Origin of the sequence: Maribacter arcticus (genome assembly GCF_900167935.1) — a bacterium.
Classification (GTDB): domain Bacteria; phylum Bacteroidota; class Bacteroidia; order Flavobacteriales; family Flavobacteriaceae; genus Maribacter; species Maribacter arcticus.
This window is the reverse complement of record NZ_FUYL01000007.1, coordinates 1-57,671: the sequence shown is the minus strand read 5'-3', so window position 1 is coordinate 57,671 and position 57,671 is coordinate 1. Positions and strand designations below refer to the sequence as shown.

Here is a 57,671-nt window from a genome sequence, read left to right as displayed (position 1 = left end):
TCCTTTTTAGAAACATCTGCCTGAAAATAGGATACATTCTTGTTATCTAACAGAGCACGTGATTTTTCAATAGCTTCCTTATTGTTATCCACAAGAACAACCTTAGCACCTTGCTCTAAAAATAGATTTGCTGTAGCTAAACCTATACCACCTGTGCCACCGGTAATTACCGCTACCTTATTTTTTAATCGTCCCATCTTTTTATTTTTTCTCTATTAAACTCTTAATTGTCCATCCGTTATCGGGAGTGTGCAGTGCAACAAGTCCGGTACTTATAAGCTTGGCATTGATAGTAGGTGTTGTATATCTTCTTATAGTCATTAAAATATGATCTCTATTTTCAAAATAATCAGTTATTTCCCCAGATGTGCTAACCTTCACATCAAAGAATTTATATTCATAAATATCTAATTTAAATTCGTTTTCACCCTTAACAGTCTTATCTAATAACACACCTGTGGTATATCCATCCTTAAAAGGATATATATTTAAAAACTGCGGCTTAATTACAACTGCACCAGTTTTATCAATAAAACCATATACTGGTACACCATCTTCTACGGTTTGCTTAATAAGGCATAAGCCTTCATTGAACATGGGGAATTGTACACCTAATACATCTTTTTTAGTTACGTCAACTTTTGGGTTCGTGTAAATGTCATCTCTAAATTCAATTACCAGTTTGCCTTCTTCGTTAATGAAACCCCATTGTTGACCTTTGCGTACTGCTGCCAAGCCTTCACTAAAAGGAGCTATTTCATCAATATTTTGTAAAACCTGTGCCGATATGGGTAGTGCCACCAATATGGTAAATACCCATAGAAATATTCTTTTTTTCATGATTTCTATATTTAAATTGTTCAACTAAAGTAGGCTGTTGATTATCAAATTACTATGACCAATATCAGTCTTCAATTTTGAATAAGGAATGATTGAATTGGTTTATCTAAATAAGATTTCAATTTTGGAAAGAAGTATCAACTCTGCCTTATTTTTACCTGCAAAGGCATTTGCCATTGCAGTGGCTGTATCTAAAGTCAACCTTTTTATATCAGGTGTAAACATCTTCACATGTTCCTTATAAAACTCCTTAAACTGATCAAAACAATCGTCAGCTTCTTTTTCATACTCTAAACACCAGTCAAAAGTAGTTTCAATCCTAAAGGCTGCATCTGAACCATATTCATCTTCAATAGCATCAATATCTAACCAATAACTACGAATGTATGATCGTAAATGATCAACCTCCTTTATATGCACCGTACCATCTATACTTGCCATAGCATAGAACAACTTCCCTAAATTCTCATAAAGCTCAATACCAAATTTTTGTGAGTTTACCATATCTTAAAAATTGAAATTAATATTTTGAAAAATTACTTTTAAAATATCAACTTTATTATGATAATTATCAGTTAAGGATTATATTTAAACATGAACGTTTTTGAAAAAAATAGTGATATTTTCAATTTATTGTCTGAAGGAATTTCTGAGGGTATTATTTTAGTGAATATCAAACAACAAATTGTTTCTACAAATTCTTCTGCCGAGGAAATGTTCGGTTATGATAAAGATGAACTCATCGGTAAATCATTAGACTGTATAATTCCAAAACGATATCATGATAAACACGAAGGGCACTTTTCTAGTTTTATAGAAAAGAGTGAAAAAAGAAAAATGGGTAATGGCCGTGATTTAAGTGGTCTACGTAAAAATGGGGAGGAATTTCCTGTAGAAGCGGGCTTAAATCCTTTTAAACTTTATGGTAGCTCTTATATAATGGCCCTTATCACCGATATTACCGAACGTAGAAATTATACTCAAAAACTTGAAAAAACTGTTCAGGAACGTACCAAACAATTAACAAATGCCTTAGTAAAAGAAAAGGAGCTCAATGAGCTCAAAACAAGATTTTTATCTTTGGTTTCACATGAGTTTAAAACACCTTTGAGTAGTATACTCACCTCATCAACCTTACTCTCAAAATACACAGAAACCGAGCAACAAGAAAAACGTGATAAACACGTAAATACAATTAAAACCAAAGTAAGGCAGTTAAATACAATTCTCAATGACTTTCTTTCTGTTGAACGCCTAGAATTGGGTAAGGTCAATTATTCTATTGAAGAATTTCCGTTAAGCAGATTAGTTAATGAAGTTGTATATGATGCCAATATGCTATTAAAAACTGGGCAAAATATTCGTTACCCAGACAATATAGATGAGGTGCTTATTACCTTTGATGAAAAAACTTTAGCCTTGGCACTCTCCAATTTACTGCATAATGCTGTTAAATATTCGTCTGAAGACTCCATTATTAAAATTCTTTTTAAAGTGGAAAAAGAATTCTTGATTTTGGAAGTTATAGATGAGGGTATAGGCATACCCGAAGAACAACAAAAACATATATTCGACCGCTATTTTAGGGCTGAAAATGCCTTATTAATTCAAGGCACTGGTATTGGTCTTAATATAGTGAAGCAGCATCTTGAAAATTTAGGAGCTATTTTGACTTTTATAAGTGAAGAAAATATAGGTTCCACATTTACTATACAAATTCCTAAGGCATCAAAAATATAAAATAATGAAAACCATTTTACTAATAGAAGACGACCGTGCGCTACGCGAGAATACTGCAGAATTACTGGAACTCTCTAATTATAAAGTACTCACTGCACCTAATGGTAAAATAGGAATAGCGATTGCTAAAGAAAATTTGCCTGATGTTATCATATCTGACATTATGATGCCAGAAGTAGACGGTTACGGTGTATTAAAAGAATTGTCTAACGACGAGCAAACCAAAAACATCCCTTTTATATTCCTTTCTGCAATAACGGAACATAAATCTGTTAGGAAAGGAATGGACTTAGGGGCAGACGATTATCTTACTAAACCTTTTGAAGAAGAAGATTTAATGAGTGCGATTGAAAGTAGATTGGCAAAAGCAGAATTATTACGGTTAGGAAATGATAATGAAAATTCACTAACTGATAACCCTGATGAGATTGGCAATCTTAACCAACTTAAAAACTATTTCGATGATAACGGGGAAATTATAAAAGTTAAAGAAGGAGACACCATTTATGAAGAGGGAGCTCGATCAATTAATGTTTACCTTATTTTAAAAGGTATTGTTAAATGCCATACCATGGATCAAGATGGTAAGGAACTTATTACAACCTTATATAATGCAGATGATTTTCTAGGGTTCGCTTCTTTAATGAACAATGCTCTTTATCAAGAATCGGCTACCGCCTTAGAACCAGTAGAGCTGGCAGCAATAACGAAGGAACAGCTAAATACAATTGTTTCAGAAAACCATATCATTCCCTTAGAATTGATGGCTCTTTTATCTGATAATATTTCAGATATTAAACATCAACTTTTACAAATGGCATATAGTTCGGTTCGCAAAAAAACTGCTCAAACCTTATTACAATTTGCTGAAATCATGAATAAAGATACTTCTGAGCCTATAAAAATATCTCGGGCTGATCTTGCTAGTGTTGCAGGTATCGCTACTGAAAGTCTAATTAGAACATTATCAGGCTTTAAGAAAGAAGGCCTCATTGAAATTGAAGGGAGAAACATACGCATAAAAGAACTTAAGGTTCTTAAATATGTCACCTAATCTGCACTAATATTTCTTGTCTCATATTGACCGCATGATATATATCATAGGTTTTCTTTTTGTCCTCAGATACTTTTAGGGTACAAAAATAAACTATGAAACACATTCTTATTCCTACTGATTTTTCAAGTAATGCGAATCATGCTATATCGTACGCTCTAAATCTTTTTAAATGTGAGCGCACCAATTTTTATTTTATTCATGCTTATGCAGATGAAGTTTATGGTCCTTTTCATAATGTAAATAATGATACTTTTGAAAAAGAAAAACAAGCCATAGGTAAAAATTGTGAGAATGAATTAAGCAAACTTGTGAATGAAGTTAAAGAGCGAACCCAAAATCCGCTACATCATTACGAAGCAATCACTTCATTTGAATGGTTGGTAGATGCTGTCAATAATTTTGTAAACATCAAAAATATTGACCTGATGATTATGGGTACAAAAGGTAAAACCGCCAGCTCTAGCATAACCTTCGGTAGTAATACAGTTCAAGTATTTAAATATGTAAAATGTCCGGTTTTAGCAATTCCAGATGAGTATGAATACACCCAACCAAAAAAGATTCTTTTCCCTAGCAACTACATGTTACCCTACAAAAGAAGAGAACTTAAACTTTTAGATACACTATCAGCACAATTTAAAGCACAAGTACACAGCTTATATATTTCTGATTTTGAAGATTTAAGTCTAAGACAATTAGATAATAAGAAGTTATTAGAAGAATGCTTACCAAGTGCCATGCTATCTTTTGTTATGACCGCTGTAGAAAATAGAGCTAAAGCTATTATGACCTATATTAATGAAAATGATATGGATCTTTTGGTTATGGTTAATTCTAGACATTCATTTCTAGAAGATATGCTGTACCGTTCTACGATTGATGAAATAGGACTAACACCTACTGTCCCATTTTTAGTAATGCAAAATTTACCTCGGTAATCTTAAAAAAAAAATCAAATGAAGAAGATAGTATTAACAACAGATTTTTCAGAAAATGCCTGGAATGCGATTTTTACAGCTTTAAAAATATATGCCGATGTAGACTGTCATTTTTTCCTTTTGCATGCATATGAGCCCTCTACATTAAACTTATTGGGAACTAAAAGCCAACAACGATTAGGCGTAATTTATGATTCACTTTCAAAGCATTCTGAACAAGAATTAGAGGAAATGTTCAAATATTTTGAGATTAACCATAAAAACCCAAAACATAAATTTACCACGATATCAAAATCTGAGACTTTAGAGGAAGCCGTTAAGGAAATAGTTAGCCAGAATGATGTTGATATATTAATGATGGGTACACAAGGCGCAACTGGCGCTAAGGAGGTTTTCTTAGGAAGCAATACGGTGAAAGTATTAAAGACAATAAAAAACATTCCAATTTTCGCTATACCAAGTGGTTTCAATTTTCAAAAACTGCGTACTATAATTTTTGCTACTGACTTCACTAAACCATTCAATAAGAATGAGTTAAACCAAATTATAGAACTCGCCATTCTATGGAAAACTCAAATAGAAATTGTTCATGTGGCCATAGAATTTAATTTGAACGATACCCAAAATACCAACAAGGCTATATTAAAGGAAAGGTTTGCAGGGTTAGATTATCAATTTAAAAATGTACCGTTTGAAATTAGTATATCTCATAGTATAGATGCCTATGTTGGCAATAAAGATTCGTGTATTCTAAGTATTATTCGTCATCAACATACCTTCTGGGAAAAAATAATAGGAGAAGCAGTTATAAAAAAAATAGCGTTTCATTCTAATATTCCCGTGATCTTTTTACCGCAATAAACTTTAAACTCTTTTTCTATTACTAATAAATATTACAATGAAAAATATATTAATCCCTACTGATTTTTCAGAAAACGCATGGAACGCTTTACTTTATGGAATTTCGTTTTTCAAAAAAACACATTGTACCTTTCATATTGTACATATAAATTCTGTAAACACCAATGTAAGCGGAGAGACTGCTATGTTTATTTCGCCAGAGGTTTTAGAAGAAAGTTTATTAGTAGAAAGCAAAGAGAAGCTTCATAAATTAATGAGCAAAATAGAGCATTTACCCTTAAATGTAAAACATGAGTTTAAACCTCTAGCGCTTTATGGTTTTTTAACCGACCACATAAAATCGCAAGTCAAAGAAAAACAAATAGATCTGATTATTATGGGCACGAAAGGTGCAACTGGATTAAAATCAGTATCTATTGGTAGTAACACCGGCGATGTAATTACAAAAGTACCTTGTACAGTTTTGGCTGTACCTGAACACGCGGTTTATTCTAGCATTAAAGAAATAGGCTTCCCGTCAGATTTTCAAATAACGTATGACCATAAAATTTTAGAAACTCTAAAAGATGTTCTATTACTTAAAAAATCTGCTTTACGATTACTTTATATATCTCTTAGAAATGAAAAATTGAGCCCTATTCAAGAAAACAACAAAAGAATTTTAATGGAACATTATAAAGATATTGAATGTTCATTTCACGTAGTTACGGGCAAGAAAATTGATGATTCTATTCAGTGTTTTACAGAAAGTAGAAATCTTGATATGTTGGTTATGGTTGCTAAAAATCTTAATTTCTTAGAACGCATTTTATTTAGACCTACAGTAGAAAGAATAAGTTATCACACTAAAGTACCCTTTCTTGTTATTCACGAGTCTTAAAATGATTTTTGCCTAATTTTAGTTGCTTTAATACTTAATTTAGGCAAATTCTATTATAGCTTTTTTGATATCGTTTTTTTGAATCATGCCCGATTGTCGCCATAGTGGTTCGCCATTTTTAAATATCAATAGCGTAGGTAAACTTTTAATTTTATATCTGCGAGAGAGTTTTTTTTTGGCTTCAACATCTATTTCTACTACGTTTAAACTTTCACCCATCTCCTCTTCAATTTGTTCAAGAATTGGCGTCATTAATTTGCATGGGGTACACCAATTTGCATAAAAGTGTACTAATGAAGGTATTTCTGAATTTATATTTTTTTTGAAACTCTTTTTCATAGGGTGCTTTTTGGTTATTAATAATAGATAATTTCTTAAGTACCGAACCTGACGAATATCATTCCGTAATTCATCAACTGTACTTAATTTCATTTCATTAAATAAATAAGATTATGACACGTATTTTATTACCTACAGATTTTTCTAAAAACTCGTTAACTGCCATACGTTACGCACTAAATCTATATAAAGATATAAAATGTACTTTTTATCTATTGAATAGCTATATGCCACCTGTTTATCATACAGAGTACCTCATGGGTAGCCCTGCACAAATAGGTCTTGGAGATATCGTTCAAGAAAATTCAATGAATAATCTTGATAACTTAAAGAAAAAATTAGAAAAAGATTTTGAAAACCCTTTGCACACTTTTATAACCCACTCTGCTTTAAATGTACTTTCTAGTGAAGTAACAAGAACTGTTGAGGCAGAAGATATCGATATCGTAATTATGGGCACACAAGGTGCGACTGGGGCGAAAGAAATATTATTTGGTACTAATACAGTGCACGTCATTAAAAATTCTAAATGTCCTGTTTTGGTAATTCCCTCTGGCTTTGAATATGAAGCTCCAGGACAGATACTTTTTCCGAACGACTTTGAAGTTGAGTTAAACAAAAATAGTTTATCGCAATTATTAAAAATCGTTAATACGCATGTATCTCAAGTAAATGTTATGCATGTTTATACAGGTGATGACCTCAACCCAGTTCAATTAAAACATAAAGAAAAGCTTGAAAAAGTGTTATCGAAAAATGCCTTATTCCATGAAGTATCGAGCAATGAAATTATTGCTGCGATAAATACTTTTCAAGTGAAGCAAAAAATTAATTTATTGGTAATGGTTCAAAATAAACACACTTTTTTTGAACGTCTATTTATTGAGCCCGTAATTAAAAAAATAGGTTTTCATGTTACCGTTCCTTTTATGGTAATACCACAATTATAATTATGGAAATTAAAAACATTCTTGTGGCAACCGATTTTTCAAATGAGGCATATAATGCGCTCTTTTACGCTACACAAATTTTTGCGTCGAAGAAATGTACTTTTCATATTATGCATATATATGATGACCTTAATGCAGCGTCAAGCCCTAGAAATGTATTATTTGTAGGTAAAAAAGAACTATTAAAATTGCGAACTACATCTCAAGAAAATCTTACTGAAACAGTTCATAAAATTGTTCTCGACACAGGCAACAAACTACACAAGTTCAATACAATATCTAGCAAAGGAACTATATCTAGTATTATTTCTCAAACTATAGATAATCTTCAAATAGACCTAATTGTAATGGGTAACAAAGGAAAAACTGGCGCGAAAGAATTGTTCATGGGTAGTAACACCATTAGAATAGCTAATACTATTACACAATGCCCTATACTAGCCGTACCAAAGGAGATTGCTTATCGGCCAATTGATGAAATTGCCTTTATTACCGACTATAAAAAAGGTTGTACCAAAAACACCTTAGCAATGCTTTTATCGATTGCTTCAATTTCTAAAGCCGCCATAAGGGTATTACATATCAACGAAGAGGAAATAATGAACCCTATTCAGGTTTCCAATAAAAAATTATTGAAAACCTGTTTAGCAAAAACCCAACATAGTTTTGATGATATCTGGAATTATTCAGATAAGGCCAATATAATTCATGATTTTTTAACTCAGCAAGACATTAAAATGTTTGCAATGGCCTATCACAGAAGAAATTTCTTTGAACGACTATTACACGAACCTGTTGTAATGGATTTAAGTATTTATGCTACAATACCGTTTTTAATACTGCCTATTCAAGACTGATATTTATCATAGTTATTTATCAGATTGAACAATATATTTAATGAATAATGTAACTATGCTAACTATGAATAAACGTATTCTTATACCAACAGATTTTTCCAAGAATGCATTGAATGCTATTCGTTATACCATTGATTTATATGCCAAATTAAATTGTGATTTCTATTTTTTGAATGTATATGATTTTGAAAAATATACTACCAACAGTTTAAACATTCCTGCAGAAGGAAGCGCTGAATTTGAACTCGCAAAAGCAGCTTCTGAAAAGAATTTTGTAAAATTATTAGATAGCATTGCATTGCATAACGAAAACCCTAAACACAATTATTATACTAAATCTACTTACGGTTTCTTATCTGATGCTATCAAAAAATTGATAGCGGAAAAAGATATTGAATTGGTTGCCATGGGTACTAAAGGAGCTACAGGATCAAAAGGCGTACTTTTTGGCAGCAACACGGTAATGGCTATGGAAAAAATAAGGGAATGTCCTGTATTGGCCATCCCAGAAAATATATCATTTCAAGCTCCAAAAGAAATTGTTTTTCCGACGGACTATAAAGATTCCTTTAAAAGAGCAGAGTTAAATTATCTTATTGAAATAGGAAAGATGCACAATGCTGAAATTGCCATCTTACATTTAAATAAGAAAAAAGAGCTTTCTGAAACTCAATTAGAAAATCAGCAATTACTAAAAAGCATTTTAGACGAGGTTAACTATAACTTTTATACATTATCAGAAAGTCATTTAGGCAAAGGAATACAAACTTTTGTCGAGAGTAGAAATAGTGACATGGTCGCTTTTATTAACCGTAAACATCTATTTTTTGGTAGTGTATTTTCAAGACCACTTGTAAAAGAAATTGGCTATGATAGTAAAGTGCCCATATTGGCACTTCACTAATATTAATCTTAAAACTTAAAATATGAAAAAAGTAGGTATTTGGATGGATAGTAAACATGCACATATTATTCGTCTGGCACAAGAAGAAGAAACATTGGAAACCATAAATTCTGACATTGAATTCTTCAATAGAACAGGTACTGGTGGTACTCGTGTAAAATCTGGCGTTACACAAGATGTAACCCATGAAAGAAAATATTTAGAAAAAGAAAAAGCCCAGTTTAAAAACTATTTTAATTCTATAGCGGAAGCCGTTGTCGATTGTGATGAATTAATGATTTTTGGGCCTGCTGATATTAATGAAAAATTTAAAAAGGAATTATCAGAACATCGCAAATCGTTATTTGGCAAGCTAAAAGCAGTTGAGAAAGCAGATAGCATGACCGAAAATCAAACGAAGGCCTATGTTAGAAATTATTTTAGACATAAATAGTTGGTTGGTTAATGTCTAAAATCGAAACCGTCAAAGAAGTTATTTCATTGGCGGTTTTTTAAAATTAAATTATGGATTCACTTTTACAGTTCTTTGAAAATCCGATGGTCATTAAAGTGGCTAAATTAATCATGTGGATCTTATTCATCATCATAATCATTGGGCTAGTTAGAAAAACACTAAAAAAAAGAATTGATAATATATCTATTAGATATAAAGCTCAAAAGGGTGTAGAAATTATTGGATATGTACTTATCATATTTTTAATTTTAATGGCCATTACTATAGATAGCTTAAAAGATTATACCATTATAATAGGCCTGTTTACTGCGGGTATCACTTTTACACTTCAAGAATTAATACTAAGTATAGCCGGATCATTTTATATTTTCTTCGTTCGAGTCTATAAGCCTGGTGACCGAATTGAGATTAATAATATTAAAGGGGATGTAATAGATATCGACAGTATTTATACCACGATTATGGAAATGGGTGAATGGGTAAGTAGCGATAATTATTCGGGTAGAATTGTTAAAATCAGCAATGCCTTTGTTTTTAAGGGCCCTATCAAAAATTATTCTATGGACTTCCCTTTCGTTTGGGATGAACTGAATATACTTATCACCTACGGTTCTGATACTGAACTTGCAAAAACTATACTAATGAATAGTGCTACTGAACTTTTATCAGATTACACTGAAAAATCTAAGGCAAAATGGGAAGAGATGGTAGAACATTACTATATAGAAAACGCAACCATAGAACCTACAATAGCAATGAGTCTAACCGATAACTGGATTCAATTAAATGTAAGATACATTACAGATTATAAACGTAGAAGAAATACAAAACATACCCTTTTTCAACATATAGAAAAAGCTATATTAAAAACGAATGGCAAAGTAAACTTGGCTTCTACTACGTTACAATTACTTCAAATACCGCCAATAGATATTAATTTAAAAAAGTAATATGGATACCTACAATACTATCGATATCATAAAATCTTCAGGACAAAAAGTAAAATTTTCGTTAGATAAGCTACGTAATTCTTTAAAACATAGCGGTGCAAATCATGAGTTAGTAGAAGAAATTGTCGGGAAAGTCTATGATGAACTTTATGAAGGTATAACTACCAATGAAATTTACAATAGAGCTTACTCCCTACTTAAAAAAAACAAATCCGTTTATGCCTCAAAATATAAACTTAAGAAGGCAATTTATGAATTGGGACCTACTGGTTTTCCGTTCGAACGTTTTGTTGGTGCAATTTTACAATACTCGGGGTATAACGTTGAAGTAAATATCGTTTTAAATGGTGCGTGTGTTACCCATGAAATTGATGTAGTGGCTGAGAAAAATAATACGGTTACAATAATAGAATGCAAATTTCATAATGAAGAAGGTCGAAACTGTAATGTAAAAGTACCGCTGTACATTCATTCTAGATATAATGATGTAAAAGCTCATTGGGAAACTAATAGTAATAATACCAAACCTCTTAATAAAGGATGGGTAGTTACCAATACTCGATTCACCGAAGATGCAATTAAGTATGGAAAATGTGCCGACCTCTACCTTTTAAGCTGGGACCACCCCATTAATGATGGACTTAAAGATAGAATTGACCGATTAAGCCTTTACCCTATTACAGTCTCTAGTTTACTATCTAATAGAGAAAAGCAATTTTTACTAAGTAGAAATGTAGTCTTATGTCGACAACTCATAAAAGATAAATTCTTTCTGGACCATTTAGGCATATCCAATACTAGAAAAACAAAAATTTTAGATGAGATAGAACAACTCTGTAAATCTTAATACTATGAAAAAAGTTAGCATAAAATTTTTAGGTGCATCAGGTACGGTTACTGGATCTAAATTCTATATAGAAACACCTGAAATAAATATACTTATAGATTGTGGAATGTTTCAAGGACTTAAAGAGTTACGTGAAATAAATTGGGAACCACTACCTATCGATGTCAGCAAAATAGATGTTGTTCTATTAACGCATGGCCATTTAGACCATACGGGCTATTTACCGCGTTTAGTGAAAGAAGGATTTAAGGGCAGCATTTTGGCTACAGAACCTACCTTGGCAATTGCACGTATAATTTTACTCGACAGTGCTAAAATTCAAGAAGAGCAAGCTAAAAAGGCAAATGAAGAAGGGTATTCTAAACACCCTGTTGCTCTACCTTTTTACGATCTTAGAGAAGCTGAAAACACCATTAAGTTATTCTCAGGGTGCAAAAAGGATGATTGGATCGAGCTTTCAGAAAATAAACGATTTCAGTTTAAATATAATGGCCATATTATTGGTTCAACTTTTATACATCTTGAAATGTTCGAGAAGGTCTTCGTTTTTTCAGGTGATGTTGGTAGATTAAATGATGAGCTTTTATCCCCGCCAGAAAGACCAAAATGGGCAGATTATCTTTTCTTAGAAAGCACCTATGGCAATAAATTACATCCTGAGGAAAATATTACCGAGGTTTTAAGCAATCTTATTCAAAAAACTATAAATGACAGAGGAACCTTGATTATACCTTCCTTTGCAGTTGAACGTCTACAATTGCTTATGTATTTATTATGGCAAATGTATAAGAAGAACAAAATACCCAATATTCCAATTTTCATTGATAGTCCTATGGGTAATAATGTACTCAATGTATTTCAGCAATATCCAGATTGGCACAATTTATCGATGAACGAATTTGAAGCTATGTGCAACCATGTTACCATAATTACATCATACGCAGATACTTGGAAAACTATAGACGACCCCAGGCCTAAAATCGTCATTGCTGGTAGTGGTATGGTAACTGGCGGCAGGGTTCTCACCTACCTTAAACAGTTAGTTGATGAGCCTAAAACAAATGTACTATTAGTTGGTTACCAAGCTGAAGGCACAAGAGGTAGACAATTATTGGAAGGTACACATGAACTTAAGATATTCGGAAAATATTATCCGGTAAAAGCTAGTATTCATTTAATAGAAAGTCTGTCTGCTCATGCAGACCAAGCAGAACTTTTACATTGGATAGATGATATCAAAAATGTACCTGAACAAGTTTATTTAATTCATGGTGAACCAGGTGCCCTAGATGCTTTCAAAGTAAAAATTAGAGATACTAAGGGTTGGGAATGCCACATACCAAAATTAAACGAAACCATAGATTTATGGTTATAACTTCTTCATGATAAGTAATTCCTTATTCATTAATTAACAACTGACCATTATCATATGCTTGATATTTTCTAAATCTTAACTTTGAATTATATTCTTAATAAATACCTGTAGCATGAAAAAGATATTCATTGTATTCTCATTTTTATTAATGGGTTGTTCTTCTATAAGTTTAGTGGAAAATTGGAAGAACCCAGATATAGTCTTGTTCAATGCCAACAAAGTTTTATTGGTAGGTATGACACAAAGTGAAGAAGCTAGAGAACATTTTGAAAGTCAACTTAAAAAAGAATTCACGAGTAGAAATGTCGAGGCATTGCGAAGTATTGATGTTTTTGATTTATCACTAACCAATTCAAGAAAAACCGAGAAAGAATTAGATGAAGTTGAACAAAGTCTTTTGGACAAAGATTTTGATGCCATTCTATTTACTAAAATTACAGGCTCTGAAAATCGTGAGAACTTTATGAAATCTATTTCTCGTTGGGATGATCATCAATCTCGTTTTAATGATGATTATTTAGAACATCAAGGTATTTACTATGATGATAATTATTATGAAAAATTTACCGTATACCATGCTGAAACTACTTTATACTGTATCTGCGAGGGTAAAGAAAGAGCTATGATTTGGAGAGGCGTTATCGATATCACCGACCCAAATAACGTTGAAAAAGCCATTAAAGACTATATAAAATTAGTCATTACAGCTTTGGAAGAGCAAGATTTAATTTTTACTTCACAAGTTGATTAATTAGCTTATTCAAAACAGTGGACTTAAAACTTTACCAAAACCTTCTTTTAGCTTTTTGCCCCAAGATCTTTGAATAAATTCATCATAACGTAGTTCATTACTCCCCATACAATCTTGTAGAAAGTCTTCTTTTAAAAGCTTGGCAAACCCCTTATGATACATAATGGCGTTTACCTCATAATTCTGTTCAAAACTACGGTCATCTAAATTTGCCGTACCGATTGAAGAAATGGCATCATCACTCACCATAATTTTACTATGTAAAAATCCGTCAGGGAAAAGATAGATTTTAATGCCCGATTTTAAAAACAGCTCAAAATAGGAATGAACAGCCCAGCTAACCACTTTATTATCTGCATTTTCAGACACTAGCAAACGTACATCAACACCGCTTAGGGCAGCGGTCTGCAATGCACGTATAAGAGATTGACCCGGTATTATATATGGGTTGGTTATATAAATGTACTTTTTAGCCATGTTAATTATAGAAAAATAGGTCTGTTCCAGTACTGGAAAATCATCATCAGGACCTCCTGCCACTATCTGCACCAATTCATTCGAAACAGATTCTAAATTGCGTGGCGAGAGTTCTATTGGCTGTAATAGTTCTGTACTCACTAAATACCAATCTGTCATAAAAACTTGATCGAGTTGTTTGGCCGAAGGACCCTCTAACCTTAAGTGCATGTCGTGCCATTTACCAAGTCCAACTTGGCCTTTAAGGTATTTATCAGAAATATTAATTCCGCCAGTGAAAGCAACAGTGCCATCGACCACTATTATTTTTCTGTGGTTTCGATAATTAAGTGAAGAGAAATATCGTCCAAATTTAAAAGGAAGAAATGAATATACTTCAACACCAATTTCTACTAATTCATTTAAATATTTTTTACTTAATGAAAAACTACCAATACCATCATAAATTAATCTAATCACAACACCTACCTCTATTTTTTTCTTGAATAACTCAAACAGCTTAGTGGCCAACTCACCATCCTCAAAAATATAATATTGTATATGAATTTGAACCTTTGCATTTTCTAACGCATAAAATATAGCTTCAAAAGTAGTTCTTCCATCTTTCAATAAATGTAGTTTATTATTCGATGTAGGAGGAAAATGTGAGCTCTTATAGCAAAGCGTCATCAATTTGCTATACCTACCATTGAAAACATTTTTTTGTTCTGTATTAGGCCATGGTAGCTTAGAGAACATGTTTTTCTTAAGGCGTATAAGTTTACGTTTTCTTCTATTTCGACCCAATAAAAGATAAAACATGATACCACCAACGGGTAATGCGAAAATCGCTAAAAGCCAAGCTAAACTCTTTGTTGGTTTGGCGCCATAAAGAATAATAGATAAAACTATAATCAGCGTTAAAACAATATAAACACCAACAATAATTGTGGTCCACATAGGCATATTTATTCGAAAAGAGCTTTTATAAAACTTCAAGATAACACTAAATTGTTCAACATAAAATAACTGTAATAAACCAAAAACTAAACTTTGGTAAATTCATTAAATGAACAACAATCCCATTTTCTTATCTTTAGCCAGCTCTTTTACCAAGGCTAAATATCAATTATTCTAAAACCCTGATTATGAAGGGTAAACTATTAACCACCAATAAAACCAATGACTAATTTCTCGAACAAATCAATTATACAAATTTGTTCTGTGTTACTCTGTATTACTCTTTTTACAAACTGCACAAAAAAAAAAGAAACCATATTAGTTTTCAGCAAAACTCAAGGGTTTAGACACGGCTCTATAGAAGCTGGGGTTGAAGCTATTAAGAAATTAGGTGAGGAAAACGGATATAAGGTTATCGCAACCGAAGATGCCAATTACATGGTAGAAGATTCTTTAAAAAACTATGCTGCAGTCATATTCAATAACACAACCAGAGATATTTTAAACGATGTTCAACAAGCAGATTTTGAACGTTACATTCAAGCTGGTGGAGGCTTTGTAGGCATTCATGCAGCAACAGATACAGAATACGATTGGCCGTGGTATAGCAAATTAGTTGGAGCTTTATTCAATGACCATCCGCGTATTCAAGAAGCCAAATTGATTATTAACGATAAATCACATTCATCTACCCAGCACATAGATGGATCATGGACCAAAAGCGACGAGTGGTATAATTTCAAGAATATAAATCCTAATATAAATGTGCTTATCTCCATTGATGAAAATAGTTATGAAGGCGGCACGAACCCCGAAGGTCACCCTATTGCTTGGTATCATGAGTATAATGGTGGTAGAGCCTTCTACACCGAAATGGGACATACCGATGAAACATTCGTAAACCCAACATTCTTGTCTCATTTATTAGGTGGTATCACCTATGCCGTCGGTAATGGCACCTTAAACTATTCCTTGACAAAAACAGATAGAGTTCCACCTGAAGACCGTTTCGTTAAAAAAATACTGGACTTTAATCTGAACGAGCCAATGGAGTTAGATGAGCTACCTGGCAGAGGTATTTTGTTCATAGAGCGTCATGGAGCTTTAAAACTTTTTGAATTCGACACTGAAAAAACGAAAACAATTGCGCAGCTAGACTTGTTTTATGGTAATGAGGATGGACTTTTAGGTTTGGCCGTAGATCCAAACTACACACAGAATAATTGGGTCTATCTTTTATACTCCGTTAAAGGTGACATGTCTAAACAACATGTTTCTCGCTTCACATTAAAAGGTGATGAACTAAATTTAGATTCCGAGAAAATTTTAATAGAAATACCTACCGACCGTCAATGCTGTCATAGTGGAGGCGCATTAGAATTCGGCCCTAATGGAAACCTATTTATTGCCCTGGGCGATAATACTAATCCTTTTGAATCTTCTGGGTTTGCCCCGATGGATGAACGCCCTAACAGAGCCGGATGGGATTCTCAACGTTCTGCTGCAAATACGAACGACCTAAGAGGTAAAATATTACGAATAAGACCTGAGAAAGACGGTAATTACTCTATCCCAGATGGAAATCTATTTCCTAGTGGCACTGCCAAAACAAGACCCGAAATATATGCAATGGGTTTACGAAACCCATTTAGACATTCCATAGATAGCAAAACAGGTATTCTATATTGGGGCGATATTGGTCCAGATGCCGGTAAGGCAGATCCTAACCGTGGCCCTAGTGGTATGGGAGAATACAATCAGGCTAAAAATGCTGGTTTCTGGGGTTGGCCATTTACCAGAGGATATAATGAGGCGTATAATGATTTTGATTTTGCAACCAATATTGCAGGTGATAAAGTTGACCCAGAACACCTTATCAATAATTCTCCAAACAATACCGGAATTCAAGAGATGCCACCAGCACAAAAATCGATGATACCAATGACCTACTTTAGGTCTGAAGAATTTCCTTGGATGGGCGAAGGCGGAATAAACCCTATGGCTGGACCAGTTTTTCACGAATCGGACATGGCAAATGCTGAAAATCTTTGGCCTAGCTATTTCGAAGACAAATTGTTTGTTTACGAATGGATGAGAGATTGGATTTACGTCATCACCCTAGATGAGAATCAGAATTATGTAAAGGCTGATGCATTTATGCCCAATGAGGAATTTTCACATCCTATGGATATGATCTTTGCATCTAACGGTAATATGTATGTGTTAGAATATGGTCAAAAATGGAATTCGCAAAATTTAGACGCCCGTTTAAGTAGCATTTCCTATATCAAAGGAAATAGAAAACCGGTTGCCAAATTAGAACATGATAAAATTGTTGGGGCCACACCTTTATCCGTGAAATTTTCCGCAGAAAACTCTATCGATTTTGACCACGATGCACTTACCTACGATTGGTATTTCACTGAAGACATATCGCAATCTCAAGAGCAAAACCCAGAATTTATTTTTACTAAAGATGGTAGTTACAATGTTGTTTTAAAGGTTACCGATACTGATGGAAACACATCGACAACAAGTTCAAAAATATTGGTTGGCAATGACACTCCTACCCTTGCAATTAATATCACGAACAACGATTCAATTTATTGGGATGGCAAGAAATTGAATTATAAAATCATTGTAGCCGACAAACAAGATGGTTCTACCCAGAATAACTCAATTTCTGTAGATGATGTAAAAGTGACTTTCGATTATATACCCGAAGGTAGAGATTTTGTAAAAGCGACCTTAGGTCATCAGCGTAATCTTGAGCCACTTGGCAAAAAAGCAATCGAAGCATCTGACTGTAAGGCATGCCATGCTGTATTAGATAAAGTGAACGGACCTAGCTATACCGATATTGCAAAACGATATAGTAAAGACGATACAGGTTATTTAGTTTCAAAAATCATAAAAGGTGGCGGTGGCGCTTGGGGTGATAATGCTATGTCTGCACACCCACAACTTACTGTTGAAGAGGTTTCTCAAATGGTAGACTATATATTAGACTTAAAACCTCAAAATGAGAAAGTTAAAAAATCACTTCCTCTTACAGGTACACTAACGTTTAATGAACATATAGGTAAGCAAGGCGAAGGCAACTATGTTTTAATGGTTTCTTATCGCGATAAAGGCAATCTGAATCAACCTAATTCTGAACTTACCGTGAGTGAGCAAATAATTTTCAGAAGTCAGAAAATTGAAGCTGAAAATGCAAATGAGATTAAGGAAGGTACCGGAACTTGGAGCACCAGTAAATCAAGAGTAGTTGGGGTTTTGCAAGATGGTTCATACTTAAAATTTAATGCCGTTAATTTAAAAGGCCTAAAGCATTTAAAATTTGCGGCTTTCTATAATTTAGATCAAGAATTTAAAGGCGCAGTTGAAATTCATGAAGACCGCATAGATGGTCCAATAATAGGTGAACAAATATTGGCCCATAATGGGAAGGAAGAAACAGTTTACTACAACATACCCGTTTCTCCAACTAAAATTAGTGCTAACTTATATTTAGTCTTCACAAACAAAGAAAATACAACTCAAAACATTTGCCATGCAGATTGGATTTCTTTTGACTATAAAAGATGAAAGTAAATATCCAATTAATATTATTACGATGTTAATAGGTTTTTAATTTCAAACCATTATAAGGCTTAATGCATATAAAAATCTAACTCTGCGATGGCAGTTGAATTACCATCACCTGCAATTTCATCAGCCTGTAACTTAACAAAGCGCGTAGAAAAACTTTGCTTAAACTTATGCATGCGTTGCGTTGGGTCATTGATCAGGTTTCCAAAGGTAAAGGTGTCTTGTTTGGTCCAATTTTCACCATCATCACTCGAGAAAATAGTTCCTTTCTGGATCATTCCGTCAGCAGTCGAAGTTGGCGGTGTATACGCGAATGATTTGATGTCTATTTTCTTACCCAAATCAAGAATAACAAATTGGTTTTCATCTTTCATTTGCGACTGCCAATAGGTTTTTAGATTTTCATCAAAAAGTAAATTAGCATCATGCTTTTCTTGTATACTACTGGTTGAAACCAATTTCCATGACATTTTAGAAATTCCGAAATTAATTCTAGCTACACTTCCTTTTTCTTCATTTTTTATTGCGATAGCTTTTAACTCTCCTTCACCAAATAAAAATGGTTCTGTAAACAAGCTAGATTCTGCAGAAGGTTCTTGACCATCTGTAGTGTAGAAGATTTGCATTCCCTTGTTTAAATTAGCGCCTGCATTTTCACCATTAGGATTCCATCCAAAATCAGACACCTTAGGTTCGATAGAAACTTCTCCCTTACTATTTCTAGTAAATTGTAATTGTGGTGGCCTGCTTTCAAAATAATGCGCTGAAACATTTTGTAGCACAGGAATATATCTCGATTCAAGAATTCGAAGCCGAAGCTTAGTTGTCGTTACTTCAGGAAACCGTAATATTCTTTTATACCCAATATTAGTTGCAGTTGCAACTTCTTTCCACTCATCATCTACCCAGGCATCTAATGAATGTTTAGCAATACGTTCTCCAGATATATTCACATTCTCCTGAACAAGAAATCTATTGATCTTCGTTGCTTTAGGAAGCATTATCTCAACTATTGGTTGTTCCCCTTGCAGAACCAAATTGGTTTCTTGATCATTATCTAAAAGTTCTTTTGGACCCTCTGCACCTTCCAATAAGTTAACCCCGTAGGTTTCCCTAATTCTTTGACCGGTTTCTTTTAAGACCTGAACATCTTGGCCTGAAAATTTACCCTCACGATTAGGAGGGATATTTAATAGAAAAACAGAATTTCCACCAACAGACCTTTCATAGATATCAAAAACATCATCGGTAGTTCTCACCTTTTGATCAGTGTCATCTCTATAAAACCATCCTTCGCGTATTGAGGTGTTCGTCTCAGCAGGTTGATAATGTAAAAATTTACCAGCTGCCAATTTCTCCAAACTTCCTACATCTTCATCGGTAATATCTGCGAACAAGTTCATTGTTCTTGGATCCTCTTCATAAGGTACTACGTTCCACTCGGTATCTCTTGTGGCCCCGGCCTCATTTCCGCACCAACGCGTACCTTCCTTTCCAAACACTACTGCATTAGGAGCCAATTCGGTAATTATTTTTTTCCAATCTCTATATTTATATTGCTGATTTCCTTTACGCTTAGGATGGGCACCATCGAACCAAACCTCATGCATAGGGCCATATTCCGTTAGCAATTCAAACAATTGATTTAAAAAATATTCATTGTAATCGTCCACTTCGAACTCAAAAGTGGTTTTGTTCTCAAAGGGTCTGCCTTCTATCTCTCTAGGTATGGTACGTTTTGTGTATTCACTCAAGTTGCCATAAAGTCCATCTGCATTTTCAATTTGAAATAAATCAGCTGGGGAAAGGTAAACCCCCAATTTAATATCATATTTCTTACAAGATTCTGATAATTCTTTCAAAACATCGCCCTCTCCATTTTTGTATGGTGAAGACATCACCCCATGTTTGGTATACCTACTTTGCCACAAAACAAAACCATCGTGGTGTTTGGCCGTAATGATGACTTTTTTCATACCAGCATCTTTCATGACCTTACACCACTGATCAGTATCGAGATTTTGAAGATTGAAAATAGCAGGATCTTCCATACCACTTCCCCATTCCATTCTACTGAACGTATTTGGTCCAAAATGGACGAAGGCTATAAATTCATCTTTAAGGGCATTATATTGGTTTTTAGAAGGAATAACATGAGTTGCTTTAAGCTTTGTGGAATCTTGAGTATCATCTACATCGAGCGCCATTGTATTTTCTGTTTGCATCACTAAACTCTGTTTACCCACATTGGCACATGAAACAAGTAGCAAACACAAAACAGAAATACTTAGAAAATAGCTGTAGCTTTTTAAAGCGTTTTTAGGCATACCAATGAATTTTGAAAATGAAAGAAAAATATAGTGCTGATAATTTCAAAACTAAATTTTTATTAGGATAAAAACCTACCAAGAGCCGTCTAAAATTAAAACTATTTTTATCCATCAATGAAACGACACAAATTAATTACAAATTCTCTACTAGGTTTAGATAGCCTTTGAATATTTAACTCATAATTCGGCCATCTTCCATTTGTATAATATAATCGGTTCGCTTGGCAAAATCTTCATCATGAGTAACAACTAGAAGTGATAGCCCCTCCTCCTCTTTTAACTGCTTAAAAATATTAAAAACATTATCAGAATTATAGCTATCCAAATTACCAGTTGGTTCATCACCCATAAGTATAGAAGGATTATTAATCAAAGCCCTTGCGATGGCAACTCGTTGTTTTTCGCCACCAGAAATACGGGAAGCTTTCTGTTTTGCGAGATTTTCGATACCCAACATTTTTAATTTCAAAATGGCGTCATGTTCAATTTCTTGAACAGATTTTCGTGCTAATTTTTTAGCAGGGAGCATCACATTCTCTAGCACACTAAATTCAGATAACAAATAATGGAATTGAAAAACAAAGCCAATGTGTTCATTTCTAATTCTTGACAGTTCTGTAGATAACCGACCAGTTACCAATTCATTATTTAAAAATAATTCGCCAGTATAATCTGTATCCATTGTAGAAAGGATATAGAGTAAAGTAGATTTTCCTGAACCAGATTTACCCATGATAGAAGCAAACTCTCCTTGTTTTATCGCGAACGAAATATCTTTTAAAACATGAAAATCTTTAGGTTTTAAAAAGTGCTTATTGATGTTTTTGGCCTCTAGTACGTTATCCATTCTCTATTCTCTTAAGTACCTCTAATGATTTTTACCGGGTCAATTTTTCTTGCTTTATTAGAAGGTAGCCACCCTGCTATAAATGTTGAAACCAATGCAAAAACAATTCCTATTATGTAGTATACTACATTAAAATTAACAGGATAGGTAGTAATGGTGGGTAACGCCTCTGTCTCAAAAGGAACCCTATCAATAAGCACAGATAGTACAAACCCTAAAATCAAACCTAAAATTCCACCAATAATACCAATTATCATGGCTTGACTCATAAAAATGAACTGCACATCTCGGCCTGAAAATCCGGTTGCTTTTAAAATAGCGATATCTTTCATTTTTTCATAAATGAGCATATTTAGAATATTATAAATTCCAAATCCTGCTACAATTAACAATGTTATAGAAACCGCGTATGTGATTAGATTTCGAATATTTGTACCTGTTTCGAATTGGGCATTCGCTTCATTAATATCCGTAGCGGTTACATCAAATTGTTTTTCTAAAATTTGTGCCATGGCAGGGGCATCTTCTATAGCATTAAGTTTAATATTGATATCGGTGACGTAATTCTGTGCCTCTCCTAATATCTGTTGTACTGTTTTTAAATTACAGAAGCTTTGTATATTATCGATATCCGCTATTCCGCTTTGGTAGATACCAACAATTTTTAAAGGAAAAATACCGCCTTTTACAGTGCTTATTTGGACCCTATCGCCTACAGATAATGACATTTTACTTGCCAACCCAGACCCTAACAGAATACCATTATCAGTACTTTTCAATGCTTCAGGGGTACCATCGACAATATAGTCACGCATATTCGATAATCTGGCTTCTTCCATAATATCTACCCCAACCAATGTACCACCTAATTCAATGGCCCCAGATAGATAAAATATTTGTGCGCGTACTTGTGGTGTCGCCCCTTTTACCTTGTCCTTTTTCTTTAAATAGTTAAGAATAGGTAGGGCATTATGAATTTTATTTTGCCCTTGCTTTGGTTTTATAGAGCTTATCATATATACCGAATTTTCAAAACCTTCAAACAACGAAACTGGTTGATTTACCGTTGGCTCTATTTCATTATATAAATGAATATGGGGAGTTTGGTTCAAAATAAGACTATCTAACATATTATTTAAACCTGTCATAAAACTAACCATAGTTATGTAGGCACCTATTCCGAAAGTAACACCTAAAGATGCGGTAGCAGTAGATTTCATCTTGGTAAGAAGATGTGTTTTTGCAATATTCAGTATGACCTTCCAGTTTATCATCCTTTTGGCTTTAAAAGAAATGTCTTCTCCGTTATACCTGAAATAATCTCTACCCTTTCTAAATTTTTAAGGCCTACCTCAACGCGCACTAAACCTTCTTCTGTTTCTACTTTATTACCATCCATTAAATATTCTATTGGAATGGTAAGTGCATCTTCTTTTTCCGAAATTACAATATTACCCTCACCCGCTAAGCCGGGGTATAATATTGAAGGGGGTTCTGTAAAGAGTGCTTCAATTGTAAAAGTCTGTGAACGTTCGTCTTTTTGAGGATATATTTTGCTCACCTTTGCGGTAAATACTTCTTTTGGGTAAGCGTCTAAAGTTATAAGTGTTAGCTGGTCTATTTTTATCTTAATGATATCTACCTCATCTATCAGCATAACTATTTTAAAATTCGAGGCACTACCTATTGCACCTAAAGGTTCTAAAGTATTTACAAGCTCACCCGGTTCTTTAAAAAGAGCATATACCCTTCCATTAATTTTGCTGTTAACCGTATAATCATCTGTTATTATTTTTGTGGTCGAATAGCTATTTCTAGCCTGTGCCATTTTTGTTTCTAAATCATATTTGGTTCGGGCATATCTAGCCCTTTGTTGTTTTAGCTGATTAGCTGAAAGCTCATACGCTAACTTTCTTGTATCAAACTCAGCTTTAGACCCAATGTTTTGCTCCCAAAGGCGCTTTTGTCTGCTATAATTGATGGAATCATTATTGAATTTTAGTCTAGCCGAATAAATTTCATCTTCAATCTCCTTTAATATAGCAGCATCACCTTGAAAGTTTTCTTTAGACTGCTGCAATGACAAGTAGGCGTTATCTGCATTTAATTTTGGGGCACGGTCATTAATCTGTAATACCGCATCGCCCTTGCGTACCAAATCTCCTTCTTCGACTAAGTTATCCTCTAAAATACCTGCAACAACGGCATAAATTTGATATAAACTATCTGGCTGTATAGTAGCAGAAGCATAAACAGATGATGTTAGCTTCGTTTTTTGTGGAAGTACTTTTTCCCGGTCTTTGCCACAAGAAAGGCAAAGCAGAAAGAGTAAACAAATTTTCAAATTTTGCATAAACAGTTGATTGTAATTCCTCAAATTAAATGTAAAATTTAAAGGAATACTATGAGTAAAATCATATGTAAAAAAATAAAGGACAAGAAAACATTAGAGAGTTTTTAACTGAAGTTATCTCAATCTTAGAAAGCTATTTTTGAATCTCAACACAAAACTATTTATAGCAATATATTGGTTACTCTGGCATATTATAAATTATGGTTATTCGCCACTTTACATCCCTTAATATTAAATCATTATGAACGCTATTTTAATTGAAGCAATACGTACGCTAAGTTATGTTAGTGATCAGGGTTCTAGGTAGAAAGAATTCATTTATCACAAAGTCTTACTCATCATTTTAAAAATTGTTATTGGTCTTGTCAAACATTTTAAATGTAGGTCTAACAGGTTATTACAATCGAAAGTTATTATTGAAATCTAGACAATAACTACTTGAATTCAGTTGCTGCCATATAAATATGACTTATATCATAAATCACGTACATTATTTCAGATAGCTTTGAAATTATAAGCTGTTATTTAGCTAATAAATTGTGAAATACTGTGCCTTAAAATGATTAAGCTAACGGTAAAAACTAAGCATTTTTTTAGATTCTTTTTAAATGCATTTAACAATCAAAACATAAATGGCCATTTTAAAACTTCCATCACAAAAAGAAATAACGAGGTATGCAACGCTATTTAACGTTCTGGTTAAATATGGTTTTGACGATGTCTTGGTAAAGAGTGGTTTTAGTAAGGTAATCCCTAAAAAGTATTTAGAAAACCACCCCGATACCAAACAAAATTTATCATTTTCAAAATTCGAGCGCATACGAATGGTTTTGGAAGAATTAGGACCGACGTATATTAAACTAGGTCAAATTTTTAGCACAAGAGAAGATATGCTCCCTCTTGAACTGATAATTGAATTAGAAAAGCTACAGGATCATGTACCCAAGCTAGAAAACTTCGATGTTTATAAAACCGTTGAAGAAGAGCTGGGAGCAGATAAATTAAAATATTTTGCATCTATACATACAGAACCGTTAGCTGCAGCCTCTCTTGCACAAGTACATCGCGCACAATTGATAAATGGTGAAGAGGTAGTTTTAAAAATTCAACGTCCAAATATTAAAGAGATTATCGAATCTGACCTACTCGTGATGAAACAGCTTGCCCATAATCTTGAAAAATATAGTAGCCAAGCTGAAGCTTTTCAACCTATGCGAATTATAGAATCTTTTGAACGAAGTATTAAAGAAGAACTTCAGTTTGCAAGAGAATTGGAAAACACTGAAAGATTCACTAAAAACTTTAAAGGCACCGAGGCTATTCATATACCTGCCATATATCGTGAACTATCAAGCAATAAAATTATTTGCATGGAATTTATTGATGGTATCAAAGTTTCAGAAATAGCCACGCTAAAAGCTTCGAATATTGACCCAAGAGCGGTAGCGAAAATTGGTGTAGACCTTTACCTAGAACAAATTTTAGACCATGGTTTCTTTCATGCCGACCCTCATCCAGGTAATATTTTTGTGCTACCTGAAAGCGGACAAATCTGCTTTTTAGATTTTGGTATGATGGGCAGCATCATGCCAAAAGAAAAAGAGGCTTTGGTTGACCTACTGCTGAACTTTTTAAGAAAAGACATCAAAAAAATAATTTCTTTACTTGAGAAAATTGCAATAAAAACAGATATCCCCGATAATACGAAATTAGAACAAGATTTATACTTGTTAGTCGATGGGATTAGCAATACAGCAATTCAAAACATTAGGTTAGGAGATACATTAACTCAATTCAAGACTATTTTATATGAGAACAGAATTATTATGCCCCATTACCTATACATGTTGATTCGCGGTATTGTTATAATAGAGGGCGTAGGTCTTAAACTAGATCCTGAATTTAATATCACTAATAACTTAGAGCCTTACACAGCTAAAATAGCGCGCAAACGTTTTAGTTTAAAATATCTTTTAAAAAAGAATCTAAATCGTATTAAAGATATTAATGAATTAGTTGACACACTGCCAGAGGATATCAATACTATTATTAAAAAAATAAAAGATGGAAAACTAGAAGTTATACATGAACACAAAGGGCTCAAAGAGTTTCAATTATCTACTATCAAGGCGGTTAACCGTTTAGTATTTGCCGTAATTATAGCAGCACTATCTATAGGATCATCTCTTCTGGTTATGGCAAAAATGCCTCCTTTAATTAATGGAGTTCCGCTTTTAGGTGCCATAGGTTTTGTTCTCTCGGCCCTATTAGGGTTTTATATTGTCATATCCATATTTAGGAATGATCAATTTTAAATAAACCATTTATATGAACGAATATCAAAGCATAAGCGAAGCATTAGACCCCTATATTCTAGGAGTTTTCATTAGTATGGGTATTGGTCTAATTGTAGGATTGGAACGGGAATACAATAATCTTAAGCGTGAAAGCGGGTTTGCAGGCATACGTGCATTCCCCATTGTGGCAATTTTGGGCTTTTCACTAGGCAGCCTCACCGAACTGTTTTCTTTTTGGTTGTCAATTGTAGGTTTAGGTACTTTTATTCTTTTTTTGGGGTTCAATCATTTCTATAAAGAAGAACATAGCTTTGAACGAAGTTTTACTACCAATTTAGCCCTTATTGCTACCTTTGTGTTAGGTCTTATGGTTTCTGCCGAATACTACCGTAATGCGGTTGCAACGGCAGTCATAATCGTCACCTTACTTTCTCTAAAGACACGATTTCATTCGGTCATTAGTAATATTACCTCTGAAGAACTTTTTGCATTTGTGAAATTTTCAATTATAGCTCTTTTAATATTGCCCTTTTTACCAAATAACACCTATGGCCCAAATGATTTAGTAAATCCGTTTGAGATAGGATCCATCATTGCTATTGTTTCTTTCTTAAACTTTATCGGATATTTTTTAGTCAAATTTGTAGGTTCTAAAAGAGGAATTCTATTAACAGCTATTCTTGGCGGACTAATATCTAGCACTGCCGTTACATGGAGTTATGCTTCTAGAAGTATAGAATCTCCAGAACTGTCACGAAAATATGCTGCAGGTATTATTATCGCCTCGGCCATAATGTTCCCTAGACTTGCCCTATTAATATATATCTTCAATAGTTCACTTCTTTACTATTTGGCTCTACCGTTTAGCATATTTACATTTGGCTGTCTTATCATGTCGTTAATTTTAATAAAAGAAGGTACTAATAAGTCTGACACGAATCTTAAGTTAGGAAACCCCATGAATCTTCTTAACGCAATAGGATTTGGGTTTATTTATGTTATAATTTTATTTGCAGTTTTTTATAGCAATAAATATTTTGGTGAAAATGGTTTGTATTATTCGGCTTTAATAGCCGGTTTGGCAGATACTGATGCCATTACTATAAGTTTGGCGAAATTTGCATTAGATGGAGAAAGGTTAAAACTAGCTTCATCTGTCATTGTAGTAGCAATCATGAGCAACATGTTGGTTAAATTAGGTATTACCGTATTTAAGGGTTCTAAAATTACCGGGAAATTGGTGGGTTATACCTTTGGAATCATCATAATCATGGGGATTTTATATTCTATTATTACGAACGGATAATTAGAATTACCCGATATCAAAGATTACCTGTAGAAACAACATTAGACAACCTAACATTCGTGAAAATTGAAGCCTTTATTACTATTCAATTTTAAGTTACTCGGAATGACAGAATTCAACAAATCTTAAACAAACAGGTTAAAATGAAAAATTTACAAGATTAACTCATAAGTAAAAAAATAGTTTTTCAAGGCCCAAAAAAAAGACGTTTACTCCGTCAAAATATTGCTAATCTTACGCTTTGTCTCCTTAAAAAATTACACACTTATTAAGTAGTGCTTTTACAACTCCTTATAAATAGCAGCAATTTCCTCGCTATATTTTTCTCTTATTACTCTTCTTTTAAGTTTTAATGTAGGCGTTAGTTCAGCCAAAGAACCATCTTCATGAATTGGCAGCCAAGGTGTTGCTATTAGTTTAAATTTCTTTATCTGTTCTATATGACCAAATTCTGGATTATAACTATCTATCACTTTCTGATATTTACGAATCACTTTTTCATTTCGTATCATTTCCTCTAATGTAGTCCACTCCATTTTTTTATGGAGGCACCAATTTTTCAATGCTACTTCTGAAGGTATAATCAAAGCCGAAACAAATTTTTGCTTATCGCCTATAACCATCATCTGTTCAATCAAAAAATCTTCCTTTATCCGATTTTCAATGGGTGCAGGAGCTACGTACTTTCCGCCTGAAGTTTTCAATAATTCTTTCTTCCTATCCGTAATCTTAAGAAATTCTCTTCCGTCAGGTCCTTTGATCAGTTTTCCGATATCACCTGTACGAAACCATTTTTTACCATTGATTGTTTGGAATACCTGTTCATTTATTTCCGGTTTTTTATAGTACCCTAACATTACGTTGGGTCCGTGGGCCAAAATTTCTCCCTCGTCTTCCTTATATTCTCCAGAAGTTTTATCAATATATAACTCAACACCGTCAATAGCATACCCAACGGTTCCAATCATGGCTCCATTTGGATCCAAGGTATTACCCGTTAAGGTCGGTGAGGTCTCCGTTAAGCCGTATGCTTCTCGAATAGGAATTCCCGCTGCACAAAAAACACGTAATATTTTAACAGGACATGGGGCGGCACCAGTAATAATCTGTTTTACATTACCCCCTAAAGCTGCCCGCCACTTACTAAAAATCAAGGTATCTGCTAACTTCCATTTCAAACTTGCTGTAAAAGATAACTGCTGGTCTAACTTGTAATCATCCGTTAGGTCTAAAGCCCAAAAAAATAATTTTCTTTTAGCACCCTTCAAAGCCAAACCCTTATTGTAAATCGCTTCATAAATTTTTTCCAATAATCGTGGAACTGTTGTAAAAGCAACTGGACGGACAGCTACCAAATCTCCATTAGGTCCACTTAAGTTATCTGTACCACATAAAAATATTGAAACTCCCTTATAGCAATAACAAAAAGATACAGCTCGTTCATAAACATGGCAAAGCGGAAGAAAACTTAGTACCTTTTCTTCAGGTTTAACAACTAATAATCTTGAGGTGGCTGTAACCACATGCATGATATTGGCATGGCTCAGCATAACTCCTTTTGGTTTTCCCGTAGTTCCAGAGGTATAGATAATGGTTACTAAATCATCTCCTTTTATATTGGATTGGATGCTTTCTAAGCTTGAAATACCTTTAGTATCAAAAATAGTTTCCCAAAAGGGATTACCATTTAATCCATCAAAGGTGTAAATATGTTTTAAGGTAGCTACTGCTTTTTGAGTTTCTGATAGTTTATCATATAAATCCAATCCCCCACAGAAGGCTGCCTTCACTTCGGCCTCATTTAAAATGTATTCATATTCCGATACGCTGATGGTAGGATATAAGGGAATACTAATCATTCCTGCCATTTGAACGGCATAGTCCATAATAATCCACTCAGGCCTATTTTTATAGGCTACTATAGCTATCTTATCACCAGGTACAAGACCTAATTTCAATAATCCTGCTGCTGCTTTTTCTGCAGTATCCTTTAATTTTTGAGTACTATACGATTCCCATTTCCCATCTTTATTCCTTCCACTAATGGAGGCTTCTAATGGATTATTTTTTAGTTGGTAGTCGATTAAATCGAAGAGTCTGGTCATTGGTTTGGTTTATTTTGACAACCTTGAAAATACAAAATAAAACTTGCTAATTCACAAAGGCAGTTAAGGTATTTATTAAGTATTATTCAAACATGATACTAATAAATTCAGCCACGCAGGCCGGTTTGTCGGCACCCTCAATTTCTACCGAACAGAGCCATGTGACTTTGACACCGTTTTCGGCGTAATCCTCAATAGCAGCAACTTTTCCATGCAATCGTAACTTACTATCTACCAAAACCGCATTTGGAAAACGAACTTTATTCAAGCCATAGTTAACCCCCATTTTTACCGATTTAATCTGTATAAGATCTCCGAGCATTTTAGATAGTAGGGAAACCGACATAAAGCCGTGCGCAACTGGCTTTTTAAACGGAGAATATTGGGTCGCCTTTTCTACATCTACATGTATCCATTGAAAATCTAAGGTGGCCTTTGCAAAATCATTTATCATTTCTTGTGTAATGGTAATCCATTCACCTGCCGGTAATGTTTTTCCCTCGTAGGTATTAAATTCCTTTAAATTATCTAAAATTAGTTTAGCCATTATGTCTGTCGTTTATCTTGAAATTCCACCATCAATGGTCAAGCAAATTCCAGAGACAAAACGTGCCTCATCAGATGCTAAATATAAATAGCCATAGGCTATATCGATGGGTTGTGCAACCGTTTTTAAAGGTATGCTTGCCTTAATCGCCTCAAAATGCTCTTGCGGAATTTTGTCGACCATATCGGTCATGGTAAAGCCAGGAGCTATGGCATTTGCTGTTATACCATATTTACCAAGTTCCATTGTCCAGGTCTTGGACATGGCAATGACACCTGCTTTGGTAGCCGCATAATTAGTCTGTCCAAAATTACCTCGTAACCCTACATTGGAAGCAGCACTAACTATTCTTCCATATTTATTTGCCTTCATGTAAGGTGCAACTGCTTGCGTACAAATAAATACCCCTTTTAGGTTCACCTCGATAACAGCGTCAAATTCATCTTCAGTCATTTTCTCTAAGGTGCGATCCCGAGTTATGCCAGCATTGTTAATTAGGATATCAATTTTGCCGTATTTTGAATTTACCTGTTCAAAAAGTTTTTCTACGGAAGATTTGTCGGTTACCGAAACAGTATGGAATTCTGCCTTGCCACCAGATGTTATAATTCCACTAGCTACATCTTGACCTTTGGGCAATAAATCCATAATAATCACCGTAGCACCCTCCTTTGCGAACAGCTCAGAAATTGCCTTTCCAATTCCCTGTGAACCTCCTGTTACAATCGCTATTTTATCCTTTAATCTCATATCGTTATATTTCAATAATTGTTATCGTTATTTTATCAGATTTGCACAACCATTTTCCCTTTCACACTTCGGTTCATCATTTCTTCTAAAGCCTCTTTAGCATCTTCTAAGGGAACTATTTTATGAATATGAGGTTTAAGCTTGCCTTCCGCATGCCATTTCATTAAAGTCATGGTGTTACCCATATTTTCCTTAGGATATTGCATCGCGAAACCGCCCCAAAAAACACCAACAATGGATGCTCCTTTTAACAAGGGCAGATTTAACGCAATCTTAGGTATCGTACCAGCCGCAAACCCTACAACTAAAAATCGCCCGTTCCATGCGATAGCTCTTAGTGCTTGTTCTGAAAAGTCACCCCCAACAGGATCGTATATCACATCTACCCCTTTACCATCCGTTATTTTTTTTAGGGTGGATTTCAAATCTTGAGTAGTGTAATTGATTAGTTCATCGGCGCCATAGGCTTTACAAAGTTCTAGCTTGTCTTGAGTGGAGGCTGCTGCAATTACCTTAGCTCCCATTAATTTCCCCAGTTCAACAGCAGCCAAGCCAACCCCTCCCGAGGCCCCCATTACCAACAGCGTCTCCCCTTCCATTAACTTTGCCCTATCTTTTAATGCATAGTAAGACGTACCATAAGCCATCATAAATGAGGCCGCCACCGGATAGTCCATTTGAGTTGGTTTTGGAAAACATGCGTTTCCTGGTACGATAACTTCTTCCGCTAAACCTCCATAGGCCACAAAACCAAAAACTTCATCACCAATTTTCAAGTGTTTCACCTCTTCCCCAATTTCTTTGACGACGCCTGCAATATCGCTTCCCGGAGTAAATGGTAGCTCCGGTTTAAATTGATACAAGCCTTGAATGATTAGCGTATCTGGAAAATTTAATCCACAGGCCTTTACCTGCACGACTACTTCCTTTGGACCTGCATGTAAGGAATCTATTTCCTCTAACTTCAAATTAGATGGAGGACCATAAGTTTGACATCGTATTGCTTTCATTTTCTATATTTTCATTATATGAGATGAATCCCGAACTGCATCAATCCTCAATAACCTTTAACACTAATTTACCCAATTTGTCACCAGAGAAAAGTCGATTATAAGTCTCTGGAAAGTTCTCTATTCCGTCATAAACATCCTCACGGGTTTTCAACTTCCCTTCTGCCATCCATTTACCCATTTGCTGACCGGCTTCCCCATATCTTTCGGCCCAATCAAATACAACCATCCCTTGCATAGTAGCCCTGTTGACCAATAAAGAAAGATAATTGGCTGGCCCTCTCATATTTTGCTTGTTATTATACTGGGAAATTGCACCGCAAATAACCACTCTTGCGTGCATTCGTAATCTTCCCAAAGCTGCGTCCAAAATCTCCCCTCCAACATTATCAAAATAAACATCCAATCCCTTTGGGCATTCTTGCTTTAATCGCTCCTTTACATCTTCGTTTTTATAATCGATACAAGCATCAAATCCTAACTCCTCAACCACATATTTACACTTATCCGCGCCACCGGCAATGCCAATTACGGTACATCCCTTTATCTTTGCTATTTGTCCAACAATACTGCCCACTGCACCAGCTGCACCAGAAACCACGACAACATCTCCTTCCTTAATTTTACCCACCTCCAAAATTCCGAAATAAGCGGTCATTCCTGGCATTCCCAAGGTGCCGATATAGGTAGGTAGTGGCGCTAACTTTGGGTCTACTTTATAATATCCTTTTCCATCCGTCGCAACATATTGCTGTACGCCTCCATGACCTGAAATAAAATCACCTACCTTGAATGTTGGATGATTTTTCACTTTTATGACCTCACCCACCGAACCTGCGCGCATAACAGCGCCAATTTCTACCGGTGCGATATAAGATTTTCCCTCATTCATCCATCCACGCATGGCGGGATCAAGAGAGATATAATGATTCTTTACTAAGACCTGCCCCTCCTCTAGTTCCGGAATAGGGTTCGTTTCTAAGGACCAAGTGGAAGCATCTGCCGCTCCTACCGGTCTCTTTACAAATATGAGTTGTTTGTTCATCTTATATTATTTAACAATTATTTATTTTTATTGGTAAAACTTTCTACATAAGCCTTCATCTTGGACCTAATTTCGGGTTTCCACCACAATATGGTTGCTTCTTTCAATGAGTTCTCCGCATTTAAATCTAGTTTATCCCATAGATGCTTTCTCAATTTTTTCTTGGTATTTATCAGGATTTCCTGATTTGCTTTCAAATAGTGCTTCATCTGTTTTTCAGAACGTTCCAAAACGGTATCCAAAGGAACCAGTTCATCTACCAAACCAGCAGCCAACGCTTCCTTTCCATTCAATAATTTTCCTTCCATTATATAGCGATGTGCTAACCCATCACCCATCCAGAAAGCATAAATTTCTGTCAGGTTTTGACTGATTTGAATATTAACGGCCACCTCGTTGAGGCCAATGACATAGGTGTCACCTTCCGCCATATAACGATTATCACTGGTAACGGCCAAAACACATCCCCCAGCTGGAGAATGCCCCGTTATGGCTGAGATAAAAGGTTTTTTAAACTGTACCAATTGCAGATACAGCGAACCAAAGGCCGTAAAAAACTCCTGAATCTGGTTCTTATCATATTGATATAATTCAATCAAATCCAATCCTGCAGAAAAATAATGCGGTTGTCCCGTTAAAATTACGCCCATCACCGTAGGGTCTTCTTCCAACTTCTTGAAAACCTCCTTTAACTCGTTCACCATCTCATGATTGATGGCATTTACCTTTCCCCGGTTCATTTGAACTATGACATAGTTTTCCTTTTCCGTAAGTTCTAATGTATTCATAATTTAGTTTTATAAGGAGGTTCCTCCGTCCAAGGTTATGGTCTGTCCAGTAATGAATTTGGAATTTTCAGAGGCCAGCCAGCAAATAGCTTCCGCAATTTCCTCCGCTTCCCCAAACCTGCCCATAGGTATCATTCGTTTTAATTTATCGCCCATATCCGGACTTACGGCGAGTAATTGTTCTAACAATGCCGAATGGGTAAACCCGGGGCACACTGCATTGATTCTTATTTTCTTTCTTCCATACTCCAAGGCAGCCGATTTTGTCATTCCCACTACTGCAAATTTACTAGCGGAATAAGAAAGGTTATTTCCCGAAGCCTTTAATCCCGCCAAAGAAGCAACATTCACAATGTTACCATATCCCTGTTTTAGCATATGTTGTATTGCAAGTTTCATACAATAAAATACTCCGGTTTGGTTCACCGCTATTACATTATGCCAGTCGTCAAGAGAGTGATCTGCAGTCTTTGCTTGTTTTTTACCCCCTATTCCTGCATTGTTCACCATAACATCTAGACTGCTATATTTTTCTATTACTTTCTGCAATAATTCCTTCACCTGCTCAAACTGGGTGACATCCGTTGCCAAGGCCAAGGCCCTACCCCCATCATTTCTGATTTCACCTGCCACATTTTCCGCTCTTTCCAGATTGATATCAGAGACAATAACAATGGCCTTATGTGCGCCAAAAAGCTTTGCCGTGGCTGCCCCTATCCCACTACCAGCTCCTGTAATCACCACTACTTTGTCTTTCAAATTCATTTTTCCGTTTTTGCTTGATTTAATTTTTTTGATTAGGCGTACAATGAATTAATCGTGAATCTTCCAATGCTTGCTCCCTTAATTCAGAAGGATATCCATCGGCCATTATCATGTTCATGAAATCGGAAACGGAATTGTATTTTATGATAAGTACATCATCCCATAAAGTATCCTCTTCAGGACCAATTAACATATGCTTGGGCGAACCGTAAAACACTATTTCTGCATTTGCCTTTAAAAAAAAAGGAGTCGCTTGTCGCATATATTCCTTGTAGTATTCCTTTCCCGTCATTCCCGTTTCAGGCACCAGAGCTTTATATTTTACCATATTTAGCATGACAACAGAATCCTTGGATTGGTTATTTGCAAAGTCTGATACTTGCTCTGTATTCATGTTTACATAGTGTTGCTCACCCATAGTTAGTACAAATTATCTATTTGATTTTTTTGAATGGCCTGCCATGCGGTATTGCAACATAAAGCAGAAGCCTTATTTAAATTCGCAAACTTGGGGTCACTTGTATGGCCATGTTTATATCGGTAATAAATCTGTTGGGCAATTACAGCAATCTTAAAAAGGCCGTAAGCAAAATAGAAGGTAAGATTATCTATATTTCTACCACTTTTTAAAGCATATTGCTGTACAATTTCCGTTCGTGAAGGATTACCTTTCATTACCGTTGGAGAAGGAAGTCCTTGTTTCATAAACTCTGGGTCACCTGCCGTTGTCCAATAGCCTAATGAAGTACCCAAATCCATTAGAGGGTCACCGAGCGTACACATTTCCCAGTCTAAAACAGCTGAAATCTTCTTCCAACTATCATCTGCAAAAACCACATTGTCATATTTGAAATCATTGTGGATAAGGGTATGGTCATATTTTTTGGGTTGATTTTCACTCATCCACATCATTACCTTTTGTGCTGCTGGTACTTCATCGGTTACTGCGGCCAGATACTGCTTGCCCCAATTATTCACTTGACGTTCAACGTAACCCTCTGGTCTTCCCAGTTCTGAAAGTCCTGCTGTCTTATAATCAATATCGTGAAATTCTACAAAAGCATCAACCCATGTATCTGAAATGGTTTTAAATTGCTCGGGAGAAACTTGCTTACTAAAGGCAGATTTAGCCGTTAGAATCTCTCCATTTACCTTCTCCATAATATAAAATGGAGCTCCTATAATTTTAGAATCCTCATTAAAGACGTAGACTTTAGGGCTCTTATTGTACACAGGATTTAAATGCTGTAACACCTTAAATTCACGTCCCATATCATGCCCGCGTTTTGGCGCCGCAAAGGGTGGTCTTCGTAATACATATTCCTTGTCCTCAATTTGAAGTAGGTAGGTTAGGTTGGAATAACCATTAGTGAATTGTTTTACTTTTAATTCGGTATTCACCCGGGTTATTAACCCTTTTTCTAGCAAAAAATTCTTGAGTTTGACCTCATTGATTTCCTCGCCTTCCCGTACCGGTTTTAAGTTTTTTTCGTTAGACATTCTATTTTTTTACATACTTGTTTATTGTACTTTTTCCCAATTGACTCATATGAACTTCATCTGGGCCATCGGCCAAACGTAGTGTCCGTGCCGCAGCATAGAAATGTGCCAATGGTGTGTCACTCCCAACCCCTTTTCCACCTAAAATCTGAATAGCTCGGTCAATAACCCTTAAAGCCATTTGAGGTGTGACAATTTTTATCATGGCAATTAAATCCTTAGCTTCTTTATTTCCTACTTTATCCATTTTATCAGCTGCGGACAATACCAACAAACGGGTCTGTTCTATCTCACAGGCAGAAAGGGCGATATCTTGTCGTATACTACTAAAAGTGTCTAAGGTTCTACCAAAAGGTTTTCTTTGTACAGTACGTTTCGACATGATTTCCAAAGAACGTTGCGCCATACCAATCAATCGCATACAATGATGAATACGGCCCGGACCTAAACGGCCCTGTGCGATTTCAAAACCTCTACCTTCACCCAATAGTAAATTAGATTTGGGTACCCGAACATTATCTAAAATGATTTCAGCGTGACCCTCCGGAGAATCAGTATAGCCAAAAACACTCAGTGCTCTTTCAATCTTTAGGCCTGGGGTATCCATAGGCACTAATACCATGCTCTGTTGAACATGCCTCGGCGCATCAAAATCGGTCTTACCCATCACGATAGCAATTTTACAATTGGGATCCATCGCACCAGAAGACCACCATTTTCGACCATTGATGACATAGTTATTTCCGTCAGAAATAATAGAAGTTTCAATGTTGGTTGCATCTGATGAAGCTACGTCGGGTTCCGTCATTAAAAAAGCCGAACGAATTTCACCGTTCAATAAAGGCCTTAACCATTTATCTTGTTGTTCTGGATTTCCATATTTGGCAAGCACTTCCATGTTTCCCGTATCGGGAGGGCTACAATTAAATATTTCTGATGACCAGATTATGCGCCCCATAATTTCTGCCAAAGGGGCATATTCCAAATTCGAAAGTCCTGGACTAAGTTCTCCATACGCAGACGGAAGAAAAACATTCCAAAGTCCTGCATTCTTAGCCTTTTGCTTTAATGCTTCCATACCAGGCCAACGTTTCCAACTATTTTCCGGATTTTGATGAAATAACTCCACCTCCTTTTCAATAGGGTGAACATGAGTTTCCAAAAAATCCTTCAATTTTTCTTGAAGTGCTATCGATTTATCACTGTAGTCAAAATTCATAGTTCTTTTTTATTAACCTGATATTAAATAACCTCCATCTGCTGTATACACTCCACCTGTCATATAGGAACCTGCATCAGATGCTAATAACATGACTATTCCGGCCATTTCATCAGGTTCTGCGACTCTTTTCAAAGGAACGATACTGGTATATTGTGCCGCCAATTTTTCATCCGACCACAGACTTTCACTGAATTTTGTTTTAATCAATCCGGGGCAGACCGCATTGGAACGGATGCCGTATCTGCCCCACTCCTTTGCCTGGTTCTTAGAGAGCATAATCACAGCAGCTTTCGTCATACTATAAAGTCCCAATCGAAATCCGGGATGTATACCTTCTACCGATGCAATATTGATAATACTTCCACCGCCATTAGCTTTCATATGCGGTTGTGCTAAATTAGAAAGTAACCAAGGTGCCTTTACGTTTACGTTCATGATTTTATCGAACACTTCTTCCCCTGCTGATTCTAATGGTCCGTAAAACGGATTTATAGCAGCGTTGTTGACCAAAATATCAATACGTCCATAGGCTTCTATCGTTTTAGCTATCAGTTGTTCCCTTTGGGTGGTATCCCCAATATGACATTCGATACCTATGGCTTGCAACCCGGCTTCATTAAACTCCTTCGCTACTGCATCAACAGCCTCTTGTTTTCTGCTACTAATAACCACTTTGGCCCCGTTTTCAGCCAGCCCTTTAGCGATGGAAAGTCCGATCCCCTTACTTGATCCCGTGACGATAGCCACTTTTCCGGTTAGGTTAAATTTTGATTTTATACTACTCATGTTTCGTTGTCGGTTGTTAGTTTTTTAAAGTATTTCTTTTATTCTTTTGACTTTTTAATCAAGCGAATAGTTGCTTCTCTGTGTTCAGTGTCAATGCCTGTTTATCCATCAATATTTCAGAAAGTCCTGTTGTTTTAGGAAGTTCGTATTTAAAATAAAACTGCATGGCGTGAATTTTGTTTTCATAAAATTCAGTACTAAAACTAGTATCAGCAGAGACCAATGCTTTTTGTGCTTCACGGCCTATATCCAACCATTGCCATGCCATGATGATTGTACTGAAAAATTCCATAAAAGGTGTGGCATCCGCCAAGAATCGCTGATAATCGCCCTTCATTGCATAACCCATAAGTGATTGAAGTACTTTTTGGGTAAGTTCCAATTTACTACCTAATTTTTCTGCCAAAGGTTTCAACGATTCGTGCGCCATACTTTCATTGATAGAATTCATAATTTCCTCAGAGAGCAATTTCAGTGCTTTTCCATTTTCCATGGTGATTTTTCTTCCCAAAAGATCTTGAGACTGTATGCCAGTAGTTCCTTCATAAATGGCCGAGATTCGGATATCTCGCAAATACTGTTGTAAAATATAATCGGAACAAAAACCGTAACCCCCTAGTACTTGCACCCCATTATTTACAGAAGTAATACCCATTTCAGAAGGGTAGGTCTTTACAACGGGAGTCAATATTTCTAATAATAATTTATATTTCGCCTTACTTTCTGCATCTGGAAGCGATTGCGATAGGTCTTGGTATCGAGAGGTCAAAAAGACCAAGCTTAAAGATCCTTCTGTAATTACCTTTTGCAAAAGCAGCATTCTACGTACATCGGGGTGATTGATGATAAGAGTTTGTTCTTGAGAGGCATCTTTTTTTCCTGTACGTTGCAGCTCACGACCTTGAGGTCTTTCTTTAGCATAGCTAACCGAGGCATGATAAGCTCCCGTAGCAATTGCAGCAGCACCCCGACCAACAGCAATCCGTGCTCCGTTCATCATCAAAAACATATATTTCAAACCTTGGTTAGGTTCACCAACCAACCAACCGGTGCAGTCTTCCTTATCTCCAAAAAACAGGTGTGTGGTGCAATACCCTCTTTGTCCCATTTTTTGAAAATCACCAACCGTAGTAACATCATTATATTCTAAATTACCGTCTGCATCGAGTCGATTTTTAGGCACAACAAAAAGTGATATTCCTTTGGTTCCGGCAGGTGCTCCTTTAATACGTGCCAAAACCAAATGAACGATATTTTCAGCTCCTTTATAATCCCCTCCGGAGATGAATATTTTTTGTCCGTTTATCTTATAGGAATCTCCATTAGGTACAGCAGTAGTCACAATATCCGAGAGCGAGCTACCTGCCTGTGGTTCTGTGAGGCACATGGTACCACTCCATTCTCCGGCCATCATTTTGGGCACGTAGGTATCCTTAAGAAATTGATTTCCAAAATGCACGATCAATTCGGCAGAACCTACGGTAAGACCAATGTAACCAGGGAGGTGGTTATTTGCCGTTTCCTGAATAAAAGCAGAAGCATGTACCACCATCGAAGGCATTTGCATACCCCCAGCTTCATAGGAGAATGGTCCGGATAAAAAGCCCATTTCACCCCCCGCTTTCATATACTTTTTTACTTGTGGATGAACAATAATTTCCCCATCCTTAAAGTGTGCTGGGTTTTCGTCCATCTCCCTATAATAAGGATAGAGTTCCTTATCTGAAAAATCCTTTACCGAATCGAGCATCATAGCAATAGACTCTTCATCATATTCCGCAAATTGTTCTTGCTCTAGTACAGTTTTAAGATCGTGTACGTTAAACAATAAAAATTTAAGGGTTTCCATCTCTATATAGGTATTGGCCATAACATCTGTTTTTAAAAAATTAGTGCCATTGAAGTTAGGATTTATTCAAAGGAATCTCGTTAAACTGGTTTAATAAAATGATTGTAGATCTCGTAAGATTATGGTAAATCGTAGCTGAATATAAATCGTTTATTAAAATCCCTTAGTTTAGTACTAGTTTAAAAGCGATAAACCTACTATTACGTTTAGCCAATTGTTATCTTTTATTTGAAAAATAAAATATACATATCGATATTAGTCATTGGAATTCTCAATTGGAATTGCATCAATAAATCCGATTCCAAAAGCGAAAATAAGGCAGAGATTCTTAAGGACTCTCTAATTGAATCAACCAACTCTGAATTGACTGAATATCAAAAAAAATGGGTTAAATACGTTGATGACAACGGAGTAATAACAAGTGAACTAGAATTGTATATATCTGAGTATGGAGACACACTTTGTTGGAATAAGAAAATTTATAAAAACGGTATTCTTGACATTACTAAAAGCAACTTTTATGAATTTGAAGCTAAAATGGCTAAAGACAGTATCATAAAAGGACGAATAACATTGTATTCTGAATTGGACTTCTCTATAAAAGACTCGGTAACGGAAAAGGAACTAACATTAGATTTTGTGAATTCAATACTTGACAAAAAAGAGGTTATATCCTTTAAATCAAAAAATCAAAATTACGTGGATTTTGATTTTAAAAACAATAATGATACAATAATTGGACTACTTACTGAATTCAGACAAATTGATTTATTAAAAAGTCCTGATAGTACTCGAATGGTTTGGACGAAACTTCCAATTGACAGTAAATCTTTAACCAAAAATGTGTTTATTAATTTACACGAACTCGATAAAAACAAGAGATAACAATACCTATAAGTAATGCGGAGTTTGGTGTTTAATCGAAAGTAAGCGTATATTTAAAGTGTCCGCAAAATCTTTAGGATTTTGCTCTGGCAACAAAAATTTAAACAAAACAAAAAGCTTTTGCATAATTCTGTAATGGTATATTTTCCTGTACGCCATTCACAGATGAATTCAATTTTTTGTTCCATAGTTGTTGTTTCTTTCCAAGGCATAATAATTTGATTTTAATCTCAAATTATAACCTAAAAAGTGTAAACTTTGTGCCTTAACGAGCAAACAGCAAATAGACTAGTGAAAAATAAAAATTCTGCTCTTTTTTAATCCGAAAAATTGAGTGTTCGGTTGCAAGAAGGAAAGAATAAGTATCACTTAGGCATGACTTATAAATACTAACAATAAATGAAAAGTATGTGGATAAAAAACAATTGGATCTATGGTGTTTTATTTTTATCAGTTATATCGGCCATATTTGCGTTACTAACTTCAAACTTTATTTTTAAATCAGGAACAGCTGGTATAGGGATTTTAATCATCCTAATTCTCAATTTCAAAAAAGTAAAACCTTCCAAAGCTACATGGTTCATAATAGGTGCTTTTTTGTTTTCAATTGCTGGTGATTGGTTTATGTCTAATATGAATGGCGATAGTACAATGTTTAGTAAGGGTATTGCTTTATTTTTCCTTGCACATTTAGGGTATTTATTGTTTGCCACACTTAACGGACAAATAAAGTGGAGGTTTACAAGCATATTACTAGCATTGTTTTTATTGTTTTATTTCCTAGTGTTATTCCCAAGCATTAACGATAATATACTTATGCTTGCAACATTAATTTATTTACTTATTTCTTGTTTTTCCTTAGGCGCATCTGTTGGAATTAAAGGTGATTATATAGTAAAATGGACTTATGTCTTTGGAATTTTTTTAATTCTTTTTTCCGATACAATAATTTCACTAACAGAATTTTTGGGATATAATAGGTTGGATTTTTTGATTTTACCAACCTATTATCTAGCCCACATAAGTATCACATTTTCGTTAATAAGAAAGCAGGGTTAAGATGTAAATAATATTGCTACGAAATGCCTTAAAGAATTTTAATAGAACAAAACGAATCACAACGAAGAAAAAATCAATAATTTACTTTTGTTATAATATTTTTGCTAATTAACCATTTAGTATAGTATTTTCCTTAAGAAAATTAGCCACTTGCATAACCAATTACTAATTTGATAACAATCTTTAAAAACTATCCCTTTCCCAATCGTTTCCGAAGTTTTGAAAAACCCACTGGAGTTAGCCCTAAATATGAAGCAATTAAATATTGGGGTACGCGTTGAAATAGGTCTGGTCTTTTTTTCATTAAACGTAAATAACGTTCCTCGTTGGTGCGACTATTAAGACGCTCGACTCTCGTGAAAATTTTTATAAATGCTTCTTGCATCGATAATCGTCCAAAACGCTCCAATTGGTGGGACCTTTTAAAGGAGTTCTCTGCATCCAATTTTTTTATGGCATAAACTACCGTGGCCTCTGAAGCTTTTAAGTAGTAATTGGATGGAGTGCCCTTTACATAGGCTGGTAAATCTGTGAAAAAAATATCATCGGTATAGAATTCCAATACTTTTTGCTCGCCTTCGTCCAACTTATAATAGTAAATACACCCTGTTGCCACATAATAAAAGTAATCGACCAATTGCCCTGGGGTTAGCAAAGTATCGCCTTTTTTCAAATCTATTCTTTGGTAGAATTGCATCTGCTCTTGTACTATCTCATCATCTACCTGTGTATACGACAAAATCTTTTGCTTCAGATTTTCTAGATGTGTAGTTTCGATTTTTGTTTTCAAGGGTTATCGTTTAACTAGGAAAGAAATTCAAGATAGGAAATTTTAGATAATAGTTTCTTCAACTTATGGCTTTGTTTTATAATACTACATACGAACTGATTTAAAGGTCTTCTGTATTCTCAATACCATAATACAAAAATTGGATGATTAAGAATCAACTATGACCTTACCCCTATAAAATATATTTTAGTAAGAAAGGCTTTACCTGTTTAATTCAAATCTTCTTTCTGGTGAAAGCGTCTAAATCGCCAGGAAGGTTTTTATATCTACAATTTTCGATGCCAAATTACAGATGGTAAGGCCCAAACAAGAACCCTAGATAGCTTGACCCTTACGTAAATTGGTGTAAGACCGTTCTTTTCAATAACAATATTGAGCCATAAAATGAATACTTAATTTTTTAAGTGTAATGGCCTATGTGCTTTTTAAACCAGCAGTTTACTTTTCAGATACTTTATCACTAATAAAGACATCCGTCATTGACCTAGTGTTTAACACCATCCCAAAAATAGTATTCATGTATTACGTCGGCAGTTTTGGCTTTATCGATTTGACCTTAAGGCGTTTGAAAACAAATTAGGTGCTTTCGGACAATAAAAATGCATATTCGTCCTATTACATTACTTGACTCTTCTAAATTAATTATTTTTAATATACTTCAGAAGTCATTTAATATCAAATTCTCCCTACTTCTGATTTTACCGACATCATTTAAAATTCCCCTTATAGCAAGAACTTACAACATCGTTAAGATTTAATTAATGTAGCATGGTTCCTATGCTTTTGCGATTCTGGATTGAATTATTGTATAACCCATTAAATTAAATAAATATGAAAACAAAGCGTAACAAGAGTATGAAGTCGATTTTAAAATTGATTTTATTAACAACATGTATTGTATTGGTGGTTTCCTGTTCAACGGAAAGCATATCTGACCTCTCAGAAGGCGATTTGACCTCTGTTGAATTAAAAAGTGGCAAAAAAGTTGAACGTCCAATTTCCATTGTACTTGAAGGTATCGATGATTTAGACGGAATAGGAGGCACCTTTACTGGTCGTATGACACATCTCGGCAAAATTCATGGCACGGTGGGTGCCGGCACCTTTCTACCGAATGGGGATGGTACTTTTACGTTCACCTCAACAGAGGATGATGTGGTTATTGCTGCTAACGGTGATCAATTATTTTCCAGATCATCGCTGATTTTCGTACCAGTATCAGCAACTAGCTTTACCTACACCGGTACTATTAGCTTTGTAGGTGGAACTGGGAGGTTTACGGGAGTTCCTGAAGAAAATGGTGGATCCATGCAAATTGACAACGGAGTATACACCATCATTGGCCCAAATGATATTGGTGGGTTCCAGGGGACCACATCGCACACTGGGGCTGGCACTATTATTTATTGAATAATTCTTTTTTCTAAAAATTAACCAGCGATCTTCGCTGGTTTTTTGTTTTTGGAGACGTAACAGAGCAGATAAGGAAGAAAATTATAAAACAACCATTTAACAAATGAATTTAACTAACCATAAGCTTGAGAACAAAGTAATCTCTAAATGGGCTAAATGCTAATTTAATTTATTACAAATTGCGTCCCGCTATGCACACCGAATTGCACACCAAAAAGATAGTTTCAAAACGATACAAATAAACACATTGAAAATAAAAAAACCCTGTTAATCATACGATTAGCAGGGTTTTGGTCCGCCTTGATAGCCACTTCGTCGGGATGACAGAACTAACCCACCAAACCTCAATGCTCTTATTATCAAATAATTACAGGTTTTTTAAACTTATCAGGTAACCGAATAGGTAACTTTTGCCTCGAAATCATTCGTATATTTAAAGGTACTTCAATAAATGGATACAAAACATATCAATCTATATTATTTATTCGTCAAGTGTTTCAAAAACCTATTTAATTTCAATTTATGGAATTCTTGCAAAACTGATATGCAAATTAGACATAGAAAAATGGTAGAATCAAAATTCTAGATGAAATTTCCATATCGCTAATAAATCAATCAAAAAGAAGGATAGTGAATAGACATTAAACACATAGGGGTTTAGATATATGCCAATAACGCAAAACCAAAGAGTTTAGAAAGAGAAAGACGTTATTTATTCTGGTCAAGTTCGCGAAACTGCACGACTTTCATTTCTAATTTTCTAAGGAAACCCTAAGTAATGGCGTACCGATTGAAACAGGCTTACAATATATTCGTCTTTAGGGCTATTGGTTTCCATTATATCATTATATTATTGATCCTTTTTTTGAACTTTGGTTACAGCTCAATTCTTTGTTGTAATCAGAAGCGCCGCGTGGTTTAAGCACATACTTTTCCGTTTTCATTTTTATTCCGTCTGACTAAGGTCCAGCGCAGCAGTTATTTTTGAGTGAAGTTCCTCTGCTCGGAATTATTTAGTTATTCTAATTTATCTGCAACAAATTGTACTCAAGCGGTATGGTATTCACTTTTCTTTGTTCATCCAACTCAACTTGAATCTGCTTTTAAAGGAGACAAATCGGTTTTTTAATTCAAATCCACTACATCCTCCTCAACTTTTAAAGTGCCTAGGTACTCCACTAGATCGACCAGATCTTCTTCCGACATTACTTTATTCAGACCTTCGGTCATCAACGATTTTTCCATGGCTTCTTGGGCAACTATGTCGGCAAGTTCGATTTCCCTCTGTGCACCTCCCATCATTTTCAGAACCAGCTCGTCTTCGGCACGGCTTAAGATGTAACCATTATAGGTCGTACCATCCCTCATTTTAATCGTATAGCCTTCATACCCGAAACTGATGCCGGCACTTGGGTAGATGATATTGGAATACAAAAATTGTTTGGAAAGCTTATTGCCGATATCGGAGAGGGCCGGACCGAATTCAACACCAGTAGGACCTGCGATATGGCACGAACTACAATAGGTGTTATAAAGCTCCTTTCCGTGTACGGCATCGCCTGAGCGTTCCACCAAGGCATCTACGTCTAGATCTTCCGAAGCCGAACCTTCTAGGAACTTAGGGGCGTTTTCCCTGATCTCCGAATTCCAACTATTCATCAATTTCAATACGGCTGTCGTCTTATGGGCATCAGGCAGTTTTCCTGCTTCAAGCAACTCATAAAGTTCCTTTTGTCCCCCACCAGAATTTCCTAAAACTTCCACCACCCTGCGGGTCAATGGGTAGTTCAAGGTATCCTCCATCAATATGCCTTTTAGCAATGCAATGGCTTTCTGACCGGAAACACCGCTCATAATACCGAGCACCTCCATCTTTTCGGCCTCCGGCGCATCGGATTTTAGGTAGTCTTCTACGAGTTGGTCTCCATCAAAATCGAATAAAACTACGACGGCCTCCTTCCGGAGTGCTTCATCATTACCTTTCCGCACCAACTCGAAAATATTATTTGTTTGATTTTTTAGTCCAAGTTTTTTAACCGCCATCAGCCATTCCGCAGTACCTTCAATTTTGGGCAGTACATTTTTGACCGTCAGGGTATGTTTTCGGGAATTGTTTACAAAATCTTCATTTAATTGGCCAACAACATACGCCTGTATACTTTTTATTTTAGGATGTTCCTCGCTTAACAAGGCAAGTAATATTTCATCTTTTTTTGGGTGATCCTTAAAATCGAAAGCCCTGAAATAGGAAGCCATATCCTCTTCGGATATAGCGTCATCCTTGATCATTTCCGCCAAAAGCGGTATAGTAGCCGAAGCCCTTGTACGCCATACGATTTGTTTTCCTTTTTCATCCATCCAATCATTTCCCGTATTTTCTTTCCAAGCGGAAAAATACAGATTCGGAAACTTGTCGGAACCAATTCCCAAAGCTTCCAAAGACCAACGATCTGCCGGGTCGTGTTGTTCGGCCAGTGTAGCCCACAACTCGGCAGCCTTTTTCGTTCCCAGATACCGTAAAGCTATTGCGGCTTCTCTTCGTACTTGAGGAGAGGAATCGGTTGCTACTATTTCCAAATACCGCTCCAACTCGTTCTTGGCAAGATATCTCGCCATTCGTATGCCTTGCAATCGAAATTTAGCGTTCGTATCCGTCAGGGCCATTTCAATATATGTCTTGGTCTTTGAAGGGTTTTTTGCCCCGAGCCATAAAGCCCTTGCCTTGCCTGTTCCTCCTTTGGCAATCATTTCCTTTAAGTAAGGCTCAGCAGCATCTCCCATGGCGTTTAATTTTTGCCACGATTGGTAGAATACATCCATATTACCCGAAAGTAAACCTTCCGCAGCACCCGCTCCGCTATTGAAATCGAAGGTCTTGGGGGTATAGCCTTCTTTTGTTGATAAGCGATAGATTCTTCCCTGTCGAATATCCTCCGCTTTGTGGCCTCCCACACCACCATCATACCAATCGGAGATAAATAGTGAGCCATCGGGGGCTACCGTAACATCGTCTGGTCGAAACCAGTCATCCTTACTCTTGATCAGATTTTCGACTATAGCGGTATACCCTGAACCTTTTTCTTCCACCATATAGCTTCGCACCACATTATGACCCGGTTCGGCATGGATCAATTGGCCTTGATATTTTTCGGGAAGTAGCTCGTCTTCATAAACCGTAATTCCGCACGGTGATCCTGAACCGGTCTGCAATAGATTGGGCACCGTACCTGGATCGTTCAAATGCCAATGTCTTTTGGGGATTTCGTCCTCCCACCCTGTTCTTCTTTCACGCCAGTTTTTACCGGTTAGTACATCCTTATAGCCATAATTACCATATTCCATCAAATAGTTGATTCGGGTGCCTCGGTTACCGTCATCGTCATTGTCCGATTGCCAGAGTCCGCCGTAAGAGTCCACTGCAAGCTCGTAGGGATTCCGAAAATTGTGGCCTAAAACTTCGATATTAGAACCATCCATTTCCATACGAAAGGCCATACCCTCACGATAGTTACTTCCGTCGGCAATGATATTATTTCCATGGATGTCCTTTATGGCATTCCCATCCTTATCCAACAACTGTTTCCCGTTATTACCATAATTAAAGTAGAGGCGGCTATCAGGGCCAAAAACAAAAGCATGCACACCATGGTCGTGATCTACGCCTTCGATGCCTGAAAACAAAATTTCTTTGGAATCGGGTACATCATCACCATTTTCATCTGTAAAAACAAGAACATTCGGGCTTACCGAAATAATGATTTTACTCCCTAAAACGGCAATCCCCAAGGCTGAATTTACATCCTTACCCTGATAAAAAACTTTGGAAGTATCGGCTACCCCGTCATGATCGGTGTCCTCCAAAATTAAAATTCGGTCTCCCTCATTATCATACGATATATCGGGATTGGAAAAATCCCTATAATTCGTGCCTTCGCAAATCCAAATCCTTCCCTTGGAATCAATGGCCATATTCGTTGGGTTGGCCAGTATTGGTTCAGATGCGAACAAGCTCAATTTTAATCCATCGGCAACCTCCATCGAGGAAAGCGCATTTTCGGGCTTTCTTTTTTCCTTTTCGGAAAGCATGGTATAATCGATTGTTCTTGTGGCCTTTTCAGAACATGAAATTTGTATCCCAATACCTAGTAGTACTCCAACAGTGAAAATGACTTTGAACGATTTTAATAGCTGCATACGACTTAAGAATTTTAATCCGATTAAAAATAATGAAAAAACGCACACCTTCAAGGCGGTTTCTCACGGGTTTAATTATCCTTTATTTGAACTTTTAATCAGAAGATAATATAGCTATCGTGAATAATACATAAAATAACCAGTAGAACCCTTGAAAGCCTTTAGTAATTATACTCTTTTTCTCGGCCAACCATTTATTTTTAGGGTTCTTCTTGACAACTTTGCCAATCATCATTTGAATTGCATATTTGTTCCAAATAAATATGACAATTCCGACAGTCAATATAAACGCTATCTTCCCAATGATGCTCATTCTATATTTTTCGTAACCTGGTATTTCATCGTTTATTTAGACTTTAATTGAGTTTTGATTAATATTAAAGTAACGTTTCAGCACCACCTAATTCGTTAAATAGACTTCTATTTGGGTCTTTTTTTAGGCTCAATAAGTATTTCTTAATTGCAGTTTCTTTTTCTTTATTAGTTAATAAGTGCTCTGGACATAAGCCAAATGGACCAAGTAAGCTTGCTTCATTGTTGATGTTGAATTTATCAGCAACCTCGCTTATTTTTAGTGCTGTATCTTTCAATTGGTCTCTTATTTGCTGAACTGTAAAGACTTCCGTTTTATCCCCCGTTTGACTCAAATTTTGTAAAAGCACTATATCAATATCTGCTAAGGCGGATGAAATGAAAAACTTAAGGCTTACAATATATTCATCTTTAGGGCTATTGGTTTCCATTATATCATTATATTATTGATCCTTTATTTTGAACTTCATCTATTTTTTATTAGAACTGAATCCTCCGCTGCTCCAAAATAATACAAGACCCACTAAAAAAATTAGCATCATAAACCCAAAAAAACCATTCTTGCTTAAATCTCCAAATATGGCATTTATACCAAGTATTATTATAGCCACTACCATAAAAAATAGACCTAATGCACCCGTCTGTGAATTATTCATTAGTTATCGTTTATTTGAACTTTAGAGAACCGGACTAAGGCTTTTCATAGGAGGTTTTGTTGGCAGTTGTTATTTTTTTGGTTTTTTTATCGCTAAACTTTCTCAAAAACCAATCGGTAATGATCCATAACCTCTTTTTCAAAACAGACCTTGTTGGGGCTTACTTTGAAAATAGCCACAAGGTGCCTGAATTCCATATCTGTGAAATATCTTGGAATAAGTGATAGGTAAAGCCAATATTTTTTAAGATTAAATTTTCTGAATTTCTTCCGCCATTGAGCAATGGTTTCAATATAATCAAGCCTTCCGCTGCTTTGGGATATTAGTTTGAATCCGGGTTCCGCACATTTGATGACCATTTCGGGGCCATACGGAAGCCAGGAACCTGGGAACTCCTTTACCATGAGTGCCATCACATAGGCCGCAGATCCTTTTTTAGCATTTACGTCGAGTTCCTCAAATTCGATCATATTCTTACTGAAGGTCATCGTCTGCATATAAAACCGCCCACCAACCGGCAACAAATCGTGGACCGTTTTAAAAAAATCGCGATAAACTTCCTTCTGTTTGCCTGCCTGCCACTCTTCAACCGAACAGAAATGCTCCAATCCCCCAATACAGGTTATTGCATCAAAAGTTCCAAAGTCCTCCGGTTTTACATAGCGACAATCTTTCACCATCACATTATAACCATTCTTTTGACAGGCATCCGCCTGCCCTTGTGAGAGTGTCAAACCTATACTTTCTGCATTTCTTTCATGTATAATATATCGAATGAAAGGCGCCCAACCACAAGCCATGTCAAGTACTTTGCTGCCTTTGGTAATGTTGAGACTATCCGCTATGAATTTGTGTTTTGCCTTTTGGGCTTCTTCCAATGACATCGAAAAATTACCATCATATTTCGCTCCACTGTAATCCCCTGATTCCCCCATACTCAAACGGAATATCTCGTCAATAGTGGTATATGTAAAATCTAAATCTTTTTGTTCTGCCATTTGTAAGTTTTCTCGTTCTAACTACACTCTTAGTAAGTCCTACACTTTTTATTAGTTTAGTTGTTGCATTAATTACTGCAAACGGTTTGAATAAACGTCCGTTTTAATGGCGTTTATTTTTTGTTAGCGGTATTTTTCAAATCTCATGATTATAAAATAATATTTCCATTTGTAGAATGTGCTTGGTTACCTTCATTTTTAGAGTTTTTCATACTCTGTTCTAAAATCATTAAACATAGAAGTTACAATTTGTTTTGGGTCGCCGTCGGTCAAGCTTTCGAAAGAAATGTAACCAGTATAGTTTGCATCTTTTAATATTCTGGCGATTTTTTTCATATTAACAGGTTCCGCAATGCCATTAACATAAACCAGTTCTTTTATAAACCAGTAATTTGCGTAGGGTGCCAATTTTTGAATTTCTTTATAAGGATCGCCTATTCTTAAACTACCAATATCTAAAATTAATCCAAACCATTCCGAATCTACTCTTTTTAAAATATCGATAACCTCATCGGCTTCATATAAAAAATCATTATGATGTTGCATGGCTACAATAACTCCTGTTTCTTCTGCATATTTGGCACACTCTTGGAAGTCTGAAACCATCCATTTTTTAACCTCGTCTCTCGAATATCCTTCGTGTTTTCCATTTCCTGCAAAAATTCGCATAATTGAAGCTCCAAGTTTTGATGATACTTGCAACCAATTTTTTATCAATTCAATATCAGATTCTCTTGAAGTTTTATCATGATTTACAAAGTTATTCCTTACCCCTGTCCATGAAATATTTAATCCTAATTGCAATGCTTTCTTCTTTAATTGAAACAATGTTTTATCATCGGGTATTTTAGGATAATCAGAAAAATAATAGCCTGTTAAGTCAACTGCATTTAAACCAAGCATAGAGGCAAACTCCATCATATCAAAAAATGTCATTTCACCACTTCTTAGCAATGAATTGAAAGTAAATGCATTGATGCTATATTGTAATCTGGACGGGGCTAAGGTTTTAATTAATGGGCTTGCGAAGAGGCTGGGAGAACCTAATAAAATAGGTGCTAGTGCCAGGCTACGTAATAAATCTCTTCTTTTCTTATCCATACTTACAATCAATTTTTGGGTGTTATGTAAATCATTACCGCTAACAATGGGATAGCATCAATGATGCTATCCTGTTTATAAGACTAAGTTAAAAATTAATAAATAAGTGTATAGATATAATCATTTATTTGAACTTTAATCGGACTTTAAGAGCATAAAAACACCCACGACAACAAAAAATAGCACGATCACAAATATCCATAAAAATTGTAAGTTGTTCGGTTTAGATATAAATCGTCCAAATTTACTTCGGCTCTTTTCCATAACAATTTGATTTTTTTAGATAATAGAAATTTTCTATGTGGCTTTGGCAAGGTGTTATGCTGCCCATCCTTTAATTAGACTTTACTTCTTCTAACTGTATCTCGAAATCAATTCTTTTAGTTTATCATCAACGGATGTGAATATTTTAGTTATTAATATGGGCTTACCATTTACCCAAATTTTGAATGCATTGGTTCCTTCAAGTGTTTTGCCGTAAACTATCCTAGCTTCTAAAGTTTCGTATTGATCAATGAAGCAAAAAGTTTTCCCACTTTTTAATTCTAACTCAGACATATTTTCTACCCATTATTAAAACTTGTTCAGGACGTCAAATTCTTTTCAAATGTTACCATCATGTCATTTATTTCAGTTGAAAAAGAATTCCTTGTTTGGTTGATTATAGCTTTTTTAAAAATGAATTCTCTAGACCAATAATTATGATGAATGAAAAACCCTTTTTCGATTCTTACAATAGTTTTTTGATATTCAGCTACAAACCTTTTTTTGTTATCCGCAAACTGTAAACTTGCAACTCCTTTCAAATTGAAAATGTAAAAATCTTCAGAGTTTTTTTCAATTTCTAAAGTCATTTTTTCCATATTCCATAAAATCGATTCCCCGGTGTGGTTGTGTGACTCGTGGAACACTATTCTTTTCGAAGAACTTTTGATTTTCCAAATACCCGCTATTTCAATCATAAGTAATCCTTTATTTGAACTTTTCTTGTGTTTAGGAGTGTAGTAACTTTTTCGCAGCGGTCCAAAAGCCTTTCGAAGTTGGTTTTGGATTTATGGCAATATCTGGAACTTCCGTAAACGAGCTTATTAAGAGTTTTAGATATTCCAATTGATGATTTGCCCCAAGGAAATTCTCATAGGCCATGCTCCAACTATCAAACTCTCTTGAATAGATATGGCTAGAGGATAGTAAAAATACCTCCGTATGACGCTTGTCTTTTTTGATGCTTTCAAAAAGGGTTAATACCTTTTCTTTATCTCCTTCTAAATATTGTAAAAATACCCCATGATGAAAGAGCAGACAACCCGTAATATTTTTACTGCTATTAAAAGTTCTAGCATGTTCAAGCATATATTTAATCTGGGACTGCACGAAAACGGGATTTACCTTTGATCGATACACAAGGTTGAACATGATGGTATATGAGGTTATACAATGAAAGGTAGTCATTTAGCAATCAATGAGGCTATTACGCCATCTTATTATATCGATGGCAGGGTTTTAACTATCCTTTATTTGAACTCTACGATTTACGACACGGTGTCCTAACTCATCCTTTATTTGAACTTTTAAATTTTTCTGAAAATCCTTTCTAAGATAATAAGAACGATTGTGATAGGCAGAAAAATCAATATGGTCTTATTAATGTTTTCTAGACTTGTAGGCTCTCCATAATCCTTTAATATGTAGATTACTATTATTAAGATATCACTTAATATAAAGGTTACAAGTAAATAAGAAACTAGTTTATATACAATCGATTTCAAATTCATATACAATCGTTTATTTGAACTTTTTTGATAGACACCCTATCATCTTACCAAGAAAATGATGATGTAAATTAATTGTTAGTTTAGATAAAGACTTGTATAATCTAGTTATCTGATTCTTCCGTTAGGTTGGTATACACTTTTTTCATCACTTCTGTTTTACCTTTATCCTCAGCTATGGCAGAAGTTGTGAACATCATCACTCCGCTAGATTCTCCTGCCAGGCCACCTTTCAGAACAATTTCAAATTCCTCATTGGAAATGACCCCTGGGTTGTTATATGCTTGAACGATGGGCCATACTTTTGGATAAGAATCCTTTTTGATATTTAGTCGATTGCTAAACCATCGTATATTCTCTTTTACCCAATCGGGCTCTCTTCCCATTCTACCATGGTATACCATAGGAGAAAATACATCGATAGTTTCTTTTAATAGATTATAGTCGAGTCCCAGTATGCGGCGTCTTGCACCATTGAATTCCTGATCATCCCATGGACAATGATAAAGTCCAAGGAGCGCCTTTGGTCTGATTTCCTTGATAATGCTTTTTATTTCATAGGTCCAATCATAAATCACCTTGCATCGCCAATTACGCCATGATTCATCCTGATTATTGAGTATCCATTGTGCCTTGTCCGAGGTGATTCCGTCCGGGATTTCAATCCCGGAATCTTTTGAAAAAACATCAAGACAATGATCACAAAAACAGGTTTCGGGCAAGATGGGTTCAGGTTCTTCAAACTGGGCATGCCAATGCACATAGTCCATCCAAATACCATCCAGGTCATACTCCAAAAGTAAATCCTGCAACTGGCCAAAACGATACTGACGGAAACCGGGTTCGGTAGGACAAACCCCCATAAACCAGGATGCAGCTTGCACTTTTTTACCTTTTTCATTGATTGCCCAGGCTTCAGGGTGCGTTTCTACATAATTTTTACCATTCAAGGTGGCAAATTCAGCATATACCATTACTCCCTCAGATCTGGCCCTGTTAACCATATCATGGTTGATCGATCCGCTGTGGACAAAAATAGCATTAACCCCAAGCTCAGTAAGACTGAATCCTTTATCCCAGAAAGGTTTGGGATTACCATAAACACCCCTAATTTCAAAGGTTTCAGCAGTTTTTTGTTCGCAGGACATAAATAATAATGGCCATAGAGTAGCACAAAGTAAAATGTATCGAGAACAGAATTTAATATTTGAATTCATATTGATTCATGTTTATGTATTTAGTTTATTGATCACTTATTTGAACTTTCAATTATTCTCAAGAATCACATCTCCATTATTTCCTAAGGCTTAAGTGTACCGAATGTATTCCATAGAAGATGGATTTCGAAGTTACCAAAAAGATCCAAGAATCGTGATTGAAGTTAACGTACACCATCCTTAATGAACCTAAAGTGTCATAAGGAGACATTCCCCCAAGCCTCATCTATGATTTTCTCTAATCCGTATTCTGGCCGCCATCCAAGTAAAAATTTTGCTTTAGTGTTATCAAGCCATGTAGAATGGTATTTCGTTTTCATCTTTACCGATTTAATCTTACGAGTTTTTAAAAGATAATAGGCTGCTTTCCCATAATTAAATGGCTCGTCCATGGATATATTGAAGGTTTGCTGTCTTGCCTCGATGTGATCCAAAGAGATGCATATAGCGGATACAAGGTCGTTCATATGCACAATATTCCTTTTCATTGGGTTTCCATTTGCATCGAGCATGAGAGGAATGATATTCTCTTTTTGATATTCCAACGCGGTTTGGGCCTTAATCATTTTGTGCCATACAGGTACACCAAATACCTGTTTCCCAAATGTAAGGTGCTTCTTTAAATCTTCCCCTTGCATTATCCATGGTGCACGAAGACAGGTACCATCAAGGTTGTATTGCACGTAATATTGTTGCAGCATAGTTTCCTCAAGCACTTTTGACAATGCATAACATCCAGGATATGCGGCATGGGCCTGCTGCTCATTGATCGGGTTTTTGTACGGATAAAAATAATGTCCTAAAGCTGCATCTCCTCCAATCAATATAAAGCGTTTGAAACCACTGGTATTCCTACAACTTTCCAATAGCCAGAATAATCCCTTTATCGCAACATCCATAATTGTTTCAGAATCTTCCTTAGTGGTGGCCAAGTGGACCACATGAGTGATATCCTTCATGGCCTTTTGTACAGTTGGCCGGTCGGATATTGAACCATGGATAACCTCCAAACGGTTATTGGGGGTTAAACTGCGCTGATGACATAAGGCTCTTATGGTTCCTTTTTGTTTTGGGTCACCAAAAAAGGCGTTAATAAAAGCCTCTCCTACCTTTCCGGTGGCTCCAGTAACCAGAATTTTTTTTTCAATCGCTTTCATACTTATTTGATATCGTTTGTCCGAACGTTATGCTCTTCAAAGTTTCCATTTACAGAGCCTATTGACAATGGGGTCGATGGTTGCGTCCAATATCTCTATTCAAGGTGTATGTCTTCAAACGGAGAGATAGTTTAACGGTGCAAAAAAGAACTTTTAAGTAATTCTGCATTATCATTTTGATAATGGTATGAGCTCTACACGTCTAAAAAAGATTTCAGCTGCTTCAGATTGTATTTGGATGCGTCCTTTAGAAGGCTTTACATTGGTTGCTTTATTTACCAAGGTCCCGTTAAGAAAAATAGTGATTTCATCACCTTTGACCTCACATTCCAAAAGGTTCCATTCCCCCACTGGTTTTTCAACATCGTTTATGCCCCTAAAATCGATCACATCCCTCCAATTTGGGTCACGGCCAAACCAGTTGATTCGATTTTCATTTATTGTCACCTTACGGCCGTTAGGTTGAAAAACAAATGAACTTCCCTGTTTTTTCTTTGCCACGGCACATGTAATTTCGAATTTATCACTCCCATCGCCCACCACTATAAAATCGCCGGTACCTCCTTCAATTATTTGGCATTCTATGGAGGTCATCCATATTCCCTGCTTATTACCGTCCTCTCCTTGTGAGTGCAATAAAATACCAGAGTCTCTTGCATTTTCCAGCCTAGGTGCGTGAGTTGCCATACCCCATTTAAATTCTGTGATAAGCCTATAATCTTTATATTCTTTATCAGTAGTAATACACCCCCATTCTTCTCCAGAAATCCGTATCATCCCATCTTGGACCGTAAAGACTTTCTTTGGGTCATTGTCGCGGCCACGATTTTGAAGAAAAGTATACCATCCGTCTAAATTTTCCCCATTAAATAATTCTATATGAGCATTTTTCACAACGCTATCCCTATAAGTTGACTGTTGGTTATCTTGTGCAAAAGATATGGCGCAGTTGCTAAAAATCGCAAAAATCAATATTAAAGTTGATTGTTTCATATGTTGAACATTTATGGTTTTAACTTCTTAATAACAAGTACTTAAGCGTTAGGAAAAATTAGATGACCACATACGGTTATAACCCATATGCCTAAAAGAGATATCAATCTTCATAAGTGGCACTAAAACTATCCTTTATTTGAACTTTAGTTCTTATTGAGTTTCCTAATCCTGTTGCTAACTTTCTCAATTCCAGGTCGCTCACCAGTTTCAATATATCTAGTGGCAATTGTCTTGGATGAGCTGCACCATCCTTTTAAAGTTACATCATTTAAATTGTTGATATAACTTTTATAATTGACCAGTTTTTTATTGTCATCTTCACAATCACAAAAGAAGGAGTGGATAAAAATATGGATGTCTTCCTCCCAGGAATCCCCAAACATCAACCGGAGTTGAAATGGTCCAATTTCAACTTCATCGTCATGGATGATATGTCCAGTTAAATATAGTAAGTCCACTCTTTATTGCTTGCGGTAATGCTACGACCGCCTTTATCTGACTTATTGTTCTTAGATTTACGGTGCGGAGCTTGTTTATCTATCGAACTTATCGCACGTATCTTTTTTAGATGCTCTTCAAGTTCTTCCTCCGGTACTTTGAGCTCCAAAGTATCCATACTCGCATTCGCTTTTACAGGTGCTGAATCTATAGCTTGAGTGTGACCACTCACCATGCCTTTGTCTATACACTTCTCTAATACCGTAGTAAAAACCTCTTCAAAAACAGATTCTGGAAATAGTTGACGGGTTCTACTTATAGTACTGTGCCAGGGTAACTCTTCATCTATATCATAGCCTATGAAATACAAAATATCTAAGCGCATTGAACAATGTGCTATTAGCTTGCGGTCACTGATAAGGTTCTCTAAATA

The 57,671-nt window shown here is 35.6% G+C and carries 52 protein-coding genes and 1 pseudogene (1 of these 53 running past the window's edge); 19 read left to right on the top strand and 34 right to left on the bottom strand.

Going from position 1 to position 57,671, the window contains the following annotated elements; translation table 11 throughout:
- The 3 genes from B5X55_RS11820 to B5X55_RS11810 form a co-directional block, all read right to left on the bottom strand.
- Window positions 1-197 carry the 5' portion of an SDR family NAD(P)-dependent oxidoreductase gene (locus B5X55_RS11820; RefSeq protein WP_079512841.1) on the bottom strand. It extends 565 nt beyond the left edge of the window, so 197 of the gene's 762 nt are visible here — the first part of the coding sequence; it begins with the start codon at window positions 195-197; its stop codon lies off the left edge, out of view.
- Between the two features lie 4 nt (window positions 198-201).
- Window positions 202-840, bottom strand: coding sequence for a WG repeat-containing protein (locus tag B5X55_RS11815; protein ID WP_079512840.1), 639 nt, complete (start codon window positions 838-840; stop codon window positions 202-204).
- A 102-nt stretch (window positions 841-942) separates the two neighbouring features.
- The gene (locus tag B5X55_RS11810) at window positions 943-1,344 is read right to left on the bottom strand and encodes a hypothetical protein (protein WP_079512839.1); all 402 of its coding nucleotides are present in this window, start codon (window positions 1,342-1,344) and stop codon (window positions 943-945) included.
- A 90-nt stretch (window positions 1,345-1,434) separates the two neighbouring features.
- Between B5X55_RS11810 and B5X55_RS11805 the strand changes: the two genes are divergently transcribed.
- The 5 genes from B5X55_RS11805 (at window position 1,435) to B5X55_RS11785 (ending at window position 6,316) form a co-directional block, all read left to right on the top strand.
- The gene (locus tag B5X55_RS11805) at window positions 1,435-2,580 is read left to right on the top strand and encodes a PAS domain-containing sensor histidine kinase (RefSeq protein WP_079512838.1); all 1,146 of its coding nucleotides are present in this window, start codon (window positions 1,435-1,437) and stop codon (window positions 2,578-2,580) included.
- A gap of 4 nt (window positions 2,581-2,584) precedes the next feature.
- Entirely contained in the window at window positions 2,585-3,634 is a 1,050-nt protein-coding gene (locus tag B5X55_RS11800; protein ID WP_079512837.1) for a response regulator, read from the top strand.
- A gap of 95 nt (window positions 3,635-3,729) precedes the next feature.
- A complete protein-coding gene (locus B5X55_RS11795; protein WP_079512836.1) occupies window positions 3,730-4,575 on the top strand; it encodes a universal stress protein in 846 nt (281 codons plus the stop codon).
- A gap of 18 nt (window positions 4,576-4,593) precedes the next feature.
- Window positions 4,594-5,436 (top strand): universal stress protein, encoded by an 843-nt coding sequence (locus B5X55_RS11790; protein ID WP_079512835.1) that lies wholly within the window; start codon window positions 4,594-4,596, stop codon window positions 5,434-5,436.
- A 37-nt stretch (window positions 5,437-5,473) separates the two neighbouring features.
- The gene (locus tag B5X55_RS11785; RefSeq protein ID WP_079512834.1) at window positions 5,474-6,316 is read left to right on the top strand and encodes a universal stress protein; all 843 of its coding nucleotides are present in this window, start codon (window positions 5,474-5,476) and stop codon (window positions 6,314-6,316) included.
- A 39-nt stretch (window positions 6,317-6,355) separates the two neighbouring features.
- Here the strand turns inward: B5X55_RS11785 and trxA are convergent, their stop codons facing one another.
- Window positions 6,356-6,655, bottom strand: a complete 300-nt coding sequence (gene trxA / locus B5X55_RS11780; protein ID WP_079512989.1) for a thioredoxin — start codon at window positions 6,653-6,655, stop codon at window positions 6,356-6,358.
- Between the two features lie 113 nt (window positions 6,656-6,768).
- On the opposite strand from trxA, the gene B5X55_RS11775 reads away from it, so the two are divergent.
- The 8 genes from B5X55_RS11775 to B5X55_RS11740 all read left to right on the top strand — a co-directional run bounded on the left by B5X55_RS11775 (window position 6,769) and on the right by B5X55_RS11740 (window position 13,743).
- Window positions 6,769-7,605 (top strand): universal stress protein, encoded by an 837-nt coding sequence (locus B5X55_RS11775; RefSeq protein ID WP_079512833.1) that lies wholly within the window; start codon window positions 6,769-6,771, stop codon window positions 7,603-7,605.
- A gap of 2 nt (window positions 7,606-7,607) precedes the next feature.
- On the top strand, window positions 7,608-8,462 hold the full coding sequence (locus tag B5X55_RS11770; protein WP_079512832.1) for a universal stress protein: 855 nt from the start codon (window positions 7,608-7,610) through the stop codon (window positions 8,460-8,462).
- A gap of 64 nt (window positions 8,463-8,526) precedes the next feature.
- Complete coding sequence (locus B5X55_RS11765) at window positions 8,527-9,366, top strand: universal stress protein (protein WP_079512988.1); 840 nt, start codon at window positions 8,527-8,529, stop codon at window positions 9,364-9,366.
- A 22-nt stretch (window positions 9,367-9,388) separates the two neighbouring features.
- Window positions 9,389-9,799, top strand: a complete 411-nt coding sequence (locus B5X55_RS11760) for a hypothetical protein (protein ID WP_079512831.1) — start codon at window positions 9,389-9,391, stop codon at window positions 9,797-9,799.
- A 71-nt stretch (window positions 9,800-9,870) separates the two neighbouring features.
- Window positions 9,871-10,770: a mechanosensitive ion channel family protein gene (locus B5X55_RS11755; protein ID WP_079512830.1), complete on the top strand. Its 900-nt coding sequence runs from the start codon at window positions 9,871-9,873 to the stop codon at window positions 10,768-10,770.
- Between the two features lies 1 nt (window position 10,771).
- Window positions 10,772-11,617, top strand: coding sequence for an ATP cone domain-containing protein (locus tag B5X55_RS11750; RefSeq protein ID WP_079512829.1), 846 nt, complete (start codon window positions 10,772-10,774; stop codon window positions 11,615-11,617).
- 4 nt (window positions 11,618-11,621) lie between these two features.
- Entirely contained in the window at window positions 11,622-12,992 is a 1,371-nt protein-coding gene (locus B5X55_RS11745) for an MBL fold metallo-hydrolase RNA specificity domain-containing protein (protein ID WP_079512828.1), read from the top strand.
- A 112-nt stretch (window positions 12,993-13,104) separates the two neighbouring features.
- On the top strand, window positions 13,105-13,743 hold the full coding sequence (locus tag B5X55_RS11740; RefSeq protein WP_079512827.1) for a hypothetical protein: 639 nt from the start codon (window positions 13,105-13,107) through the stop codon (window positions 13,741-13,743).
- A gap of 9 nt (window positions 13,744-13,752) precedes the next feature.
- On the opposite strand, the gene cls is transcribed toward B5X55_RS11740, so the two are convergent.
- On the bottom strand, window positions 13,753-15,159 hold the full coding sequence (gene cls, locus B5X55_RS11735) for a cardiolipin synthase (RefSeq protein ID WP_079512987.1): 1,407 nt from the start codon (window positions 15,157-15,159) through the stop codon (window positions 13,753-13,755).
- A gap of 264 nt (window positions 15,160-15,423) precedes the next feature.
- On the opposite strand from cls, the gene B5X55_RS11730 reads away from it, so the two are divergent.
- Window positions 15,424-18,747 (top strand): ThuA domain-containing protein, encoded by a 3,324-nt coding sequence (locus B5X55_RS11730; RefSeq protein WP_159447542.1) that lies wholly within the window; start codon window positions 15,424-15,426, stop codon window positions 18,745-18,747.
- 65 nt (window positions 18,748-18,812) lie between these two features.
- On the opposite strand, the gene B5X55_RS11725 is transcribed toward B5X55_RS11730, so the two are convergent.
- The 4 genes from B5X55_RS11725 to B5X55_RS11710 all read right to left on the bottom strand — a co-directional run bounded on the left by B5X55_RS11725 (window position 18,813) and on the right by B5X55_RS11710 (window position 24,280).
- Entirely contained in the window at window positions 18,813-21,077 is a 2,265-nt protein-coding gene (locus B5X55_RS11725) for an alpha-L-fucosidase (protein WP_079512825.1), read from the bottom strand.
- 175 nt (window positions 21,078-21,252) lie between these two features.
- Entirely contained in the window at window positions 21,253-21,927 is a 675-nt protein-coding gene (locus tag B5X55_RS11720) for an ABC transporter ATP-binding protein (protein WP_079512824.1), read from the bottom strand.
- 11 nt (window positions 21,928-21,938) lie between these two features.
- Window positions 21,939-23,201 (bottom strand): ABC transporter permease, encoded by a 1,263-nt coding sequence (locus tag B5X55_RS11715; RefSeq protein WP_079512823.1) that lies wholly within the window; start codon window positions 23,199-23,201, stop codon window positions 21,939-21,941.
- Complete coding sequence (locus B5X55_RS11710) at window positions 23,198-24,280, bottom strand: efflux RND transporter periplasmic adaptor subunit (protein WP_079512822.1); 1,083 nt, start codon at window positions 24,278-24,280, stop codon at window positions 23,198-23,200. The genes B5X55_RS11715 and B5X55_RS11710 overlap by 4 nt, the downstream gene beginning before the upstream one ends.
- A gap of 632 nt (window positions 24,281-24,912) precedes the next feature.
- On the opposite strand from B5X55_RS11710, the gene B5X55_RS11705 reads away from it, so the two are divergent.
- Window positions 24,913-26,595 carry an ABC1 kinase family protein gene (locus B5X55_RS11705; RefSeq protein ID WP_079512821.1) on the top strand — a complete coding sequence of 561 codons (1,683 nt, stop codon included), beginning with the start codon at window positions 24,913-24,915 and terminating at the stop codon, window positions 26,593-26,595.
- A gap of 13 nt (window positions 26,596-26,608) precedes the next feature.
- Complete coding sequence (locus tag B5X55_RS11700) at window positions 26,609-27,883, top strand: MgtC/SapB family protein (RefSeq protein ID WP_079512820.1); 1,275 nt, start codon at window positions 26,609-26,611, stop codon at window positions 27,881-27,883.
- Window positions 27,884-28,164: 281 nt separating this feature from the next.
- Here B5X55_RS11700 and B5X55_RS11695 read toward each other — a convergent pair whose 3' ends face one another.
- From B5X55_RS11695 to B5X55_RS11640, 12 genes are all read right to left on the bottom strand, one after another.
- Window positions 28,165-29,988 carry an AMP-dependent synthetase/ligase gene (locus tag B5X55_RS11695; protein ID WP_079512819.1) on the bottom strand — a complete coding sequence of 608 codons (1,824 nt, stop codon included), beginning with the start codon at window positions 29,986-29,988 and terminating at the stop codon, window positions 28,165-28,167.
- 82 nt (window positions 29,989-30,070) lie between these two features.
- On the bottom strand, window positions 30,071-30,535 hold the full coding sequence (locus B5X55_RS11690) for a MaoC family dehydratase (RefSeq protein WP_079512818.1): 465 nt from the start codon (window positions 30,533-30,535) through the stop codon (window positions 30,071-30,073).
- A 12-nt stretch (window positions 30,536-30,547) separates the two neighbouring features.
- On the bottom strand, window positions 30,548-31,285 hold the full coding sequence (locus tag B5X55_RS11685) for an SDR family NAD(P)-dependent oxidoreductase (protein WP_079512817.1): 738 nt from the start codon (window positions 31,283-31,285) through the stop codon (window positions 30,548-30,550).
- 35 nt (window positions 31,286-31,320) lie between these two features.
- Window positions 31,321-32,295 carry an NADPH:quinone oxidoreductase family protein gene (locus B5X55_RS11680; protein ID WP_079512816.1) on the bottom strand — a complete coding sequence of 325 codons (975 nt, stop codon included), beginning with the start codon at window positions 32,293-32,295 and terminating at the stop codon, window positions 31,321-31,323.
- 40 nt (window positions 32,296-32,335) lie between these two features.
- Window positions 32,336-33,340: an NADP-dependent oxidoreductase gene (locus tag B5X55_RS11675; protein WP_079512815.1), complete on the bottom strand. Its 1,005-nt coding sequence runs from the start codon at window positions 33,338-33,340 to the stop codon at window positions 32,336-32,338.
- 17 nt (window positions 33,341-33,357) lie between these two features.
- Complete coding sequence (locus B5X55_RS11670; RefSeq protein WP_079512814.1) at window positions 33,358-34,128, bottom strand: enoyl-CoA hydratase/isomerase family protein; 771 nt, start codon at window positions 34,126-34,128, stop codon at window positions 33,358-33,360.
- A 9-nt stretch (window positions 34,129-34,137) separates the two neighbouring features.
- The gene (locus tag B5X55_RS11665; RefSeq protein ID WP_079512813.1) at window positions 34,138-34,893 is read right to left on the bottom strand and encodes an SDR family NAD(P)-dependent oxidoreductase; all 756 of its coding nucleotides are present in this window, start codon (window positions 34,891-34,893) and stop codon (window positions 34,138-34,140) included.
- A 19-nt stretch (window positions 34,894-34,912) separates the two neighbouring features.
- Window positions 34,913-35,311, bottom strand: a complete 399-nt coding sequence (locus tag B5X55_RS11660) for a hypothetical protein (protein ID WP_079512812.1) — start codon at window positions 35,309-35,311, stop codon at window positions 34,913-34,915.
- A gap of 2 nt (window positions 35,312-35,313) precedes the next feature.
- Complete coding sequence (locus tag B5X55_RS11655) at window positions 35,314-36,393, bottom strand: phosphotransferase family protein (RefSeq protein WP_079512811.1); 1,080 nt, start codon at window positions 36,391-36,393, stop codon at window positions 35,314-35,316.
- A gap of 1 nt (window position 36,394) precedes the next feature.
- Window positions 36,395-37,612: an acyl-CoA dehydrogenase family protein gene (locus B5X55_RS11650; protein WP_079512810.1), complete on the bottom strand. Its 1,218-nt coding sequence runs from the start codon at window positions 37,610-37,612 to the stop codon at window positions 36,395-36,397.
- Between the two features lie 12 nt (window positions 37,613-37,624).
- Entirely contained in the window at window positions 37,625-38,401 is a 777-nt protein-coding gene (locus B5X55_RS11645; RefSeq protein ID WP_079512809.1) for a glucose 1-dehydrogenase, read from the bottom strand.
- A gap of 58 nt (window positions 38,402-38,459) precedes the next feature.
- A complete protein-coding gene (locus tag B5X55_RS11640) occupies window positions 38,460-40,271 on the bottom strand; it encodes an acyl-CoA dehydrogenase family protein (RefSeq protein ID WP_079512808.1) in 1,812 nt (603 codons plus the stop codon).
- Window positions 40,272-40,478: 207 nt separating this feature from the next.
- Here B5X55_RS11640 and B5X55_RS11635 point away from each other — a divergent pair, with 207 nt between their 5' ends.
- Window positions 40,479-41,135 (top strand): hypothetical protein, encoded by a 657-nt coding sequence (locus B5X55_RS11635; RefSeq protein WP_079512807.1) that lies wholly within the window; start codon window positions 40,479-40,481, stop codon window positions 41,133-41,135.
- A gap of 399 nt (window positions 41,136-41,534) precedes the next feature.
- On the top strand, window positions 41,535-42,194 hold the full coding sequence (locus B5X55_RS11630; protein ID WP_079512806.1) for a lysoplasmalogenase family protein: 660 nt from the start codon (window positions 41,535-41,537) through the stop codon (window positions 42,192-42,194).
- Between the two features lie 190 nt (window positions 42,195-42,384).
- Here B5X55_RS11630 and B5X55_RS11625 read toward each other — a convergent pair whose 3' ends face one another.
- A complete protein-coding gene (locus B5X55_RS11625; protein ID WP_079512805.1) occupies window positions 42,385-42,984 on the bottom strand; it encodes a Crp/Fnr family transcriptional regulator in 600 nt (199 codons plus the stop codon).
- 831 nt (window positions 42,985-43,815) lie between these two features.
- On the opposite strand from B5X55_RS11625, the gene B5X55_RS11620 reads away from it, so the two are divergent.
- On the top strand, window positions 43,816-44,394 hold the full coding sequence (locus B5X55_RS11620; RefSeq protein ID WP_079512804.1) for a hypothetical protein: 579 nt from the start codon (window positions 43,816-43,818) through the stop codon (window positions 44,392-44,394).
- Between the two features lie 1,128 nt (window positions 44,395-45,522).
- On the opposite strand, the gene B5X55_RS11615 is transcribed toward B5X55_RS11620, so the two are convergent.
- The 12 genes and pseudogenes from B5X55_RS11615 to B5X55_RS11555 form a co-directional block, all read right to left on the bottom strand.
- Window positions 45,523-48,591 (bottom strand): PVC-type heme-binding CxxCH protein, encoded by a 3,069-nt coding sequence (locus tag B5X55_RS11615; RefSeq protein WP_079512803.1) that lies wholly within the window; start codon window positions 48,589-48,591, stop codon window positions 45,523-45,525.
- Between the two features lie 94 nt (window positions 48,592-48,685).
- Entirely contained in the window at window positions 48,686-48,904 is a 219-nt protein-coding gene (locus B5X55_RS18690) for a hypothetical protein (RefSeq protein ID WP_143814484.1), read from the bottom strand.
- Between the two features lie 64 nt (window positions 48,905-48,968).
- Window positions 48,969-49,334 carry a hypothetical protein gene (locus B5X55_RS11610; RefSeq protein ID WP_079512802.1) on the bottom strand — a complete coding sequence of 122 codons (366 nt, stop codon included), beginning with the start codon at window positions 49,332-49,334 and terminating at the stop codon, window positions 48,969-48,971.
- Between the two features lie 39 nt (window positions 49,335-49,373).
- Complete coding sequence (locus B5X55_RS11605) at window positions 49,374-49,559, bottom strand: hypothetical protein (protein WP_079512801.1); 186 nt, start codon at window positions 49,557-49,559, stop codon at window positions 49,374-49,376.
- Window positions 49,560-49,651: 92 nt separating this feature from the next.
- Window positions 49,652-50,557, bottom strand: a complete 906-nt coding sequence (locus B5X55_RS11600; RefSeq protein ID WP_079512800.1) for a class I SAM-dependent methyltransferase — start codon at window positions 50,555-50,557, stop codon at window positions 49,652-49,654.
- 198 nt (window positions 50,558-50,755) lie between these two features.
- Window positions 50,756-51,658 carry a sugar phosphate isomerase/epimerase family protein gene (locus B5X55_RS11595; protein ID WP_079512799.1) on the bottom strand — a complete coding sequence of 301 codons (903 nt, stop codon included), beginning with the start codon at window positions 51,656-51,658 and terminating at the stop codon, window positions 50,756-50,758.
- Window positions 51,659-52,242: 584 nt separating this feature from the next.
- On the bottom strand, window positions 52,243-52,620 hold the full coding sequence (locus tag B5X55_RS11585) for a hypothetical protein (RefSeq protein ID WP_143814483.1): 378 nt from the start codon (window positions 52,618-52,620) through the stop codon (window positions 52,243-52,245).
- Window positions 52,621-52,651: 31 nt separating this feature from the next.
- Window positions 52,652-53,074: a BLUF domain-containing protein gene (locus tag B5X55_RS11580; protein WP_159447540.1), complete on the bottom strand. Its 423-nt coding sequence runs from the start codon at window positions 53,072-53,074 to the stop codon at window positions 52,652-52,654.
- 460 nt (window positions 53,075-53,534) lie between these two features.
- Entirely contained in the window at window positions 53,535-54,647 is a 1,113-nt protein-coding gene (locus B5X55_RS11575) for a glycoside hydrolase family protein (protein WP_143814482.1), read from the bottom strand.
- 197 nt (window positions 54,648-54,844) lie between these two features.
- Window positions 54,845-55,804 carry an NAD-dependent epimerase/dehydratase family protein gene (locus B5X55_RS11570; protein ID WP_079512794.1) on the bottom strand — a complete coding sequence of 320 codons (960 nt, stop codon included), beginning with the start codon at window positions 55,802-55,804 and terminating at the stop codon, window positions 54,845-54,847.
- Window positions 55,805-55,975: 171 nt separating this feature from the next.
- On the bottom strand, window positions 55,976-56,797 hold the full coding sequence (locus B5X55_RS11565) for a 3-keto-disaccharide hydrolase (RefSeq protein WP_079512793.1): 822 nt from the start codon (window positions 56,795-56,797) through the stop codon (window positions 55,976-55,978).
- Between the two features lie 460 nt (window positions 56,798-57,257).
- Window positions 57,258-57,671: pseudogene (locus B5X55_RS11555) on the bottom strand (transposase); the annotation flags it as partial.

Bases quoted from the DNA above. Each gene is read 5' to 3' on its own strand.
- B5X55_RS11795 (WP_079512836.1), top strand. From the start codon at position 3,730: ATGAAACACATTCTTATTCCTACTGATTTTTCAAGTAATGCGAATCAT.
- B5X55_RS11650 (WP_079512810.1), bottom strand. From the start codon at position 37,612: ATGAATTTTGACTACAGTGATAAATCGATAGCACTTCAAGAAAAATTG.
- B5X55_RS11685 (WP_079512817.1), bottom strand. From the start codon at position 31,285: ATGAGATTAAAGGATAAAATAGCGATTGTAACAGGAGGTTCACAGGGA.
- B5X55_RS11580 (WP_159447540.1), bottom strand. From the start codon at position 53,074: ATGTTCAACCTTGTGTATCGATCAAAGGTAAATCCCGTTTTCGTGCAG.
- B5X55_RS11770 (WP_079512832.1), top strand. From the start codon at position 7,608: ATGGAAATTAAAAACATTCTTGTGGCAACCGATTTTTCAAATGAGGCA.
- B5X55_RS11595 (WP_079512799.1), bottom strand. From the start codon at position 51,658: ATGGATAAGAAAAGAAGAGATTTATTACGTAGCCTGGCACTAGCACCT.
- B5X55_RS11660 (WP_079512812.1), bottom strand. From the start codon at position 35,311: ATGGGTGAGCAACACTATGTAAACATGAATACAGAGCAAGTATCAGAC.
- B5X55_RS11610 (WP_079512802.1), bottom strand. From the start codon at position 49,334: ATGGAAACCAATAGCCCTAAAGATGAATATATTGTAAGCCTTAAGTTT.
- B5X55_RS11585 (WP_143814483.1), bottom strand. From the start codon at position 52,620: ATGATTGAAATAGCGGGTATTTGGAAAATCAAAAGTTCTTCGAAAAGA.
- B5X55_RS11695 (WP_079512819.1), bottom strand. From the start codon at position 29,988: ATGACCAGACTCTTCGATTTAATCGACTACCAACTAAAAAATAATCCA.
- B5X55_RS11755 (WP_079512830.1), top strand. From the start codon at position 9,871: ATGGATTCACTTTTACAGTTCTTTGAAAATCCGATGGTCATTAAAGTG.
- B5X55_RS11810 (WP_079512839.1), bottom strand. From the start codon at position 1,344: ATGGTAAACTCACAAAAATTTGGTATTGAGCTTTATGAGAATTTAGGG.
- B5X55_RS11640 (WP_079512808.1), bottom strand. From the start codon at position 40,271: ATGGCCAATACCTATATAGAGATGGAAACCCTTAAATTTTTATTGTTT.
- B5X55_RS11690 (WP_079512818.1), bottom strand. From the start codon at position 30,535: ATGGCTAAACTAATTTTAGATAATTTAAAGGAATTTAATACCTACGAG.
- B5X55_RS11715 (WP_079512823.1), bottom strand. From the start codon at position 23,201: ATGATAAACTGGAAGGTCATACTGAATATTGCAAAAACACATCTTCTT.
- B5X55_RS11705 (WP_079512821.1), top strand. From the start codon at position 24,913: ATGGCCATTTTAAAACTTCCATCACAAAAAGAAATAACGAGGTATGCA.
- B5X55_RS11740 (WP_079512827.1), top strand. From the start codon at position 13,105: ATGAAAAAGATATTCATTGTATTCTCATTTTTATTAATGGGTTGTTCT.
- B5X55_RS11790 (WP_079512835.1), top strand. From the start codon at position 4,594: ATGAAGAAGATAGTATTAACAACAGATTTTTCAGAAAATGCCTGGAAT.
- B5X55_RS11785 (WP_079512834.1), top strand. From the start codon at position 5,474: ATGAAAAATATATTAATCCCTACTGATTTTTCAGAAAACGCATGGAAC.
- B5X55_RS11655 (WP_079512811.1), bottom strand. From the start codon at position 36,393: ATGTCTAACGAAAAAAACTTAAAACCGGTACGGGAAGGCGAGGAAATC.
- B5X55_RS11700 (WP_079512820.1), top strand. From the start codon at position 26,609: ATGAACGAATATCAAAGCATAAGCGAAGCATTAGACCCCTATATTCTA.
- B5X55_RS11675 (WP_079512815.1), bottom strand. From the start codon at position 33,340: ATGAACAAACAACTCATATTTGTAAAGAGACCGGTAGGAGCGGCAGAT.
- B5X55_RS11710 (WP_079512822.1), bottom strand. From the start codon at position 24,280: ATGCAAAATTTGAAAATTTGTTTACTCTTTCTGCTTTGCCTTTCTTGT.
- B5X55_RS11665 (WP_079512813.1), bottom strand. From the start codon at position 34,893: ATGAATTTGAAAGACAAAGTAGTGGTGATTACAGGAGCTGGTAGTGGG.
- B5X55_RS11630 (WP_079512806.1), top strand. From the start codon at position 41,535: ATGAAAAGTATGTGGATAAAAAACAATTGGATCTATGGTGTTTTATTT.
- B5X55_RS11815 (WP_079512840.1), bottom strand. From the start codon at position 840: ATGAAAAAAAGAATATTTCTATGGGTATTTACCATATTGGTGGCACTA.
- B5X55_RS11750 (WP_079512829.1), top strand. From the start codon at position 10,772: ATGGATACCTACAATACTATCGATATCATAAAATCTTCAGGACAAAAA.
- B5X55_RS11670 (WP_079512814.1), bottom strand. From the start codon at position 34,128: ATGAATACATTAGAACTTACGGAAAAGGAAAACTATGTCATAGTTCAA.
- trxA (WP_079512989.1), bottom strand. From the start codon at position 6,655: ATGAAAAAGAGTTTCAAAAAAAATATAAATTCAGAAATACCTTCATTA.
- B5X55_RS11725 (WP_079512825.1), bottom strand. From the start codon at position 21,077: ATGCCTAAAAACGCTTTAAAAAGCTACAGCTATTTTCTAAGTATTTCT.
- B5X55_RS11765 (WP_079512988.1), top strand. From the start codon at position 8,527: ATGAATAAACGTATTCTTATACCAACAGATTTTTCCAAGAATGCATTG.
- B5X55_RS11645 (WP_079512809.1), bottom strand. From the start codon at position 38,401: ATGAGTAGTATAAAATCAAAATTTAACCTAACCGGAAAAGTGGCTATC.
- B5X55_RS11805 (WP_079512838.1), top strand. From the start codon at position 1,435: ATGAACGTTTTTGAAAAAAATAGTGATATTTTCAATTTATTGTCTGAA.
- B5X55_RS18690 (WP_143814484.1), bottom strand. From the start codon at position 48,904: ATGAGCATCATTGGGAAGATAGCGTTTATATTGACTGTCGGAATTGTC.
- B5X55_RS11620 (WP_079512804.1), top strand. From the start codon at position 43,816: ATGAAAACAAAGCGTAACAAGAGTATGAAGTCGATTTTAAAATTGATT.
- B5X55_RS11605 (WP_079512801.1), bottom strand. From the start codon at position 49,559: ATGAATAATTCACAGACGGGTGCATTAGGTCTATTTTTTATGGTAGTG.
- B5X55_RS11565 (WP_079512793.1), bottom strand. From the start codon at position 56,797: ATGAAACAATCAACTTTAATATTGATTTTTGCGATTTTTAGCAACTGC.
- B5X55_RS11800 (WP_079512837.1), top strand. From the start codon at position 2,585: ATGAAAACCATTTTACTAATAGAAGACGACCGTGCGCTACGCGAGAAT.
- B5X55_RS11720 (WP_079512824.1), bottom strand. From the start codon at position 21,927: ATGGATAACGTACTAGAGGCCAAAAACATCAATAAGCACTTTTTAAAA.
- B5X55_RS11745 (WP_079512828.1), top strand. From the start codon at position 11,622: ATGAAAAAAGTTAGCATAAAATTTTTAGGTGCATCAGGTACGGTTACT.
- B5X55_RS11680 (WP_079512816.1), bottom strand. From the start codon at position 32,295: ATGAAAGCAATACGATGTCAAACTTATGGTCCTCCATCTAATTTGAAG.
- B5X55_RS11570 (WP_079512794.1), bottom strand. From the start codon at position 55,804: ATGAAAGCGATTGAAAAAAAAATTCTGGTTACTGGAGCCACCGGAAAG.
- B5X55_RS11600 (WP_079512800.1), bottom strand. From the start codon at position 50,557: ATGGCAGAACAAAAAGATTTAGATTTTACATATACCACTATTGACGAG.
- B5X55_RS11575 (WP_143814482.1), bottom strand. From the start codon at position 54,647: ATGAATTCAAATATTAAATTCTGTTCTCGATACATTTTACTTTGTGCT.
- B5X55_RS11760 (WP_079512831.1), top strand. From the start codon at position 9,389: ATGAAAAAAGTAGGTATTTGGATGGATAGTAAACATGCACATATTATT.
- cls (WP_079512987.1), bottom strand. From the start codon at position 15,159: ATGTGGACCACAATTATTGTTGGTGTTTATATTGTTTTAACGCTGATT.
- B5X55_RS11615 (WP_079512803.1), bottom strand. From the start codon at position 48,591: ATGCAGCTATTAAAATCGTTCAAAGTCATTTTCACTGTTGGAGTACTA.
- B5X55_RS11775 (WP_079512833.1), top strand. From the start codon at position 6,769: ATGACACGTATTTTATTACCTACAGATTTTTCTAAAAACTCGTTAACT.